Annotated in this window: 53 protein-coding genes and 1 pseudogene (2 of these 54 running past the window's edge); 18 read left to right on the top strand and 36 right to left on the bottom strand. The window is 66.0% G+C overall.

Going from position 1 to position 56,070, the window contains the following annotated elements:
* From trbJ to trbB, 5 genes are all read right to left on the bottom strand, one after another.
* Window positions 1-237 carry the start of a P-type conjugative transfer protein TrbJ gene (trbJ, locus tag AC1DMQ_RS14765; protein WP_477034311.1) on the bottom strand. The gene continues 462 nt to the left of window position 1, outside the view, so 237 of the gene's 699 nt are visible here — the first part of the coding sequence; its start codon is at window positions 235-237; its stop codon lies off the left edge, out of view.
* Window positions 238-240: 3 nt separating this feature from the next.
* Complete coding sequence (gene trbE / locus AC1DMQ_RS14760) at window positions 241-2,673, bottom strand: conjugal transfer protein TrbE (protein WP_477034310.1); 2,433 nt, start codon at window positions 2,671-2,673, stop codon at window positions 241-243.
* A gap of 2 nt (window positions 2,674-2,675) precedes the next feature.
* Window positions 2,676-2,942: a VirB3 family type IV secretion system protein gene (locus tag AC1DMQ_RS14755; protein ID WP_047409356.1), complete on the bottom strand. Its 267-nt coding sequence runs from the start codon at window positions 2,940-2,942 to the stop codon at window positions 2,676-2,678.
* Window positions 2,942-3,286 carry a TrbC/VirB2 family type IV secretion system protein gene (locus AC1DMQ_RS14750; protein ID WP_477034309.1) on the bottom strand — a complete coding sequence of 115 codons (345 nt, stop codon included), beginning with the start codon at window positions 3,284-3,286 and terminating at the stop codon, window positions 2,942-2,944. The genes AC1DMQ_RS14755 and AC1DMQ_RS14750 overlap by 1 nt, the downstream gene beginning before the upstream one ends.
* A gap of 77 nt (window positions 3,287-3,363) precedes the next feature.
* Window positions 3,364-4,317 carry a P-type conjugative transfer ATPase TrbB gene (trbB, locus tag AC1DMQ_RS14745; protein ID WP_477034308.1) on the bottom strand — a complete coding sequence of 318 codons (954 nt, stop codon included), beginning with the start codon at window positions 4,315-4,317 and terminating at the stop codon, window positions 3,364-3,366.
* Between the two features lie 211 nt (window positions 4,318-4,528).
* Here trbB and AC1DMQ_RS14740 point away from each other — a divergent pair, with 211 nt between their 5' ends.
* Complete coding sequence (locus AC1DMQ_RS14740; RefSeq protein WP_477034307.1) at window positions 4,529-4,771, top strand: glutaredoxin domain-containing protein; 243 nt, start codon at window positions 4,529-4,531, stop codon at window positions 4,769-4,771.
* A 320-nt stretch (window positions 4,772-5,091) separates the two neighbouring features.
* Entirely contained in the window at window positions 5,092-7,056 is a 1,965-nt protein-coding gene (locus tag AC1DMQ_RS14735) for a hybrid sensor histidine kinase/response regulator (protein ID WP_477034306.1), read from the top strand.
* A 266-nt stretch (window positions 7,057-7,322) separates the two neighbouring features.
* On the opposite strand, the gene AC1DMQ_RS14730 is transcribed toward AC1DMQ_RS14735, so the two are convergent.
* The 5 genes from AC1DMQ_RS14730 to AC1DMQ_RS14710 all read right to left on the bottom strand — a co-directional run bounded on the left by AC1DMQ_RS14730 (window position 7,323) and on the right by AC1DMQ_RS14710 (window position 14,420).
* Window positions 7,323-9,407: a TonB-dependent receptor gene (locus AC1DMQ_RS14730; protein WP_477034359.1), complete on the bottom strand. Its 2,085-nt coding sequence runs from the start codon at window positions 9,405-9,407 to the stop codon at window positions 7,323-7,325.
* A gap of 404 nt (window positions 9,408-9,811) precedes the next feature.
* A complete protein-coding gene (locus AC1DMQ_RS14725; protein ID WP_477034305.1) occupies window positions 9,812-10,789 on the bottom strand; it encodes a LacI family DNA-binding transcriptional regulator in 978 nt (325 codons plus the stop codon).
* A gap of 152 nt (window positions 10,790-10,941) precedes the next feature.
* Window positions 10,942-12,291, bottom strand: a complete 1,350-nt coding sequence (locus AC1DMQ_RS14720; RefSeq protein WP_477034304.1) for a neutral/alkaline non-lysosomal ceramidase N-terminal domain-containing protein — start codon at window positions 12,289-12,291, stop codon at window positions 10,942-10,944.
* A 68-nt stretch (window positions 12,292-12,359) separates the two neighbouring features.
* Window positions 12,360-13,262 carry an ROK family protein gene (locus AC1DMQ_RS14715; RefSeq protein WP_477034303.1) on the bottom strand — a complete coding sequence of 301 codons (903 nt, stop codon included), beginning with the start codon at window positions 13,260-13,262 and terminating at the stop codon, window positions 12,360-12,362.
* On the bottom strand, window positions 13,263-14,420 hold the full coding sequence (locus AC1DMQ_RS14710; protein ID WP_477034302.1) for a glycoside hydrolase family 68 protein: 1,158 nt from the start codon (window positions 14,418-14,420) through the stop codon (window positions 13,263-13,265).
* Window positions 14,421-15,018: 598 nt separating this feature from the next.
* Between AC1DMQ_RS14710 and AC1DMQ_RS14705 the strand changes: the two genes are divergently transcribed.
* Entirely contained in the window at window positions 15,019-16,059 is a 1,041-nt protein-coding gene (locus tag AC1DMQ_RS14705; RefSeq protein WP_477034301.1) for an alpha/beta hydrolase, read from the top strand.
* 26 nt (window positions 16,060-16,085) lie between these two features.
* Here the strand turns inward: AC1DMQ_RS14705 and AC1DMQ_RS14700 are convergent, their stop codons facing one another.
* The 6 genes from AC1DMQ_RS14700 to AC1DMQ_RS14675 all read right to left on the bottom strand — a co-directional run bounded on the left by AC1DMQ_RS14700 (window position 16,086) and on the right by AC1DMQ_RS14675 (window position 22,187).
* On the bottom strand, window positions 16,086-17,333 hold the full coding sequence (locus AC1DMQ_RS14700) for an MFS transporter (protein ID WP_477034300.1): 1,248 nt from the start codon (window positions 17,331-17,333) through the stop codon (window positions 16,086-16,088).
* A gap of 143 nt (window positions 17,334-17,476) precedes the next feature.
* Window positions 17,477-18,796 carry an SGNH/GDSL hydrolase family protein gene (locus tag AC1DMQ_RS14695; RefSeq protein WP_477034299.1) on the bottom strand — a complete coding sequence of 440 codons (1,320 nt, stop codon included), beginning with the start codon at window positions 18,794-18,796 and terminating at the stop codon, window positions 17,477-17,479.
* Window positions 18,797-18,816: 20 nt separating this feature from the next.
* On the bottom strand, window positions 18,817-19,869 hold the full coding sequence (locus AC1DMQ_RS14690; protein WP_477034298.1) for an alpha/beta hydrolase: 1,053 nt from the start codon (window positions 19,867-19,869) through the stop codon (window positions 18,817-18,819).
* Between the two features lie 493 nt (window positions 19,870-20,362).
* Window positions 20,363-21,292, bottom strand: a complete 930-nt coding sequence (locus AC1DMQ_RS14685) for an alpha/beta hydrolase (protein ID WP_477034297.1) — start codon at window positions 21,290-21,292, stop codon at window positions 20,363-20,365.
* A complete protein-coding gene (locus tag AC1DMQ_RS14680; RefSeq protein ID WP_477034296.1) occupies window positions 21,289-21,708 on the bottom strand; it encodes an EF-hand domain-containing protein in 420 nt (139 codons plus the stop codon). The genes AC1DMQ_RS14685 and AC1DMQ_RS14680 overlap by 4 nt, the downstream gene beginning before the upstream one ends.
* A gap of 71 nt (window positions 21,709-21,779) precedes the next feature.
* On the bottom strand, window positions 21,780-22,187 hold the full coding sequence (locus AC1DMQ_RS14675; protein WP_477034295.1) for a hypothetical protein: 408 nt from the start codon (window positions 22,185-22,187) through the stop codon (window positions 21,780-21,782).
* A gap of 157 nt (window positions 22,188-22,344) precedes the next feature.
* Between AC1DMQ_RS14675 and AC1DMQ_RS14670 the strand changes: the two genes are divergently transcribed.
* The gene (locus AC1DMQ_RS14670) at window positions 22,345-23,052 is read left to right on the top strand and encodes a response regulator (RefSeq protein WP_477034294.1); all 708 of its coding nucleotides are present in this window, start codon (window positions 22,345-22,347) and stop codon (window positions 23,050-23,052) included.
* A gap of 2 nt (window positions 23,053-23,054) precedes the next feature.
* Complete coding sequence (locus tag AC1DMQ_RS14665; RefSeq protein WP_477034293.1) at window positions 23,055-24,401, top strand: ATP-binding protein; 1,347 nt, start codon at window positions 23,055-23,057, stop codon at window positions 24,399-24,401.
* Window positions 24,402-24,631: 230 nt separating this feature from the next.
* On the opposite strand, the gene AC1DMQ_RS14660 is transcribed toward AC1DMQ_RS14665, so the two are convergent.
* The 3 genes from AC1DMQ_RS14660 to AC1DMQ_RS14650 form a co-directional block, all read right to left on the bottom strand.
* Window positions 24,632-25,951, bottom strand: coding sequence for a reverse transcriptase domain-containing protein (locus AC1DMQ_RS14660; protein WP_477034292.1), 1,320 nt, complete (start codon window positions 25,949-25,951; stop codon window positions 24,632-24,634).
* Between the two features lie 858 nt (window positions 25,952-26,809).
* A complete protein-coding gene (locus AC1DMQ_RS14655; RefSeq protein ID WP_477034291.1) occupies window positions 26,810-27,940 on the bottom strand; it encodes an HPP family protein in 1,131 nt (376 codons plus the stop codon).
* Between the two features lie 23 nt (window positions 27,941-27,963).
* Window positions 27,964-28,401 carry a MarR family winged helix-turn-helix transcriptional regulator gene (locus tag AC1DMQ_RS14650; RefSeq protein WP_477034290.1) on the bottom strand — a complete coding sequence of 146 codons (438 nt, stop codon included), beginning with the start codon at window positions 28,399-28,401 and terminating at the stop codon, window positions 27,964-27,966.
* A gap of 104 nt (window positions 28,402-28,505) precedes the next feature.
* Between AC1DMQ_RS14650 and AC1DMQ_RS14645 the strand changes: the two genes are divergently transcribed.
* Both AC1DMQ_RS14645 and AC1DMQ_RS14640 read left to right on the top strand, forming a co-directional pair.
* The gene (locus AC1DMQ_RS14645) at window positions 28,506-30,263 is read left to right on the top strand and encodes a chloride channel protein (RefSeq protein ID WP_477034289.1); all 1,758 of its coding nucleotides are present in this window, start codon (window positions 28,506-28,508) and stop codon (window positions 30,261-30,263) included.
* A gap of 5 nt (window positions 30,264-30,268) precedes the next feature.
* Window positions 30,269-30,583: a hypothetical protein gene (locus tag AC1DMQ_RS14640; RefSeq protein WP_477034288.1), complete on the top strand. Its 315-nt coding sequence runs from the start codon at window positions 30,269-30,271 to the stop codon at window positions 30,581-30,583.
* A gap of 219 nt (window positions 30,584-30,802) precedes the next feature.
* On the opposite strand, the pseudogene AC1DMQ_RS14635 reads toward AC1DMQ_RS14640, so the two are convergent.
* Window positions 30,803-31,060: pseudogene (locus tag AC1DMQ_RS14635) on the bottom strand (tyrosine-type recombinase/integrase); the annotation flags it as partial.
* Window positions 31,061-31,340: 280 nt separating this feature from the next.
* Here AC1DMQ_RS14635 and AC1DMQ_RS14630 point away from each other — a divergent pair.
* The gene (locus AC1DMQ_RS14630) at window positions 31,341-31,814 is read left to right on the top strand and encodes a hypothetical protein (protein ID WP_477034287.1); all 474 of its coding nucleotides are present in this window, start codon (window positions 31,341-31,343) and stop codon (window positions 31,812-31,814) included.
* Window positions 31,815-31,952: 138 nt separating this feature from the next.
* Here AC1DMQ_RS14630 and AC1DMQ_RS14625 read toward each other — a convergent pair whose 3' ends face one another.
* On the bottom strand, window positions 31,953-32,492 hold the full coding sequence (locus AC1DMQ_RS14625) for a hypothetical protein (RefSeq protein ID WP_477034286.1): 540 nt from the start codon (window positions 32,490-32,492) through the stop codon (window positions 31,953-31,955).
* 218 nt (window positions 32,493-32,710) lie between these two features.
* Between AC1DMQ_RS14625 and AC1DMQ_RS14620 the strand changes: the two genes are divergently transcribed.
* Window positions 32,711-33,214 (top strand): hypothetical protein, encoded by a 504-nt coding sequence (locus AC1DMQ_RS14620; RefSeq protein WP_477034285.1) that lies wholly within the window; start codon window positions 32,711-32,713, stop codon window positions 33,212-33,214.
* Between the two features lie 26 nt (window positions 33,215-33,240).
* Here the strand turns inward: AC1DMQ_RS14620 and AC1DMQ_RS14615 are convergent, their stop codons facing one another.
* The 11 genes from AC1DMQ_RS14615 to AC1DMQ_RS14565 all read right to left on the bottom strand — a co-directional run bounded on the left by AC1DMQ_RS14615 (window position 33,241) and on the right by AC1DMQ_RS14565 (window position 39,909).
* Window positions 33,241-33,378: a hypothetical protein gene (locus AC1DMQ_RS14615; protein WP_477034284.1), complete on the bottom strand. Its 138-nt coding sequence runs from the start codon at window positions 33,376-33,378 to the stop codon at window positions 33,241-33,243.
* Between the two features lie 42 nt (window positions 33,379-33,420).
* Window positions 33,421-33,624 carry a hypothetical protein gene (locus AC1DMQ_RS14610; protein ID WP_477034283.1) on the bottom strand — a complete coding sequence of 68 codons (204 nt, stop codon included), beginning with the start codon at window positions 33,622-33,624 and terminating at the stop codon, window positions 33,421-33,423.
* A 167-nt stretch (window positions 33,625-33,791) separates the two neighbouring features.
* Window positions 33,792-34,097, bottom strand: a complete 306-nt coding sequence (locus tag AC1DMQ_RS14605) for a hypothetical protein (protein WP_477034282.1) — start codon at window positions 34,095-34,097, stop codon at window positions 33,792-33,794.
* Window positions 34,094-35,476: a chloride channel protein gene (locus AC1DMQ_RS14600; protein ID WP_477034281.1), complete on the bottom strand. Its 1,383-nt coding sequence runs from the start codon at window positions 35,474-35,476 to the stop codon at window positions 34,094-34,096. The genes AC1DMQ_RS14605 and AC1DMQ_RS14600 overlap by 4 nt, the downstream gene beginning before the upstream one ends.
* Before the next feature lie 120 nt (window positions 35,477-35,596).
* Window positions 35,597-35,875: a DUF5985 family protein gene (locus AC1DMQ_RS14595; RefSeq protein WP_477034280.1), complete on the bottom strand. Its 279-nt coding sequence runs from the start codon at window positions 35,873-35,875 to the stop codon at window positions 35,597-35,599.
* Window positions 35,875-36,147 carry a DUF5985 family protein gene (locus tag AC1DMQ_RS14590; RefSeq protein WP_477034279.1) on the bottom strand — a complete coding sequence of 91 codons (273 nt, stop codon included), beginning with the start codon at window positions 36,145-36,147 and terminating at the stop codon, window positions 35,875-35,877. Before AC1DMQ_RS14590 ends, AC1DMQ_RS14595 begins: the two co-directional genes overlap by 1 nt.
* Entirely contained in the window at window positions 36,144-36,530 is a 387-nt protein-coding gene (locus AC1DMQ_RS14585) for a hypothetical protein (RefSeq protein ID WP_477034278.1), read from the bottom strand. The genes AC1DMQ_RS14590 and AC1DMQ_RS14585 overlap by 4 nt, the downstream gene beginning before the upstream one ends.
* 51 nt (window positions 36,531-36,581) lie before the next feature.
* Window positions 36,582-36,878 carry a hypothetical protein gene (locus tag AC1DMQ_RS14580; RefSeq protein WP_477034277.1) on the bottom strand — a complete coding sequence of 99 codons (297 nt, stop codon included), beginning with the start codon at window positions 36,876-36,878 and terminating at the stop codon, window positions 36,582-36,584.
* Window positions 36,879-37,113: 235 nt separating this feature from the next.
* Window positions 37,114-38,493, bottom strand: a complete 1,380-nt coding sequence (gene otsA, locus AC1DMQ_RS14575) for an alpha,alpha-trehalose-phosphate synthase (UDP-forming) (protein ID WP_477034276.1) — start codon at window positions 38,491-38,493, stop codon at window positions 37,114-37,116.
* Window positions 38,490-39,263, bottom strand: coding sequence for a trehalose-phosphatase (gene otsB / locus AC1DMQ_RS14570; protein ID WP_477034275.1), 774 nt, complete (start codon window positions 39,261-39,263; stop codon window positions 38,490-38,492). Before otsB ends, otsA begins: the two co-directional genes overlap by 4 nt.
* 391 nt (window positions 39,264-39,654) lie before the next feature.
* Window positions 39,655-39,909, bottom strand: coding sequence for a hypothetical protein (locus AC1DMQ_RS14565; RefSeq protein WP_477034274.1), 255 nt, complete (start codon window positions 39,907-39,909; stop codon window positions 39,655-39,657).
* Window positions 39,910-40,034: 125 nt separating this feature from the next.
* Here AC1DMQ_RS14565 and AC1DMQ_RS14560 point away from each other — a divergent pair, with 125 nt between their 5' ends.
* Window positions 40,035-40,502, top strand: coding sequence for a MarR family transcriptional regulator (locus tag AC1DMQ_RS14560; protein WP_477034273.1), 468 nt, complete (start codon window positions 40,035-40,037; stop codon window positions 40,500-40,502).
* Window positions 40,503-40,509: 7 nt separating this feature from the next.
* Here the strand turns inward: AC1DMQ_RS14560 and AC1DMQ_RS14555 are convergent, their stop codons facing one another.
* Window positions 40,510-41,253 carry a universal stress protein gene (locus AC1DMQ_RS14555; RefSeq protein ID WP_477034272.1) on the bottom strand — a complete coding sequence of 248 codons (744 nt, stop codon included), beginning with the start codon at window positions 41,251-41,253 and terminating at the stop codon, window positions 40,510-40,512.
* Window positions 41,254-41,263: 10 nt separating this feature from the next.
* Window positions 41,264-42,106: a hypothetical protein gene (locus tag AC1DMQ_RS14550; protein WP_477034271.1), complete on the bottom strand. Its 843-nt coding sequence runs from the start codon at window positions 42,104-42,106 to the stop codon at window positions 41,264-41,266.
* A 93-nt stretch (window positions 42,107-42,199) separates the two neighbouring features.
* On the opposite strand from AC1DMQ_RS14550, the gene AC1DMQ_RS14545 reads away from it, so the two are divergent.
* The 5 genes from AC1DMQ_RS14545 to AC1DMQ_RS14525 all read left to right on the top strand — a co-directional run bounded on the left by AC1DMQ_RS14545 (window position 42,200) and on the right by AC1DMQ_RS14525 (window position 47,224).
* The gene (locus AC1DMQ_RS14545) at window positions 42,200-43,498 is read left to right on the top strand and encodes an SLC13 family permease (RefSeq protein ID WP_477034270.1); all 1,299 of its coding nucleotides are present in this window, start codon (window positions 42,200-42,202) and stop codon (window positions 43,496-43,498) included.
* A gap of 109 nt (window positions 43,499-43,607) precedes the next feature.
* On the top strand, window positions 43,608-43,967 hold the full coding sequence (locus AC1DMQ_RS14540) for a hypothetical protein (protein ID WP_477034269.1): 360 nt from the start codon (window positions 43,608-43,610) through the stop codon (window positions 43,965-43,967).
* A gap of 69 nt (window positions 43,968-44,036) precedes the next feature.
* Window positions 44,037-45,203: a mechanosensitive ion channel family protein gene (locus tag AC1DMQ_RS14535; RefSeq protein WP_477034268.1), complete on the top strand. Its 1,167-nt coding sequence runs from the start codon at window positions 44,037-44,039 to the stop codon at window positions 45,201-45,203.
* Between the two features lie 57 nt (window positions 45,204-45,260).
* Window positions 45,261-45,836: a hypothetical protein gene (locus AC1DMQ_RS14530; protein ID WP_477034267.1), complete on the top strand. Its 576-nt coding sequence runs from the start codon at window positions 45,261-45,263 to the stop codon at window positions 45,834-45,836.
* A gap of 101 nt (window positions 45,837-45,937) precedes the next feature.
* Window positions 45,938-47,224: a D-alanyl-D-alanine carboxypeptidase family protein gene (locus AC1DMQ_RS14525; protein WP_477034266.1), complete on the top strand. Its 1,287-nt coding sequence runs from the start codon at window positions 45,938-45,940 to the stop codon at window positions 47,222-47,224.
* Window positions 47,225-47,363: 139 nt separating this feature from the next.
* Here the strand turns inward: AC1DMQ_RS14525 and nhaA are convergent, their stop codons facing one another.
* Entirely contained in the window at window positions 47,364-48,551 is a 1,188-nt protein-coding gene (gene nhaA, locus AC1DMQ_RS14520) for a Na+/H+ antiporter NhaA (protein WP_477034265.1), read from the bottom strand.
* Window positions 48,552-48,932: 381 nt separating this feature from the next.
* On the opposite strand from nhaA, the gene AC1DMQ_RS14515 reads away from it, so the two are divergent.
* Window positions 48,933-50,579 (top strand): recombinase family protein, encoded by a 1,647-nt coding sequence (locus AC1DMQ_RS14515; protein WP_477034264.1) that lies wholly within the window; start codon window positions 48,933-48,935, stop codon window positions 50,577-50,579.
* Window positions 50,580-50,737: 158 nt separating this feature from the next.
* Here the strand turns inward: AC1DMQ_RS14515 and AC1DMQ_RS14510 are convergent, their stop codons facing one another.
* Window positions 50,738-51,805 carry a DUF4917 family protein gene (locus AC1DMQ_RS14510; protein WP_477034263.1) on the bottom strand — a complete coding sequence of 356 codons (1,068 nt, stop codon included), beginning with the start codon at window positions 51,803-51,805 and terminating at the stop codon, window positions 50,738-50,740.
* Window positions 51,806-52,188: 383 nt separating this feature from the next.
* On the opposite strand from AC1DMQ_RS14510, the gene AC1DMQ_RS14505 reads away from it, so the two are divergent.
* Together AC1DMQ_RS14505 and AC1DMQ_RS14500 are read left to right on the top strand one after the other, a co-directional pair.
* The gene (locus AC1DMQ_RS14505) at window positions 52,189-55,398 is read left to right on the top strand and encodes a DEAD/DEAH box helicase (protein ID WP_477034262.1); all 3,210 of its coding nucleotides are present in this window, start codon (window positions 52,189-52,191) and stop codon (window positions 55,396-55,398) included.
* A gap of 206 nt (window positions 55,399-55,604) precedes the next feature.
* Window positions 55,605-56,070, top strand: partial view of a hypothetical protein gene (locus AC1DMQ_RS14500; protein WP_477034261.1) — the 5' portion only. It continues 3,908 nt past the right edge of the window; only the first 466 of its 4,374 coding nucleotides appear in the window; it begins with the start codon at window positions 55,605-55,607; the stop codon falls past the right edge of the window.

Genomic DNA, 56,070 nt, shown 5'->3' with positions numbered 1-56,070 from the left:
GGCCAGGGAGGAATACGGCAGGCTGGCCAGGTTCTTGGCCTGGCCGATCAGCATTTGGGCCTCGTTCTGCAACGAGCTGATCTGATTGTTGATCTGCTGCAGGGCCCTGGCGGCCTGCAGGACGTTTTGGACGTAGTTGGTAGGGTCGTAGACGGTGAACTGGGCCAGGACCGGCCTGGCCGGAACGGCCAGGGCGAGCGCCAGCGCGAGCACGACGCGACGTCGGCGAGCGATCATCGATCAATCTCCGGAAAGGGTGAGGTCAGGAAGGAGGTCGGCGGCCCAGGCCAGACCGCGGGCGCGAAGCCACTCGGCGGCGAACTGGTCGCGGTCCGTGGTCGCCATGATCATGGCCATGGCCACTTGGTCGGCCTTCGAGGCGCTGCCGGCGAAGGCCATGCCCACCGGGCCAAGGCCCAGCTCGAACAGGCGCTCTCCCGCGCGCGACTTGACGTAGTAGTCGCGCTTGGGCGTGGCCCGCGCGATCAGCTCGGTCTGGCGCTCGTTGAGGCCAAAGCGCCGATAAGCCGCTGAGCCGACAGGATCGCGGGTCCAGGGGTTGGGGAGAAAAATCCTGGTCAGGCAAAGCTCGATGATCGCGTGAGCGACCGGGCTCTGTTCGATCTGGACCAGCGACAGGGTCGTCAGGACCACCGAGCCGTTTTTCTTGCGAACCGTGCCCAGCCAGGTCTGCAGCTGCGCGCCGAAGTCCGGGTCGTCGAGCGCCAGCCAGCCCTCGTCGATCAGGATCAGGGTCGGGGCGCCGTCGAGGCGTCGCTCGATCCGGTGGAAGAGGTAGGCCAGCACGGCGGGCGCGGCGGCCGTCCCGAGCAGTCCTTCGGTTTCGAAAGCCTCGACCGCGTGATCGCTGAGCGTTTCACGGTCGGCGTCGAGCAGCCGTCCCCAAGGTCCGCCCAGGCAATAGGGCGCCAGCGCTCGCTTGAGGTCGAGATTGGCCAGCAAGGCCGCAAGCCCAGTGAGGGTGCGCTCCTCGGCCGGGGCGCTGGCGAGGCTGCCCAGCGCCGACCAGATGTATTCGCGCACGGCCGGCGTCACCGCCACGCCTTCCCGTCCCAGGATCGCTGCAATCCAGCCGGCCGCCCAAATGCGCTCGGCCTCGTTGTCGATCCGGGCCAGGGGTTGCAGCTCGACGGCCGGCCGGTCGGCGTCGCGAAGCACGCCGCCCAGGTCGTGGAAATCACCGCCCATGCCCAGGGCGGCCGCTCTGATGGAGGCGCCGAAGTCGAACGCGAAGATCCGGGCGCCGCGATAGCGTCGAAACTGCAAGGCCATCAGCGCCAGCAAGGTCGACTTGCCCGCCCCGGTCGGCCCGACGATCAGGGTGTGGCCAACGTCGCCGACATGGAGCGATAGCCGGAACGGCGTCGAGCCTTCGGTCCGGGCCATGAGGAGCGGAGGGCCGCCTAGATGCGCGTTGCGCTCCGGACCGGCCCACACCGCCGACAGGGGCGCCATGTGCGCCAGGTTCAGCGTCGACAGCGGCGGTTGGCGGACATTGGCGTAGGCGTGGCCGGGCAAGGTTCCGAGCCAGGCCTCGACGGCCCCCACCCGCTCGCGAATGACCGTAAAATCTCGCCCGGTGATGACCTTCTCGGCCAAGGCGAGCTTGGCCTCGGCGCGGACGGGATCCTCATCCCAGACCACGACATTGGCCGTGACGTAGGCGTAGGCGACGGCGTCTTCGCCCAGGTCCTGAAGAGCCAAATCGGCATCGGCCGCTTTGTTAGAGGCGTCGTTGTCGACGAGTGCGGCCGGCTGCTGGGTCAGCGCCTCTTGAAGGAGCGCGGCGATCGACTTGCGCTTGGCGAACCACTGGCGTCGGATCTTGGTCAGCAGCCCCTGGGCCTGGATCTTGTCGAGAAAGATCGCGCGGCTGGTCCAGCGGTAGGGGAAGGCCAGGCGATTGAGATCATCGAGCAGGCCCGGGACCGTGGAGGCCGGAAATCCCACGATCGTCAGGACCCGAAGGTGAACCCTGCCCAGGCGCGGTTCCAGCCCACCGTCGAGCGGCTCGGTCGCCAGCAGGGCGTCCAGGAACATGGGGGTTTCGGGGACGCCCACGTCCTGGCGACGCGTGGAAATCGCGCCGTGCAGGAAGCTCAAGGTCGCCGCGTCGTCCAGCCACTGCGCCTGAGGCATCAGCCCCTCGACGAGCGCCAGCACCCGCCCCGAGCGCTCGACGAAGCCAGCCAGCTCGGCGCGCCAGTCCAGACCGCCGTTGGCCTGTCCCTCGATGAAGAGGCCGCTGAACTTTCCGGTCCGTTCCGGCGGCGGCAGGTAGAGGAGCGTCAGGTAGTAGCGGCTCTCGAAATGTGCGCCCTCCTCCAGGAAGCCGGCGCGGCGCTCATGATCGACCAGCGCCGAGACCGGGTCGGGAAAGAGGCTGTCGGGGTAGGCCTGGGCGGGATCTCGCCGAGCTTCGACAAAGGCCGCCCAACCCGAGCCGAGACGGCGCAGGATGTTGTTGACCCTGGCGGCCACGGCCGCGACCTCGCCGTCCGACACGGAGTCGAGATCGGGTCCGCGAAAGATGGCAGTCCGTTGGAACGAGCCATCCTTGTTGAGAACCACACCGGGCGCGACGAGCGCAGCCCAGGGCAGGTAGTCGGCCAGACCGGCGGGCCGACGAGCATATTCACGAAGGTCGAGCATGCTCAGACCTCCAGCCGGGCGGGGATGCGAACGTGCCGCCGACCAACCTCGAAAATCAGGGGGTCGTGGCGCGCGGCCCAGACGGCCAGGCCATGACCGATCGCCCAGAGGGCAAGGCCAACGAGCCAGAGCCGCAACCCGACACCGAGGGCGGCGGCCAAGGTGCCGTTGACCAGGGCGATCGCGCGCGGCGCGCCGGCCAGCAGCACCGGTTCAGTGAGCGCCCGATGCACGGGCGCGGCGAAGGTCCACGCGCGATCGCCGGCCATCAGATGACGGCTCCGCCGCCGAAGCTGAAGAACGACAGGAAGAAGCTCGACGCCGCGAAGGCGATCGACAGGCCGAAGACGATCTGGATCAGGCGCCGGGTGCCGCCAGTACTGTCGCCGAAGGCCAGGGCCAGGCCGGTCATGATGATGATGATGACCGCGATGATCTTGGCGACAGGGCCTTCGATCGACTCCAGGATCTTCTGGAGCGGCTCTTCCCAGGGCATGGACGAACCGGCGGCGAAGGCCTGGGCGGAAATCAGGGTCGTGGCGGCGGCGACGCCGGCGAAGACCCAGTTGCGGACACGCGGTAGCGGTCGCCGCGGCGCCCGACGAGCAGGCATGGGGGCGCGCGGAAGGGCAAGGCTCGTGGACACGAGGCCGTTCTCCTTTGGATGTCAGGGGTTTGAAGGGCTAGATCTCAGGCGGGGCTGAGCTGGTAGGCGCCGTCGGGCGCCTGGCCCTCCAGGCGGGCAAGGTCGATCAGGCGTCTCTGTCGGCCACGGCCGGAGAGGACGGCGATCACGTCGATGGTTTCGGCAATGAGGCCGCGGGGCACGGTGACGACCGCTTCCTGGATCAGCTGCTCCAGGCGCAGCAGCGCGCCCATGGCTGAGCCAGCGTGGAGGGTGCCGATGCCGCCCGGATGGCCCGTGCCCCAGGCCTTAATCAGGTCGAGCGCCTCCCCGCCCCGCACCTCGCCGATGATGATCCTGTCGGGGCGCAGGCGCAGGGTCGAGCGGACGAGGTCGGTCAGGCTGACGACGCCGTCGATGGTTCGCATGGCCACGAGGTTGGGCGCGGCGCACTGCAGCTCGCGCAGGTCCTCGCACAGGATCACCCGGTCGCCGCTCTCGGCGACCTTGGCCAGCAGAGCATTGACCAGCGTGGTCTTGCCGCTCGACGTCGGCCCCGCCACCAGGATGTTGCGCCGCTCACGCACCGCTTCGGCTAGGCCGCTCGCCTGCTCGGCGCTCATCACGCCGGTGCGGACATAGTCTTCGAGCGAGAAGATCTGGCGCGCGGGCTTGCGGATCGAGAAGGCGGGCGCGGCGACCAGGGGCGGCATCAGGCCCTCGAACCGCTCACCGGTTCCGGGCAACTCGGCCGACAGGCGCGGCCGGCCGGCATGGACTTCGGCGTCGACATGGTGGGCGACGAGCCGCAGGATCCGCTCGGCGTCAGCCGGCGCCACCGACAGCTCAGCGTCGATCAGGCCCGCGTCGAACCGGTCGAGCCACACCCGGCCATCCGGGTTGACCATCAGCTCGGCGACGCCGGGATCGTCGAGGCGAGCCAACAGCAGCGGCCCCAGCGCCGAGCGCAGCATGCGCTGGCCCCGGGTCAGTTCAACGGTGGTTTCGGGCTGGTCCATGTCGGTCCCCGTGGTTCACGAGGACGACTAAGAAGACCGCGTTTCAGCCGATCTCAACAGCGAATTGGAGATCGAAAACTATGGGAAAGACAAAGAACGATCAGCGAATTTCAACGCCGCTCCGCGCCCGCAGTAGCCGGTAAGCGGCCCAGACGGGAACGCCGCGCCTCGCTGGCGGTTAGTCGGTTGTGACCTGGCGAGGAGATCGTTTGTGTCGGCTAAGCGTAACGCGACCCTCTATCGGATGGTGACGCCCGAGCACACGTGCCCCTTTGGGGTAAAAGCCAAAGCGCTACTCGAAGACCATGGCTTTGCTGTCGACGACCAAGTGCTCAGAACCCGCGAGGCGGTCGATAAATTCGAGGCCGAGCACAAGGTCGATACGACGCCGCAGATCTTCATCGACGGGGAGCGCGTCGGCGGGTGCGATGACCTGGAAGCCTATTTGGCATAGCGAAAAGACCTTGAGGCAGTCCGACTGGCGCCAAAAGCTGCCGCTGGATCGCCTCCAGTAAATGGACGTATGGCGTCCAGCCAGCGAGACTTAACCGCCCCAGCCTTAATCGAGATCCTGCCCGGCCAGCCGAACGCCGATGGGAAGTCAATGCCTCCGACGCAGCTACCATCCGCTCCGTCGCCCTTGAACTAAGAACGCGGCCCGGAGTTTGGCTTGGGCGGCCCGCGCGACCGCAGGCCCCTCGCCTCCATACATCCGTCAGGATAAAAGGCGTTCTGCGTTCCTTCACAATCGCCGCGCAATCGGAGACGCTTTTTTTGTCGGAATCCAAGACCGCCCCTAGCGCGATGTCGGAGGAGGCGCGCTATCGTCTCCTGGTGGAAGGGATCACCGACTACGCGATCTACATGCTTGACCCACAAGGCGTGGTTTCGAGCTGGAACCCCGGTGCGGCTCGGTTCAAGGGCTACATGGCGGAGGAGATTGTCGGCAAGCACTTCTCCACCTTCTATACCGACGAGGATCGCGCCGCCGGGTTGCCGGCCACGGCGCTGCGGCAAGCCTCCGAGGAAGGCCACTTCGAGCGTGAAGGTTGGCGGGTGCGCAAGGACGGCACCCGGTTCTGGGCCCATGTGGTTATCGACCCCATACGCGATAGCGATGGCCAGCTTCTCGGCTTCGCCAAGATCACGCGCGACCTGACGGAGCGGCGTGAGACGCAGGAGGAGCTCAGGCGCAGCCAGGAGCAATTCAGGCTCCTCGTTCAGGGCGTCACCGACTACGCACTGTACATGCTCGATCCGGCCGGCCGGGTGTCCAGCTGGAACGCCGGCGCCGAGCGCATCAAGGGCTACCAGGCCGAGGAAATCATCGGCGAGCACTTCTCCCGGTTCTACACCGAGGATGAGCAGGTCGCTGGTGTGCCGACGAAGGGTCTGCGAACCGCCGAACGGGAGGGCCGTTGGGAGACGGAAGGGTGGCGAGTCCGCAAAGACGGATCCAAGTTCTGGGCGCATGTCATCATCGACGCGATCCGCGACGAAGACGGTGAGCTAGTGGGGTTCGCGAAAATCACCCGTGACGCCACCCAGCGCCGGGAGGCCGAGCAGTCGCTTGAGGAAACGCGCAGGGCACTGTTCCAGTCACAGAAGATGGAGGCGGTCGGGCAGCTGACCGGCGGCGTCGCTCACGACTTCAACAATCTGCTGACCGTTATCATCGGCGGCCTCGACACCATCGGTCGCAGCAAGCTCACGGACACGGCGCGGATCACCCGCGCCCTCAACATGGCCCGTCGCGCCGCCGAGCGCGCGGCGGGTCTGACATCGCGGCTGCTGGCGTTCTCTCGACAACAGCCGCTGGAGCCTACGCCCACGGACCTAAACGCCATCGTGCGCGACATGACTGAACTGCTGCACAGGTCCCTGGGCGAACAGGTGGAGCTGGAGAGCGTGCTGTCGCCGCGGCTCTGGGCCGTAGAAGTCGACCAAAACCACTTGGAAAGCGCGGTGCTCAACCTCGCGGTCAACGCGCGCGACGCCATGCCGGAGGGCGGAAAGCTCACCGTCGAGACCGCCAACACGTTCCTCGACGAGGCTTACGCCAGCAAGGATGCGGAGGTGGTGCCGGGCCAGTACGTCATGATCGCGGTCAGCGACACGGGATCGGGCATTCCCAAGGACAAGATCGGCCGCGTCTTCGAACCGTTTTTCACCACCAAGGATGTAGGGCGCGGGACCGGCCTGGGACTCTCGATGGTGTACGGCTTTGTCAAACAATCGGGGGGCCACGTGACCATCTACAGCGAGGAAGGCCAAGGAACTTCCGTGAAGCTCTACTTTCCGCGCTACACGGGCGATTTGCCGATCGATCCGGACGAGGACGAAGCCGATCAGCCATCTGCGAGCGAGGGTGAAGCAATCCTTGTGGTCGAGGACAATCCCGACGTCCGCACCAACAGCGTGATGATGCTGAAGGAGCTCGGGTATCAGGTCATCGAGGCCGCGACCGCGGAGGCCGCGTTGACGCTGATGGCGTCGGACACCCGCATCGATCTGCTCTTCACGGATGTCGTGCTGCCGGATCGTAGCGGGCGTGTTGTCGCCGACGAAGCCGAGAGGCTTCGGCCCGGTCTCAAGGTGCTGTTTACGACCGGCTATTCCCGCAACGCCATCGTGCATCACGGACGCCTGGATTCCGGCGTCCAGCTCCTGCCCAAACCTTTCACGTTCGATCAGCTCGCGGGCCGAGTTCGCGATCTGCTTGACACACCAAACAGATGATCTGCACGTCGGGAGGGTGCGCGAGGCGGCTCCCCACCCTGGCCGCCCTGCCCTGATCCGCAGCTCTGCATGGCCGGCAAGGTCGCGCCAGAAGCGGACATTGGGACCCGGCCAGAAACACGACCTCAGCCCCGGCGGTTATTCGGCGTAGGCGACCCCATGAATCTGCGGCCCAAAAAAAGCCCGCCGCATAGGCGGCGGGCTCATGGGTAAGCTCGATCGATTGGTGTCCGGCCAACTAGGCGCGAACACCCTGACGTCCAAGCTTACTGGGAGGTAACGCGGAGACGGAAGCCGAGGGTTCGCGGCGTCGGACCCGAACCCGACAGGGGCCCGTTGGTGCCGACGAAGGTCGGGCCGCGCTCATCGGCGAGGTTGTTGCCGACGAAAGCGAATTCCCACTGATCACGCCGCACGCCGATCGTGGTGCTCAGCTGATCGTAGGGGCGCGAGGAGAACCCGTTGGTCTGGATACGATCGCCGCTGTGGCTGACCGCAAAATTGCCGAACCCTTCCAGACCGTAGGGTAGATCGCGGCTGTAGTTGATATCGAAGCGATAGTTCTGGTCGAGCGTGTTGAGCAGACGCGAGCCCGGCCGCAGCAGAGGTTGCGCCTTGGCCACGACGGCGTTCACGGTGTCGTATTTGCTGTCGTTGAAGTTGGCCACGAACCCGGCGCCGAGGCCCTTGATCGGCGTGCGCCAATGAAGCTCGATGTCCACGCCCTTGGTGGTGGCGTCGCCGAAGTTCGCGAAGCCGTTCACCCCCTCGATGCCGCCGGTGACCGAGGTCTGGAGGTTGGTGTATTCGAGCTGGTAGAGGTTCAGGCCGACCGTCCACGACCTGTCGTCATTGCGCCACTTGAGACCGAACTCGTAGTTCTTCGATTCTTCTGGCTCAAGGGCCACCGACACCGGGACGCCAGCCAAGGTCAGGGATTGGACCTGCACGCGAGATTGAACGATGCCCGGGCGGAAACCGGTGGAGGCTGACAAGAACATCGTCAGATTGTCGGTGGGCAGATAGGCGAGGTTGAGCCGCCAGGTGTTGACGTCCGCGTCCGTGGGGACGGACGAGGTGCCGTCCGCGAACGAGCGGTCGTCGTGATAGGTCCGCAACCCGACCAGCGGCACGAGCTTGCCGCCGAACAGATCATAGCTGACCTCGCCGAAGAACGCGTAGTTCTCGGTGAGCGTGTTGTTGCTGGCGTTGATGTTCACGCCGGGACGAACGAGCGCGTTGACCTGCGGTCCCTCGCCGTCCTGGTAGGAAGCGCCCGCGACCCAGTGCAGAGGACCCTCGGTCGTGGAGTTCACGCGGACTTCCTGCGCGAACATCTTGGGCAGGAACCGGCTTGAGAAGAACCCCGATGGCGACTGCGGAATGTTGATCCCGAAATCACCCTCCAGATTGCTGGTCGCGCTGGTGATGGAGAACCCGTCGAAGTCGACCTTCGCCGCCAGGCTCCACAGCTTGAAGTCGCCGTTGGAGAAGCCTTGCTGGCCCGCGGTGTTCTGGAAATAGGGCGGCTTGACCGACGCCGTGAAGCCGGTGAAGTCCTGCCGCGGCTGGAAATGCCAGTACTGGGCGCGGATCTCGACATTGTCGGTCGGGCGGAACAGGGCGACGAGGCGCAGGTCGTCGTTCTTGGCCTTGTTGACGCCCTTCTGGTCCGGCGTGCCGTCGTAGGGCCCGTAGTAGGCGTCAGCCCACCCGGCGTCGCGCGCGGTGCCGCCGCTGATGCGGATCGCCAGCTTGTCCTTGATGATCGGCACCGAAACCGCGCCCGAGACGCCGTAGTTCAAGCCTTCAGCGCCCCTCGTGCTCGCGCTTTCGCCTTCGGCGGCGTATTCGATATCGCTGAGATTGGGATCGCGCGTGTGGAAGATGAACACGCCGCCCGACGAGCCTTGGCCGTACAGCGTCCCTTGGGGTCCGCGCAGGACTTCCACGCGGTCCATGTCGATGAACCGCACCGGCGGCGCGATGCCGAAGTTGGTGACGATGAACGGAACGTCGTCGAGATAGTAGCCGAGCGGCGAGTCGCCGTTCTGCGTGACGGCGCCCCGCAGATTGTAGAAGCGCGACCCCACCGATTGGCGGAAGCCTTCGAAGGCGCCGGGGATGGTCGACACGAGGTCGCCGACGCTGCCGATATTACGCGCCTTCAGCTCTTCGCCCGAAAAGGCCTGGATCGCCATGGGCACCGCCTGGAGCGTCTGCCCGCCGGTTTTCGAGGCGGTGACGACAACTTCCTGAATGGTGCTGTCTGCTTCATCCGCGCCCTGCCGGTGATCGCTCTGCGCGCCAGCGGTCTGCTGAGCATGCGCGGCGCCCCAAGACGCGCTCATAGCCAAGGCGGCCGCGCTGACCGCGAGCCACTTCCGATTTTGCATCCCTGTTCTCCCCTAACGTCTGAGCGCGTTACGTCGCTCTTCTCCCGCTCTTCCGACGGCGGGAGTTACGCCTCAGCCCTTGATGTTTGCTAGCTGGCGACGATCAGACAGTGCAGCGCAAACGATTGCAGGTCAACCCAACTCTCAAGAACGGTGGCATTTTTACCAAGCGATAACGCTTCTGGCGGGACGCAGCGGGACTATACCGCGAGTCTTGCGGCGCGCGCGCGGCTCAGGGAAGCGTTCTCAGCCGCCGATGGACAATCGATTGCAGTGTTTGCGCGGGGCACGAAGACCGCCTGCTTCAAGGATCCGGCCGCCGCCGGTTCAACTGCCCATCGTCGGGGCAGATCGGGACTCTAGGCCGTCGAAGCGCGAACAGTGAGAGTCGGTGCGAGAAGAACCGAAGCGGCCGCCTCGTCTCGCATCAAGGCAAGGAGCGCCTCGACCAGCGCCTGAGCGCCCCGCCCAAGATCCTGCCGGACCGATGTGAGGGGCGGCAAGGTGTGGCGCGCGATCTCCAGGTCGTCAAACCCAACGACCTTGACGTCGTCGGGCACCGAGCGGCCATGCTCGGCCAAGGCCTGGATCGTCATCATGGCGATGGTGTCGGAAGCGGCGAAAATACCGTCCACCCGATCGGCGACGCCCAGATAGTCGGAGATGGTCGCTAGAGCCATGTCCGGCACGAAGTGAACCGGCAGGAGCGCGCCGACCACCTTGTCACCGGAGGCCTTCAGCGCGTCGCGAAAGCCGCGCAGGCGCTCCTCGACCTCTGGGACCGTGGGGTCGCCGAAAAAGGCCAGCTTGCGACAGCCCTGGGCCAGCAGATGCTCCGTCGCCATCCGACCGCCCAGACGGTTGTCGCTGCCGACCGTGCAGTAGGCGTGCCCATCGATCTGGGCGCCCCAGACGACCATGGGCTTGTAGGCCCTGGCGATCTGATCGAGGACCAGCGCCTGGTCGGATTGGCCGATGACGATGATGCCGTCCACGCGCCCCGACCGGGCGATGCGATCCAGCCAATCGACATCACTGGGCACGACGCGGCTTAGCAGCACGTCGTAGCCATGGTCGGCCAGCTGATCGGCCACATGGCTGATCAAGGTCATGAAGAAGGGGTCGGACAGGTGCTGGGTTCGCTCGTGCCCGATGGGGACCACGACGCTGATGGCCCCCGTCCGTCCGATCCTGAGATTACGCGCCGTGGTGCTGGGCTTGAATTGCAGGTCCGCGGCAAGCTTTTGAATACGCTCCCGCGTCGCCGCCGACAGCTTCCCGGCGCCCGTCAGGGCCCGAGAAACCGTCGCCGTCGAAACGCCGGCGATCTTCGCCAACTCCTGGATGTTCTGGGGTCGCGCGCCCGCCTGGTTGGACTCGGATCGAATCTTAGGGGGCAAGGCAACCTCAAGGAGAAGCTTAGACCGTTCAGCGGACGCCAATGACGCTTCTTCGTCAAGGTCGCCACGCAAACGCAGCCGCGAAGAAGTTAGTTCGATTCCGAGGCTTGCTCCAAGTCCAGCAGGCCTTCGATGATCGCGGTCTCGGCGCAACCCGGCTTGAGCCTGGAGGACACGACCTCGAAGGTGTTCTGGCTGAAGGCCTCATCGTGCGGGATATAGCCGGAGGGCGCCATTCCGTTGGTCAGGGTCGCCATCATCGCGCGGCTGGATCCGCTCCTGGCCTTGAAGCGCTCGGCGATGGGATTGAACACCTCGGCGTTGACGCCGCCGATCTCAATGCCGCCGATCTTCAGCAGGCTGAGACGGATCGGCACGTCGGGGCCGTCGGTATAGGTTCCGGGGTAGCCGGCGCGCCCCTTGTCCGTGCGCACGCGGCCCGGGCAGGTCACCGTCTTGGAGGCGCCGAAGATGCGAGGATTGACCTCGGGCCGGTCCAGGACGTCCCGTCCCACCCGGAGGACTTCCTCGCCGAGCATCTGCCCCATCGAATCGACCATCTGGCGTTGCTGGGCCATCAGCCGGGCGACTTGGGGATTCTTCCTGTCGAGGCCTTGGCCGCCGGGCGGCATGGCGTTGCTGATGTCCTCCCCACGCTTGGAGTAGTCGGCGATCCGGATGTTTCGCAGATCATAGGCCTGCTGGAAGAAGATCGGGTTCTGGTCGCCGGCTGCGCCTTCGCTCCAGATCGCGACCGCGCCGCTTCCCAGGGAGTCCTCGATGTAGCGCGACGCGGCGCCGGGAATGTCGCCGCTGACCATGTCCAGCTGCCCGTTCACGACCGCATGGACGGCGTAGTTGTAATAGACCGCGATCGGCTGGCCCGACGCCGAGGTGATGCTCACCACCCCGACGGTCTTGTCGGAAGGCCCCTCATAGTTCGGCCCCTCCCACCAGCGACGGGTCTTGGGGTCGATGATGTTGCGGTTGATGTTGATGTAGGAAACGCCCTGGCCGTAGGCGATCGTGGCCGGCTGCATCTTGGCGGCGGCTTGGCGCAGGGCCTCCACGATCTTCTCGTCGAGCTGGGGAACGCCGCGCGGCACGCTGTGGGAGTGGGTGGCGGTCAGCATCAGGTTCGCCGACGGGATGCCGAGGCTTTGCGCGCCTTGGACGACGGCGGCCCAGACGGAGTCGGGCATTCCACCGATGTCCACGCTCACCAGGGCCGCCTTCTGGCCGTCGTGCTCGAGCACGGTGGCGCGGACATAGATCGGGTCGTTGACCCCGTCATAGCCCTTGGGAAGTTGCGCCTTGGTCGGGGTGATATCGATCTTGGCCGCCCCCGCGTTCAGCGGCGCGGCCGCCGGGGCGCAGAGCGCGGACGTCGCGTGCAGAGCCACGATCGACGTCGTCAAAGCCAGAACTGTGTACTTCACGTCTCTCTCCCGATGTTATTGTTTGTAATTGAAAAATCGAGCATCGACCGCAAGGCGGTCCTCTCCGGCTAGGGTGTTCGCTCGGCGGCTCTGATCGCCAGGGCGATCGCGCCGAGCGGCCCCGCATCCGCGCCGAGCTCCGGCGTGGTGATGATCCGATCCACGCTCGAGGGTGTCACGAAGGGCAAATAGGATTCCAGACGCTCGAGAACCTGGGCCCGGACCCGCGGCAGCAGCTGACGCCGGGCGATCGCGATGCCGCCGCCGATCAGGACCCGATCGGCCGCCGTCGTCAGGAGCAGCGCGCCGACGAGTTCGGCCAAGGTGTGGGCGACATGATCCCACCGAGGGTCTTCATCCCCAACCTCGGCGGGGTCGCCTCCGAACAGCCCCGCCAGCGCCGGGCCCGAAATGAGCCCTTCCACGCAATCGCCGTGGAAGGGGCAGGCGCCGGCGAAGGTGTCGCCAGGCGCGCGCCTCAGCTTGAGATGCCCGACCTCCGGGTGCATGGCGCCGTGGACCGGGCGGCCGTCGACGACGAGGCCCCCGCCCACGCCGGTGCCGAGCGTCAGGTACCAGAGCGATCGACATCCCCTGCCCGCCCCCCAGTCGTATTCGGCGAGGGCCGCGCCGTTGACGTCGGTGTCGATCGCCCAGGGACCGGGGAAGGCGCGCGTAAGGACAGAGGCGACCGGCGCATGGCTCCAGCCCGGCTTGGGGGTCGCCAGCATGCGGCCATGATCGTCCGCGGCGATGTCGAGCTGGATCGGACCAAACGACGCGATCCCAAGTCCAGCGATGGGATGCTCCCGCTCCCAGCGTTCCAGCGTCTCGGCCAGGGCGCCCAGGGTGGCGTCCGGCGTCGTGGTCGCGACCACGTGGCGGTCCAGGATCTCGCGGCCGGCCGAGAGCACCGCGATCGACTTCGTGCCACCGAGCTCGACGCCGGCGAACAGGGATTGCACCACCATCTAGGCCTCCAGATCGGCCAGATCATCCGCCAGGCGCAGGCGGAGCGTCGGGGCGAACGTGGCGCCGAACCGTCGGGCGCCGAGATCGTCCAGTCCACGACCCCAATCGTCTATGAAGCTGATCACCGAGAGGTCGGGGAGCACCAGCCAGCTATAGGCCTGGCGCGGCGCGGAGGGGGGATTGGCGAAGACCAGGCCCGAGCCGTTCAGCGGGCGCCAACCGCCGTCCAGGCTGCTGGAGACCATGCCGTACAGACCCGTGGGCGCATGCCTAAGGTCCGGCGCGAAGACGTGGGTCTGGGTCGACCAGAACATGTAGTACAGGCCGCCAGCCATGATGACATGCGGTCGCTCGAGTTCGTTGTTGACGTCGGTGGCGTCGATCAGCGGCGGCGTCAGCCGCCAGTCGCTACCGTCCCCCGTTCGAGACACGGCGGCGCCGATCACGCCGTTGAAAGCCGATCCCGTCCCCGCCGCGGAACCGGCGAAGAACAAGTAATGACCGCCGCCTCGGGGATCGTGAAAATAGGCCGGGTCGCGGAAGGCCTTGATCGTCCCGATGACGCCCACACCGCCGTCGCTGGCCATGTAGTGTTCCGGGTCGCGCGCGGCGATTTCGAGCAGGTCTCGCCAGTCGGAAAAGGTCAGATGCGCGCCTGCCCTTTCGACGGTCGCGCGAGCGCTGAACAGCCTCTGCTCAAAGGTCAGCACCTCCTCGCCCCGCCGGCCGGTGGCGGTGAAATAAAGGGTCAGCGTGCGCTGGTCGTCGTCGAGCACCGCCGATCCAGACCACTCCCGGCTGCCGGGCGAAAAGCCTTCGGGCATGAGGAGGCCCCGGTGGGACCAGCCTTGGCCGTCGTGATGGAGCAGGTGAATGCGCGCGTGTCCGTGCCGGATGTCGGGATCTTCGAACCGAGGCGCGCCCAGGGCCATCCACAGCGTCGCGCCTTCGCCGAACTCGACCGGCGCGCCTGTCCTGTCCTGAACGGGCCAGGCATCCCAGATATCCAGGTCCGGTGCGATGCGTTCAATGTCAGCCTCGACGATCAGCGGCGCCGCGCACATGCGGCCGCTGTCGATCCCCGCCACATGATCGGGCTTCCAACGGTCCGGGGAAGCGCGTTCACCGGCGACCGCCGAGGGAAAAGAACTGGACATGCACTCTCCTGGTGCGGCTGGAAGCAAGCCCGCCAACTGCGCGGGTGTAAAAGAAACAAACCGATGTAGCAAACGATTGCCGTGTGATTTTGAGATCTATTTTGGAAGCCGCGCCGCGATCTCTTGGCCGCGAGTTCCCGCCGGATTTGGCCTGAGCATCAAGGCGGACAAAAAGACCCCCGCGAAGATTGCAGGACGACCTTCGCGGGGGCAGTCGCCTCGCAGGTAAGGCGATCTTTCGAGAACGGCGCGCGGCATCGGCCGCGACACGCGCCCATTGCTCCAACCCGGCCTCATCATCGACGCCCGTCGCGGGATCGGAACGACGAGCCAGGATGGAAAACGCTTTTCAAAAACAACTCGTGACAGGTCGCCTTTGGCTGGCGTCGCTTGCATCAKACTTTTCATGCAATCGTTTGCTGGTCAATATGGATTGATGGCGACCTCAGCTTTGATTGCCCGATATCGATACGGACTTTGAGGCTCACGCATGAAGCAGCAACCGATTGCTGCAAACGCCAAGCCCAGCGTATGGTCGATCGCCGGCCCGCGCTTCAAGACGGGCGATCAAATGCGGAAGGAAACGATGAGGCACCCCATGACACGTCGAGGATTCGCGGGCGCGACCCTCGCCATGACAGCCCTGGCGGCGGGCGGCTCCGTGCGAGCCCAGTCGCCGGCCGAGGACCTGAGCGTCGTGGACCCCCAGCTGCGAGGACCGTTGGCGCATCCGGAGCGGATGAAGATCCCATCGATGACCGAGCAGGATCTCATCGCCTTTCGACAAAAGGCTCCGCCGCCAGGAGCGCCCTTCCTGGCCGCGCCCCCGGTCGTCACACGCCAGATCCGCGGACCATTGGGCCCCGACACCCTGAGGGTGTTCGTGATCAACGCCGGGGGCGAGGCCGTACGTCCGGCCATCCTGCACATCCATGGCGGCGGATACATTCTCGGCTCCCCCACCACCGACATCCCCAACCTGCAACGGATCGCCGCGGCGCAGGATTGCGTCATCGTCAGCGTCGACTACCGCCTCTCGCCGGAGGTGCGGTTTCCGGGGGCTCTGGAGGACAATTACGCCGCGCTTGCCTGGCTCCACGACAACGCCCAGGCCCTGGGCGTTGATGGCCGCCGGGTGATCGTCATGGGCGAGAGCGCCGGCGGCGGACACGCGGCCGCCCTGGCGATCGCCGCGCGCGACCGCGGCCGGTTCAAGCTGGCGGGACAAGTGCTGGTCTACCCCATGCTCGACGATCGGACCGGCAGCACCCGCCAACCACCGCCCGATCAAGGTCGATATGTCTGGACGCCCGAGCAGAACCGGCTGGGATGGAGCGCGTTGCTGGGCGTCGCGGCCGGCTCGGCCAATCCCCCGCAAGGTTCCGTTCCAGCGCGCGTCGAGGATCTGCGCGGCCTGCCGCCGACCTTCATCGGCGTGGGCGGGCTGGACCTGTTCCTGCGGGAGGACATCGACTATGCCCGCCGCCTGATGGACAGCGGCGTATCGACCGAATTGCTGGTCGTGCCCGGCGCCTATCACGCCTTCCCGTTCATCGTACCGGGCGCGGATGTCTCGCGCCGGTTCTTCGCCGCGATCGATACGGCGATCGCCCGTCTGCTCGCATCGCCGACGCCCTGAGGCGCCGACGATGCGGATCGAAGCGCTCACCGCTCGGTGAGCGCTTCGGCCGGCAGATAATCTTCGCTGTCGCGCTCGGCCAACCGCGCCCGCGTCGGGTCCAGGGCGACGTTCAGCACCGCCAGCACAGCCAGGGCGGCGGCGAAGGCGGTGGCCAGGTAGAGGCTGAACTTGGCGTCGCCCATGAGGTCGCTCAGCGCGCCCATCGCCAAGGGGGCGAGAACCGCGCTGGCGCAGGTGAAGAACAGCAGCAAACCGGCGATCGCGCCGTGCTGCGACTTGGGGAAGCAGCTGATGCCCTTGGAATTGATCGTCGGATAGAGGACGGACATGAACAGCCCCGACAGCGGCAGGGCGATCGCGCCGACACCACGGTCGCCGATCGCGCTGACCAGGAAGCAGATGAGCACCCCGCCCGCGCTCAGCGCCACCACGACCGACCAGTCAAAGCGCGACAGGAGCCACGCGCCCAGGAAACGGCCGGCCGCGCGCAGCACGAAGAAGATTGAGACCACATAGAGCGCGAACCAGGCCAGGTTGCCCTCATACCCGCTCAGATAGGTCGGGGCCCAGACATAGACCGCCGCCTCGGCCGCCACGTAGAGCATCAGCGCGAGGCCAAACGCCAAGGCGAAGGGATCGCGCAGCAAACCCAGCGTCTGCCGCAGGCGAGGCTCCTGGTCGACCTTGCGGGCGGGCGGCTGGGGATATTTCGCCGCCGAGGCGGCGATGACCAAGACCCCGCACAGCACCGCGGCGATGACGTAGAGCCATTTCCATTCGGCGCACGAAGCGAGAAGCCAGGCGACGATCGCCGGTCCGATGATCGCGCCGATGCCGAAGAAGCCCTCGACCGTGTTCATCGTCGCCGCGTGTTCGCGGGTCGAGCTTGAGATGTCGCCGATCAGCGCCAGAGCGCCGGCCTTGAACACCCCGATGCCGACGCCCGAGACGAACAGCAGCCCCACGAAGAACAGGAAATCGTGCCCCACCGCGAACAGCGCCGAGGACGCGCCGAACAGGATCAGCCCGACGATGATCGTCCACTTGCGGCCAAGCTGGTCGGCCAGAAAGCCCAGCATCAGCGCCGCGATCGAGATCCCCGACATCGTGGCGTACTGGAAAGCGCCCCCAACGGTCATGCCGAGCGAGAACTGCTCGATCACCCGGGGAATGATCACGCCGACCGAGTCCGTCGTCATCGCGAACATCGCGAACATCAGGTAGGTCAGGAGCTTCAGAAGCCGGGTGTTCTGACGGGTCGAGCCGGTCATGACCACGCCCCCGCCGACAGCGTTTCCAGGCGACCGGTGACCGCCTCCCGTGCTGATCTAGGCTCACGCGCAACTGTCTTCACGTTACTCTCCCTGGCGGCGCTACGCGCGGCCCAGCCAATTTCGATCCGCTTGCTCGCTCGTCAGTGGGCGAAATGGCCAAGGTCGATCGACGACCCCATGGCCAGGTTTCCCGCGTCGTTGGGATGGATGTGGTCGCCTGGATCGAAGTCCGCGCGCAGGCGTGGAGGCTGAGACTGATCGCGAACCGCCGCCTCGAAGTCGGTGACCGCGTCGAAGCGCCCGCTGGTTCTGATCCAGTGATTGACGGCCTGGCGCATCGCTTCGCTTTGCGGCGTCTGCAGCCACAGCCCCTCGGTGGGGGTGATGGTCAGGCCCATGACCTTGATGCCGTGCAGGTGGGCCTTCTCGATGAACTGATTGTAGCCGTCGATGATCTGCTCGGCCGTCGTGTGCTCGGCGGGCGGCGATCCCGGGATCACCGTCATGTTGATGTCGTTGACGCCCTCGAGGAGCGCGATCCATCGCACGCCGGGCCGGCTGAGGACGTCACGGTCAAATCGCGCCAGGGCGCTGGAGCCGGCGCCGTCACGCCGGACGCGATTGCCGGAAATGCCGACATTGATCACGCCCCAGCCTTGGGTGCGGGGGTCGGCGCGAAGCCGTCGGGCCAGGATCTCGGGCCAGGTCGCGTGCGCGCCGGGCGTGGTGGCGAAGCCGTCGGTGATCGAGTCGCCGAACGCGACGATGACACCCTTGGGAGCCTCGGCGAGGACTTCAACGCCGGCCAGCCAGAAATAAGAGCGCACCGTGTTGGGGGCGGACAAGGTGGTCGCGGCGGTGGCGTCGCCGTCGACGATGTAGGTGGGGTTCAGGCCGACCGGGTGAATCGTATGGCCCTCGGTCCCGGCGGGCACGTACAGCGACACCGCCAGTTCCTGCTCGGCGGCCACGGCCAGGGCGACCGGGTCGCTGACGATCATCGCGCCGGGGGGAATGGTCACCGTGGTCTTGCCGCCGAAGGTCACCGCCCGATCCGAACTCGGGACGACGCCGGCCCCCTGGTCCCGGATGGCGACGTGGGCCGCGCCGATGATCAAAGGCGGGCGCCCTTGCGCGTTCGAAAGCTGTATGCGGACCGCTTTGCCCCCGAGGCTGGTCTGCATGATCATGCGGACAGTCTTGTCGGCCAGGCTGTCAGGATAGGGCACGATCGGGCGCGGCATCGACGACATCGACCTGATGACGGCGGCCGGCGGCGGCGGCATCTTCAGGGCGGGCGGCGGGGAAAGCTCCAGGGCCGTTCCCCACGAGCTGACCCAGCGCTCGTCGGCCCGCGGCGCGGCGGCTTTCTGGCCGCCGTTGACGGGTTCAGCGGCGAGGCTGGCGGTCGTGCTCAGAAGGCCGCCGACGACGGCGAGGGCGATGAGTGGCTTCCACATGTGTTGCACCTGGCTGTCGACTAGCGGGAGAGGGTCTTGTCGAAGAAATCAGTGATGACGTCGTAGGCCTCTCGAGATTCCGGCAGGTCGGAATTGTAGAGGAAGGCGTGGAACAGGCCGTCCCACACGTGCAGCCGCGCCTCCACCTTGGCCTTCACCAACTGATTGTGGGAATAGGTCGCCGCGCTCATCTCCATCGACCGGGTGCCGGTAATGAACAGGGTCGGCGGAAAGCTCGCCAGCAACTTGGGCGAGACCTCGGGATAGGCGCGCGGATCGTCGTCGGCGACCTCGCCCAGATAGGCGAAGCTCATGCCGCGCGGCCGACCGTTGGCGGCTGGCGGCGGAGCGGGATAGCCGTTGAGCGGGCCGGACACATAGGCTGAATCGCCGCTCACCAGCTTGCCCAGCGACGCGCAGAGCACCCCGATCGCTCCGGGGCGCGGCAGGCCGTGGGTCTGGAACCATCCGATCGATTGCCCGGTCAGCATGCCGCCCGCCGAGCAGCCGTAGAGGCCGATCTGCGACGGCTTGTAGGTTTTCAACATCTCCGCATAGACGGCCGCGATGTCTTCGGAGGCGGCCGGAAACTTGGCCTCCGGGCTCATGCGGTAGTCGATGCTGACGACCTTGACGCCCATGGTCGCGGCGATGGGGATGGATTCCACCAGCGCGGCGGTATGGGCCCCGGACAGGAAGCCGCCGCCATGGATGTTGAGCAGCACCCGATGGGCGTTGCGCGGCGCCACGCCCTGGGCGGGCGTGACGACGTCGGTGAGCACGCCGCCGATGCGCCGCGCCGCGACCTTGACCGGGTAGCGCGCCCGGATCGGCTTGAGGAACGTCTCCATGATCTCGTCTTGGCGGCGACGATATCCTTCAATGTCGGCTGTCGCGCTGGGTCCGCCGGCGAAGGGCCGATCAACCAGGATGTGGCGGACATAGGCCTGGGCCTCGGGACTGGTCCGGTCGGAAACCGGCACCGTCAGCCCGTTGATGGTCACCGCCCCCTGAGGCGTGACCTCCGTCGCGTTCGCGCCGGCGCCGGCCGCGGACAAGCTCAGCGCGAGCATGGCGGCGACCGCAAGGGCCCGGCGCCCATCGACCGTTTGGGAGGCTTTCGTCGTGCGTGGATGCGAGGCCGTGGCGGCCAAGCTCGCGTCTCGCGGCGCCAGGATGCGGATTCCGCCGGAAACGGTTGCCTTCAGCAATCGATTTTCGATCCTTGCCTCCCCTGGTCCCGTTCCTCGCGCTCCCTCTCTGTGGGAGGGCTTCCGAGCTCACTCAATAAACGCATTCGGAAGCATTACGCAATCGTTTGCTTTGGGTCGCGTATGAGACCCCTCCTGGGAGGATGCGTAAGGCGCCACCCGACATCGAGGCCCGCACGGCGCTTGGCGCCTGACTGCATGGATTGGTGACGCCACGGCTGTATCGACGTTTGTCGATGACGATGGCTAGGCTGTCGTAGGTCGCCGGTGCGTGTCGGCATCGATTCACGGATAACCGCCACGAAGACGGAGACGGGCGAGCGCCAGATCAACGGCTGCGGGCTTTCCGAAACGACTAAAATGATCGTTTCAGTTGTTCCGCGATAAAGGCGTCCACGGCGTCGGTATAGGCGCCCGGCAGGCCCAGGGCGCGGTTGATATCAGCGTGGGTCAGGGCTTGGGGCAGAACGGGCATGTCGCGTCCGCCCGCCCGGGCCTTGGCCTGGAATCGCCGCGCGTCGTCGCACGGATCGTCGGGCCGCTGGGTTGAGCAGACCAGCATCATCGGCGCCGCCTTTGGCGTCCACTGGTCCATCGGCGAGGCCTTGGCCCAGTAGGCGGGATCGGACCCGAACGCCCGGTCGTAGAAGCCGGGATGACGGCCGGCCATGGTCGCCGAGATCTGCATCGCGGCCGAATCCAGCACCACCGTCCCGGCCCACGGCCTGCCGACCATGTCGGGCCGCGACGAGACCAGCGCCACCAGGTGCGCGCCGGCCGAATGACCCATCAGAATGATCTTCCTCGGATCGCCGCCCCAGTCCTCGGCATGGCCCTGCGCCCAGCGCACCGCCTGGGCGACGTCCTGCGCCTGGGCGTAGGCCATGGCGTCGGGCAGCATGCGGTAGTTCACGCTGACCACGATCCAGCCCCTGGTCAGCCAGTGCTTGAGCTTGTTTTCGACCGAGCCCGTATTGGCCTTGTCGCCGATCGTCCAGGCCCCGCCGTGCACCATGATCAGGATCGGTGCGTTCCGGGCGCCCGGCGGGATATAGACGTCCAGCCGCTGGGCCATGTCGGTTCCGTAGGCGTGGGTCTGCTTACGAGCGCCGGATAGGATGCCTTGCAGATCGATCGCGCGCTCTTCCTCGGCCTTTTTCTCCTGCAGGCGCTGGCGCAACTGCCCCCCAAGGCCCGGCCCCAGCTGGGCGGCCTCGACGGCGCTGGTCCCGGTCAGAGCCGCGACCGCCAGGGCGATCAGCAGGGTCTTTCGGCGTGAGGTCACTTCAGGCTCTCAAGCTGGTCGCGGACGGCGGCGACCTCGTCGCGCGACAGGCGGCCATCCTGATCGCGGTCGGCGCGATCGAACAGGGGGGCCGGCCCATCGACGAACTCGGCCCGGGTCACCCGCCCGTCGCCGTCGCGGTCGGCGTGGGTGATCACGGTCTTCAGGGCCTGGGCCTTGGGACGGTTCGACTTGGCCAGGCGGGGAAACTCCGACAGCGTCACCAGGCCGTCGCCGTTGCGGTCAAGGCGCTGGAACTGCGATGCGCGCGAGGCTCTGAATTCGTCGCGGGTGACATAGCCGTCGTGGTTGGCGTCGGCCTTGTCGAGCGCGGCGCCAGGCTTGCGCGAGGCGGCGTCGGCGCTGGAGGCGCCCATGGCGGCCAGGCAGACGATGGACAGGGTCAGGATCTTCATTTCGGTCTCCGGAGAAAACACCCGCCGCGCCGTTCGGGGGAGTTTGGCGCGGCGGGCCTGGACGGGTTCGATCAGGGGCGGGTCACCGTCCCGCTGACGGAACGCGTCGAGCCGTCGTAGCCGGTCCGCGAATGGTCGTAGCTGACCGTGCCGTCGCCGTTGTTGACGACGTTGGTCGAACGGTTGGCGGAAGCGCCATTATTGAACGTGCGGGAGGCCCCACCGTGGTAGGCGCCGTCGCCCCAGCTGGCGTTGCGGTTGCTGGCCACGCCGCGGCCGGAATTGGTCTGGGTCCCGCGCGAGACCGAAACCGCGCCGGGCTGGCGGCTGACATTTCGATTGTGGACATAGCCGTGGCCGCGCGCGCCTTGGACGCTGACGAAACGGCCGTGCTGACCGGCCTGGGCCGGGACGGCGATCATGGCGGCCAGAACCGCCAGGGACGAGAGGCCGGTGGCCAGAATGGAAGTCTTACGCATAGTCGCTCCATGGGGATGGGGTCGGTGTCCCTCGACGCCGCCATCTGACCATCGCCGGGCAATCCCCTGTTTGCGCGCGTCCGACAAACTGTGTCGAAGTGTAAACGGGCCTGGCGACGGCTTCCGCTGGGCCGAGGCTTGAGGCATCTCCTTGGTCATGGCCGACAACACGCTGATAGCGGTCGTGGAAGACGACGCCGAAATCCGGGACCTGACCCTGGGGCTGCTGCGCCGCGAGGGCTACGAGGCCGTGGGCTGCGCCGACGCCGAGGCCTTCGACCGCCTGGCCGCCCGCCGCCGGGTGGACCTGGTGCTGCTGGACATCATGATGCCGGGCGAGGACGGCCTGTCGGTCTGCCGTCGCCTGCGGGCGGCCGGCGACACGGCGATCCTGATGGTCACCGCCAAGGGCGACGACATCGACCGCGTGATCGGCCTGGAGATCGGCGCCGACGACTATCTGGCCAAGCCCTACAACCCGCGCGAACTGCTCGCCCGGGTGAAGGCGATCCTGCGCCGCACCCGCGAGGTCCATCGCGTGGCCAGCGCCCCGCCGGGCGAAGTGCTGGGCTTCGCCGGTTGGCGGCTCGACACGGCCAGCCGCGACCTGACCGATCCCGACGGCCGGCCCGTGGCCCTGACCGGCGGCGAGCACGACCTGCTGATGGCTTTCCTGCGCCATCCCCAGCGGGTGCTCAGCCGCGACCAGCTCCTGGACTGGACCCGGGGTCGCAGCGCCGAGCCGTTCGACCGCGCCGTGGACGTGCTGCTGAGCCGCCTGCGCCGCAAGCTGGGCGGCGCGGCCCTGATCAAGACTGTACGCGGCGGCGGCTACCTGTTCAGCGCGCCGGCGGAACGGCTCTAGCCATGATGCTGTCCGACAACCTCTCGACCCGCATGACGGCCATCCTCCTGGCCGGCCTGGCGGTCATGCTGGTGATCGGCGCGGCGCTCCTCGTGTGGCCGCAGGGCCGGGGCGAAGGCGGCGTGCGCTTCTACCAGCTGCCGCGGCCGTCCGAGGCCGTGGCGCTCGTCGAGGCGGTCGAGGCCGTCTCGCCGGCCGCTCGCGCCAAGGTCGTCAAGGCCCTGGACACCGGCGTCATCCGCACGACCCTGGAAGCCGACTTTCCGCCCTTGCCGCTGCGCGCCCGGATCGCCGACGCCGGCGACGCCGGCTACCAGGCCTATCGCCAGGCGCTGGGCGGGCGCGATCTGCGGATCGACATCCGGCGGGGCGGCCAGTTGCGCGGGGGCGCCCTGCCCGGCCGCCACGCCCTGCGGCTGTCGGTGCGCCTGGCCGACGGCCAGGTCCTGGTGCTGCGCCGCCGCGCGCCGGAGACGGCGCGCCAGTTCTTCAGCCGCGTGTCCCTGGCGGCCGCCGCCCTGTTGGTCGTGACCCTGCTGATGCTGGTCCTGGCCGTCCGGCAGACCACCCGGCCCGTCAGCCAGCTGGCCCACGAGGTCGCGCGGTTTGGCGCCGACCTGGACGCCAAGGCCCTGCCGCTGCGGGGCCCGCGCGAGCTGCGCGAGCTGTCGGCGGCGTTCAACACGATGCAGGGGCGTATCCGGGGCCTGATGGACGAGCGCACGCGAATGCTGGCGGCCATCGCCCACGACCTACGCACCTACCTGACCCGCCTGACCCTGCGCGCCGAGTTCATCGCCGACGACGTCCAGCGCGCCAAGGCCGGAAGCGACCTGGCCGAGATGTCCCAGCTGCTGGACGACACCCTGCTGTTCGCCCGCCAGGACGCCGGCCGCGGCGACGGCGCGCGGTCGGTCGACCTTCGTCGCGAGCTGGAGACCCTGGTCGCCCTGCGCCTCGAGATGGGGCAGACCGTGCTGCTGGCGCCCGAGGCGGCCGGCACGGCCTGGACCTCGCCCCTGGCCCTGCGCCGCATGGTCGACAACCTGATCGACAACGCCGCCCGCTACGGCGGCGCGGTGACGGTCGACGTCCGCCTCCTGGATCGCCGCGTCGAGATCATGGTGCTGGACGATGGGCCGGGCCTGCCCACCGAGGTGCTGGAGACCATCACCGCCCCGTTCGAGCGCGGCGAGGCCTCCCGCAACCGCCGCACCGGCGGTGCCGGCCTGGGCCTCTCGATCGTCCAGGCCCTGGCCAAGGGCCAGGGCGGTCGCCTGACCCTGACCAACCGCCCCGAAGGCGGGCTGGCGGCGACGGTCGAGCTGCCAGCGCCTCCGTCTGATTGAAAGCGACCATGACGCGCCAATACCGGACGTTGGCTTGCCTCCAGAAATACGACGTTCCGTGGCGACGCGTCGCGCACCCGGACGGCGCTATAGCTGTTGGGCCGACCCGTTAGAGGTCGGTCTGCTCGGACATTTCCAGCGCGTCATCGACCTCGATGCCAAGGCACCGTCCCCACTTTGTGACATTGAAGCTCTAGCCGACATACTTGCCTCAGCCAGCGGGTCCACCGTCACCGCGAGGAGAAGGCACTAGGGATACTTCCCAAGCCATCGTCTCCAGGGGGTGGCGTGTCTCTCAGGAGCGCGACACCCCACATCCGGCGTTGCTCAGACGACGAACGGCCTTTCTGGACACTCAGAAACCAGCCAATGAAAGCGTCGATCTGCTTCCCTAGGCGGTCGTCGAGTTGAGTGAATTCGACTCGCTGTGTGGTCTCCTGGAACGCGTCTCCCCAGCCCCTTATCTTCCGATCGACAAGCTCCATGGTCTGAATGAAGCGGTGCTGCGCTCGCCTGGGCTCCGCAGAAGCCAGAATAGACTTCTTGGCGTCCCGGATCGTTAGCGCGACGTCATTGGAGAGTTCGTCCTTGGCCTTGCGGGACGGCGCGATCGTTCGACCTTGAACCCTAAAAGACAGAAATTCGAAGCCTTGAGCGACAGTGCCTTTTGCGGCCTTGTCGCTCTGGCCTGGTTGATGAGCTTCCAGGCCTAGCCCTGCGAGTATCGTTTCAGCTCGCGTCCATGCACTCGCAACGGTCGCTTCAGACGGGCCCAGAATGACGAAGTCGTCGAGGTACCGAATGGTGGTGACTGTCCCCGAGTTAAGCTGCTCGTCGAAGTCGCTGAGGACGATGTTCGCGCTTATCGCAGAAAGAGCGGAGCCTTGCGGGACACCGACTTCTGTAGTGGGAAACAGGCTCCACCACTGCCGGACATCCTCATCCTCACGATTCGAGAGCTCTACCTCAAGAGCATTTTTGAATAACGCGACGAAGGACCTGTCACTGACCTCAGCGTCGAGAAACGCGTGGAGGGGCTGCTTGGGCAAGTTGGCGAAGAAGTTCTTTAGGTCAGAACGGACGTAGTGGGTCGCTCCCTCGTCGATCGCTTCCTTGATAAGCCGAACAGCGTACGACACGCCGCGCTCTGGTAGCCCCCCGACAGACGTTCGCGTTGCCAGTCGTTTCGGCAATTCCCCAAGGAGGCGGCATATCCGCCGCGAACTGCTTTGGCACACGTCCAGAATTGCTCGCTGAACTATGCGGTTGCGCAAAGGCGAGACAACGATCGGACGCGGTGTCTTCCCGGCTCGCCGCTTCAGGACGCCTTTCTGAGCGTCGAACCGAAACCCTTCCGGGCCAATCTCTTTCTGAAGGCGACCAATATAGAGCAGCGTATCCGCCTCGATGGCGGCCCGCTCTCGCTTGGTGTCAGGATCGCGGGATTGCAGCGCGCGAGGACGCACGTGGTCCCACGCGCGCTTCAGCGAGCTACGCTTGCGGACCTCGCAGAATAGCTCGATCGGGTCGTTTGGTCGGGTGAGACTCATCGGTGCCGCGCAGCCTCAACCTTGCAAGATCAGCGTTCGTCGGAGCGCGTACCAGAACCAGGGCCTGGCATCGCGACGATCCCCGCCACGTGGGCGCAACCCGCGTGACAGCCGCCCTGCGCTTCCTCCGCTCCTTTCGGTCCGGGGTCACGCAAGGCAGTCAGAAGCGTGACCGACGCCGCGAAAGCGGCAACGATCATCAACCCCGGTGCGGGGCGTTTTTGCAGCGCATGGTCGGCACTCCCTCAGCATCCACCGTAAAGGTTTTTCGCCCAGGTCAAGCGCAACTCTCGCCGCCCCCTCGCCCCTCACCGACAGAAAAGACCGATTAGCCGTTCGATGTGCGTCAAACTGCAACGCGGCAACGGCATCGAGCCTCATGGCGTAAGGCAAGCGTTCGTCGGAGCGCGTACCAGAACCAGGGCCTGGCATCGCGACGATCCCCGCCACGTGGGCGCAACCCGCGTGACAGCCGCCCTGCGCTTCCTCCGCTCCTTTCGGTCCGGGGTCACGCGGCGCGGTAGAACTCGCATACCGTGCGGCTTCCATCGGAGTCGCGCAAGCAAAAAGAACACCGAGTGAACGTAAGGGGTCTAAATGGGGTGCGCCCTTACTGGAGCTTCACCACCCAGTTCCTGGTTCAGTCAGGCTTGAATGGCAAACGACTGCCCTTCCGTGAACCGTCGCCGCTGTTGCTTGATGCCACGCTGCTCCACGCGAAGGTCGCATTAGGACGGCGGGCGCCACGAGCGGACTCTCAAGCCACGCCAGAAACACGACCTTCAGACGACCGTTCGCCGCGACTATAGCTCGCAGCGACCGCTCACGAGCGAACCGCTGTTTTGACCTCCCGAGTCGCTAGATCGCGGGATCGATCGCGCCAGCTTCCTCGGCCCGTTGCAGCGCCACCGCCTCGACAATGTGGGCGCGGTAGAGCACGCCCAGCAGGTCGGTCTGGGTGATGATGCCCAGCAGAACGCGGTGCTCGTCGACCACCATGGCCTCGTGCGCGACCCCGCTGGACAGGATCGGCAGCAGGGCCTCGATCGCCGTGCCGGGGCGGACCTTGTGCACGAACGGATCCAGCACCGCCTCGACGGGACCGTCCCGTCCGGTCTGGAGCTCGGCGCGGCGCACCATGCCGACCACCTTGCGTTCGCTGTCGATCACCGGCGCCGAGCGCAGGTCGTGGGCCCGCATATAGGCCAGGGCGCTCTCGGCGGTCTGGTGCAGGTCGACGCTCAGCACGTCGCGGGACATGATGTCGCTGCACAGGATGTGGGCATGGATGCGACGGTGGGCCTGGAGCTCGACTTCGCGGAACAGCGCGTCCAGGTCCTCGCGGTCGACGTCTAGCAGGTCGCCGTAATGGGCCAGGGCGTTGTCGATGTCCTCGGCGGTGAACCCGACCCGCTGCAGGGGCGGGGCGTCCTGGGTGGCGTGCACATTGGCCGGCGGCGGCACGCGGTGCGGGTAGGACCGTCCCACCGCCCGCGCATAGGCCATGGCGGACAGCACGAGCAAGGCCGAGCACAGGCCGACCGGCACGAAGACATAGGCGTAGGAGGCCGCGCCGACCGGGCCGGCCACCAGGGCCGCGCCCAGCGCGACGGCGCCGCCGGGCGGGTGCAGGCAACCCAACAGGCCCATGGCGATGATCGCGCAGGCCACGGCCGTCGCCGCCGCCAGGGCGGGATGGGGATGGAAGGCCAGGGCGCAGGTCACCCCCGCCAGGGCAGAGACCATGTTGCCGCCGATGATGGCGCGCGGCTGGGCCAGCGGGCTGGCCGGCACGGCGAAGGCCAGCACCGCCGAGGCGCCGATCGGCGGCACCAGCAGGGGCAAGGCCGAGGCGTGGCCGCTGGCGACCATGTGGGCCAGCAGGCCGGTGGCGGGGATGCCGAGCAAGGCGCCGAGTCCCGATCGCAGGATATCGACCGGCCGGATCGGATTGCGGCCGCGCAAGGCCAGGGTGAGGGTCTGTCGCATGAACTTTCGGGGGGCTGGGCAGGTCAGGCCTGGTCGCGGCCGAGGCGTGCGAGGGCGGCGGTCAGGGCGGGCTCCAGGGACTTCAGCTCCTTGAGGTGAGCCGTGCTCAGTTCGGCCAGCAGCCCCTCGGCCTTGTCGGTCAACGCCAGGTGCACCTTGCGACGGTCCCGCAGTGAGGGAACCTTGCTGATCAGACCGGCCTCGACCATCCGCGCGGTCAGCTCGGTCGCGGTGTGGGGCGCGATCATCAGGCGTTCCGACAAGGTCCCCACCGTGGGCGCGTCTTCGCCGTCGAACCCGGCGATGGCCAGCAGGGCCTGGTGCTGCTGGGCGGGCAGACCCGCGCCATGCGCGGCGGTCTCGCTGAACGCCATGAACCGGCGCAGCTCGTAGCGGAAGGCCGCCAGCGCCACGTACTGGCCAAGCGTCAGGAAGTCTTCGTCACGATTCTTGTCGTTCAACCGTTCGCCCCTCTTGGAAAATATCGTAATACGACATATTGGCGCTTCCACAAGAGCCGCGCCGAGAGGGAAGCATGACCGTCGCCAACGCTGAGTCCAGGTCCATGACCGTCGCCCCCCGCCGAGCGCTCGGCGATTTCACCGCCGATCGCCGCCTGCTGATGCTGGCGGCGATGGCGCTGGTGGTCGGCAGCGGCGGGGCGGGCGCGGCCTGGCTGCTGATCCGCCTGATCACCCTGGCGACCAATCTCGTCTGGTTCGGACGGTTCGACGTCGTTTCCCGCACGCTCGAGCATCTGACGCCGTCGCCCTGGATGGTGGGCGCGCCGGTGCTGGGCGGCCTGGTCATCGGCTTGATGGCGCGGTTCGGATCCGAAAAGATCCGCGGCCACGGCATCCCGGAGGCCATCGAGGCGATCCTGATCGGCGGCAGCCGGATGTCGCCCAAGGTTGCGGTGCTCAAGCCGATCTCGTCGGCGATCTCGATCGGCACGGGCGGGCCGTTCGGGGCCGAGGGGCCGATCATCATGACCGGCGGGGCGATCGGTTCGCTGTTCGCCCAGTTCTTCCACCTCAGCGCCGCCGAGCGGAAGACCTTGCTGGTTGCTGGCGCGGCGGCGGGCATGACCGCGATCTTCGGCACGCCGGTGGCCGCCGTTCTGCTGGCGGTCGAGCTGCTGCTGTTCGAATGGCGGCCGCGCAGCTTCATCCCGGTGGCGGTCGCGGCGGTCACCGCCACCAGTTGGCGGCCGCTGCTGTTCGGAAGCGGCCCGCTGTTTCCGTTCTCCGCCGATCCGCTCCTGCCCTGGTGGGGCCTGGCCCTGTGCGCGGGGCTGGGCGTGCTGGCCGGCTTGCAGTCGGGCCTGCTGACCAAGCTGCTGTACGGACTGGAGGACGCCTTCGAGCGCCTGCCGATCCACTGGATGTGGTGGCCGGCGCTGGGCGGCCTGGGCGTGGGCCTGGGCGGGCTGATCGAGCCCCGGGCCCTGGGCGTCGGCTACGACGTCATCGGTGATCTGCTGACAGGCCATCTGGTGGTCCAGGCGGTCGTCGTCCTGCTGGTGGTCAAGGCGCTGATCTGGCTGGTGGCCTTGTCGTCGGGCACCTCGGGCGGGGTGCTGGCGCCGCTGCTGATCCTGGGCGGGGCGATGGGTTGGCTGGTCGGCCAGGTGCTGCCGGGCGACGCCGGCTTCTGGGCCTTGCTGGGCATGGCGGCGATGCTGGGCGGAACCATGCGCTCGCCGCTGACCGCCGTGATCTTCGCGGTCGAGCTGACCGGCGACTGGCGGATGCTGGCCCCGCTGCTGGCGGCCTCGGCGGCGGCCTACGCCACCACGGTGCTGCTGCTCAAGCGCTCGATCCTGACCGAGAAGATCGCCCGCCGGGGCCGGCACATCACCCGCGAATACGGCGTGGATCCCTACGAGCTGGTTCGGGTTTCCGAAGTGATGGTCCAGGCGGTCGACACCTTGCCGGCCGACCTGTCCATCCCCGCCGCCGTCGCTGTCCTGGAGCGTGGCCGCCACCGGATCTATCCGGTCGTCGAGGCGTCTGGGCGGCTGGTCGGACTGGTGTCGCGAGCCGACGCCCTGGCTTGGCGGGTCGAGGGCGGGCTGGAGGAACAGACCCTGGCCGAGCGGGTGTCGGACGCCGCCCTGCCCGTCGCCCATCCCGACGACGTGGTCGCGCGCGTGGTCGACCTGATGCTGGCGACCGGCCACGGCCGCATTCCAGTCACCGACCCGGCCACCGGTCGCTTGGTGGGCTTGCTCGCCCGCAAGGACCTGCTGCAGATTCATGCGACGACCTCGAAGGCCGAAGGCGAACGACAGGCCTATTTCACGCCCGGACGACGGGACTAGGCGAGATGGCCGGCGAATCCGAAGAGCAGTCGCGGCGCGAACGGATGCTCGTGCTGGCGGCGCGGCAGCAGGCCTTGGCGGAGGTGCTGCTGCAGATCCTCCGGCTGATCGGATCCGAAACGGCACCTGACGACGCCGGCCCCGACCAGGCCTACCATCGCCTCAAGACCGGCTGGCGGTCGCTGCACGCCTGGCTGGAAGAGGCCGGACGCGAGAGCCGTCTGGAATTGAGACTTCTACGCGCCGAACAGACGCAGAGGTGTGAATCCGAGCGGGCGGGGCCCTGGGCCCGGCTTCGCAAACTAATCCGCAAGCATTGATCTGGATCCATGCCGCCCCAAGGTGGGGCCTTGCGGCATGACGCCGTTTGGGCGCCGGTCTCGCGGCATCGCTTGACGGGCGCCCACCAGAGGCGAGGCCGGTCTGCGCCAACAGCAGACTCTCGCACTGCTCCAGAAACACGACGTTCGTGTCAGATGGCTCGACCTCCTTCCCCGATGATTAGTGCGGGCTGCCGCCGTAGGCAAAAGCGTGCGCAGTCAGAGGTCGATCTGCTCTGACATCTCCAGCGCATCGTCCACCTCGATCCCAAGATAGCGCACGGTGCTTTCTAGTTTCCGATGGCCAAGCAGAAGTTGGCAGGCTCGTAGGTTGCCGGTTTTCTTGTAGATCAACGCCACCTTGGTTCGGCGCAAACTGTGCGTGCCATAGGCGCAGGGCTCCAGGTCGATCATCGCCACCCAGTGATTTACGAGCCGAGCATATTGGCGGGTCGTGATGTGGTCGCCCGGTCGGGAGCTACCGCGCAGCGACAGACGGAGCAGCGACTGTCTATTTTGCATCGTCGCTGCCGATCCATCAGGTAAAGGATTGCATGGCGAAGGCTCTTCCACAGGTCTCCATCGAGCCAGCATCTTAGCGCTAGGTCTGGTTTCTGGTGCGGGGATCATTTCCGCACCCGCCCCAAGTCAGACTCTCGAAGGGCCTCCCGCAACCAAGATCCAACCGGTAATTTGCGCAAATAAGATTTCGTAGGCTAAAGCGAACCTGGATTTCATATCGGGAGGGGCGAAGTACATGAAGTTATGGCTGGGCGCTGTGGCAATAGCAGTTGGCTTCACTCTTTCCAGTTCAACGCATGCAGCCGACTATTACTTTGCCTCGACAAATGAGGCCGGGTGGTTTTTCGTTGATCTTGAAAACGTCGAGACGGTCGAGGGAAGCGTGAAGTCCGCGTGGACTCTTACGATTCATAATAAGACTGAGGAGCGGGGCAGCGCATACCGGCGCAACCGAGGTTGGTTCAATTGCGAAAAGAGATGGTACATCCCGCTGGAGTTCTATGATTATCGCCTCGATGGAAAGGTGAGAGATAACGGCCGCTACAGCGTCCATCGGATAGACGTCAGGCCTGGCTCGGTACTTGAGAGCCAGTTGGACCTTGTCTGTACAACGACCCCGAACCCAGCGGCCCGACTGGGCGATGTAGTGCCGCTTAAACTGACCGAACTTTTTCGAGAGAAAGCTAAGGCGGACAAGGAAAAACAGTAATCCTGCGTCCGCCAACCACTCCTAGCTGACCTTCGTTCCGTCCGCTCACCGGCATGGCGACCAAGGTCCGGCTTCAGGCGTGGCCTTCATTTCTGCACCCGACCCAATTCGGACCCGCCAATTATCGCCTAACCCCAACTAACTTTCTGCTGGAAATACAACGCCAGAAGGTTTTCGAGTGGTCCAACACTTCGATAGCAAAGGCAGCTGAGCCTTAATCCAAAGATCGACTTGGCTTCCCCAATTGCCCTCGAAAGAAAAACCTTCGCCAGCGAGTTGGGGAAAGCGGGACTTAGTGCGAACTGACAGCGATCCCCCGTCTAAGACAGAAGGGTCGGGTTCACGAGGAGATTGGGAAAGCTCGTTCGTCGCTAGCAAAACCTTGATGAGTGCGGGGCACCGTTCACTATTTATCCAACGTGGCGCGGTGCCGCGCTCGCCTGGTTTTATCCATTCAATCGCGGTCCGCCGAGCAAACCACCGGACGTTAGAGCCGTCGGAAACCTCGAAAAGTTCGATATTTTCGCCGCCAAATCCGGGCGGCGAGATCGATTGCCGAATGTTGCCCCAGCGTTTAGCGGTCAACGCCTCTTCAGCGCGCGTCCCAATGCTGGCACCAAGCATTATCAGCGAAGCGAACGCCCAAGCTCCAGTCTTCCAGAGGAGATTGTACTGCACAAATTTCTCCAGACGTTGCCCGATCAACATCGCGATATTGATTGTGAATGTCCACCGTCCAGCACTTAGTCGCTATGGCGTGCGGCTTGCGCCTCCAATTGCTACCGATCTGACCCTGGCGTCCAACTTCCACCCGTTGCGAACATTGAACTTGCGCGCGGATGGATGCACCTTGCGACGATGCGCTGACCTCGACCAGCGTTGCCGTAGGGGGGCCAATGCGTAACCAAGCGTTCGACTACACCCTGACGCTCACGCTGGGCATTGCGCTTGTCGCCGGACCAGCGCTTGGGCAATCCGCAATTGGTCTCGAAGGCGTTGAGGCCTCACCTGCCACCAGTTTTGGGGGGCGTTGCGGGCAGGCCGTCGTTCGCGTTGTCAACGTGCCAGGCATTGTCGCTGAAACGTTTCAGATCGATGCGGACACAGAGATCGTGGTGCAGAACTGGTCTGGCAAGCGACTTCGGGTGACGCCTAGCGGGGAGAATAACGGCGTCAGTTGCGTGAGTACTCCTGCTGGAAAAAGGCTTCTAGTCCATGGCGACTGCGGAATTAGCCATTGCGATGGCGACCTCAGCTTCATCGTCATCGACCCCGATACGCTTGCGATCCTGTCCCCAGATCGCGCCAAGTTAGAGTGTTTCGCGGACTGCGCGGCCAAGATCATTGGCACCAAGGAGCCTGTTGAAATCGAAGCGCGCCTTGCGGCGGGGCCGAGATAGCGAAGCGATAGGTCTGGAACCCACCCTTAGCCGCCCTTGGTTATGTCCGGACTGAAGGCTTTTGGCTCTGTGAAGGGGGCAGTCAGCACGTCTAGATCACCGTAGCCGTCGAGGAAGCTGTAGGCTTCGATCATCTCTGCGTAGCCATCTTTGACGTAGAGCATGAACTCCAGCGGGTAGGCATTCGGTCCCACTTCAGCACGAACTCATCCTCCAGGACTGACGTTGACCACGGCTGGCGGTAATGCCCTGTCTACGCTGAACTCCGTGAAGAAGCCGAGCCCTGTAAAATCGCGAGAAGTCACCTCAGCCGACTTCAACTGATCGACGAGAGCGCGGCTTTCGGTAGGGCTGACCTGCTCTGCCAAAATGACAGCGGCGGCCATCTCGAGTGCAGAAAGCTGGTTCATACCTCAGCGTATCTCGGCGCGGGCGGTGAGCCAACGTCTCCCGCCCACCCAACTCGGCCCATCGCTGCGTCCGCTTTCTGAAGAAGTTCATCTGGGCGAGGCGCGGTCTGGGTGGCGCCAGGAGCGGACGTTGCCGTCGATCCGGGAAAACGACCTTCAACCGGTGATCAATCGGCATCCAGCGCCGAAGGGCTCTCTGAGTCTGCCGGTCGCCCAAGCCCCGTGAGGCCCTGCTCGAACGGCGCGATGGTGTCCTCGCCTGGCGGCCTTGGCGGCAAGCCAGCCGCGAACTGTCGCAACCCGACGATGACGAACACCAACACCGCGATCGCGGCCATGACCGCGCTGGCGGCTCCGAGGACATGACCCACGAGAAGCCAGGCGTCGTGGGTCATGACGCTGATGACGATTGCGCTGATCATCATCAACGCGCTGACGCACAGCAGTCGGCGGGCCAGATTTAGAAAAGTCACGGAGCCACTCCATCCGAAGTGATCGCCAAGCCCTCAGGCTTGGCCGGAAACGGACGCCCGGCTCGACGACGCGGGCGTGTCCACGCGCGAGCCAGCGCATGGTAGAGCGGGACCGGCGCGACCGCTTCGGAGCAGCGCCGGGCGATCAGCGTGCAGAGCAACAGCGGCCCGACTAGGCCTGGATCGCGGGTCATCTCCATCAGGATCACCGCGCTGGTCAGCGGTGCCTGGACGACGCCCGCCAAGTAGCCGGCCATGCCGAGCGTCACCGCCTCGCGGGCGCCTGCCCAAGGGGCCAGATGCGCGAACAGCGCTCCAAGACCGGCGCCCGTCGCCAGCGACGGGGCGAAGATTCCGCCCGGCGCGCCGCTGGCCGCCGCCGACAGGGTCGCTAGCCACTTGCCGAGCGCCAGCCCGCCGCCGGAGGCGTAGTGGCCAAAGAGCAGCGACTTGGCCTCGGCGTAGCCCGCGCCATAGGTCACCCCGCCGCTGAGGACCGCAGCCCCCGCAGCGATCACACCGCAGATCAGCGCGAAGCGGACAGGCCGCGCGTCCTTCCAGCGCCGGACGCGATTGTCGCCGACCAGCACCGCGGCCATCAGGCCCGAGAAGAGACCTCCGGCCAGCCCGGAGACGACGCCGATCAGAGCCGCGCTCAGCCAGGCGTGCCAGCCGGCTGAACCGGACATGTCGCCGAAATAGGCGTAGTTGCCACCCAGCGCGTAAGCGGCGACGCCCGCGGAGACCACGGCCAGGATCACCACCGTGTTGGCGCGTTTGTCAAAGCCCCGCGCCAGTTCCTCCACGGCGAAGACGATGCCGGCGATCGGGGTGTTGAACGCCGCCGACACCCCGGCCGCGCCGCCGGCGATCAAGAGTGTGCGTCGGCCCGGTCCTCCGCGCAGCCAACCGGTCAGGAACACCATGACAGCCGCGACCACCTGGACGGTGGGCCCTTCGCGACCGATAGATCCGCCGCAGACCAGCAGCAGCGCGGCCAGGAAGATCTTCACCAGGGCCGTGCGGATCGAGACCCGTTCGTCATGGATCTTCTCGCCGTCCAGGCCCCGTCCCCGCCCGATCTCGCCTGCGGCGATCACCTGCGGGATGCCGCTGCCTGCGGCGGCCGGGGCCAGGCGGCGCATCAGCCACACGCAGAGCGGCATGCCGACGACCAACAGCAGCGGCCCAAGCCAGGCTCGGCCCATGATCACCCGCGCGTGCAGCGCCATGGCCGCATCGCACAGCTTGGCGAAGCCGACCGCCGCGGCGCCGGCGGCCACGGCCGCGGCCACGACCGCGCCGGTGCGCATCGAACGTCGGGCCCGCAGGCGCACCAGCTTGTGCTGACGGCCAAGGGTCTCCAGAGGCGAGGACATGGGCAAAGCACTTTTCGACGCCGAGGCGCGACAGAAAGAGGACGGTTGGATCAGGCGTTTACATCGCCTCACGATGTTTAGGCCGTAATCGCGCGCGGCGGTCGGGTCAAGGCGAGCGTTTCAGGTCCGGCGGGAGGGCAGGTTCTTGATGAGGATCGCCACGATGATCAGCACGAAGGCGGCTAGGCGCGGCAGGTAGACATGACCATCCTCCTCCTGTCCCGACCTGGCCAAGAGGGTGAAGATCTGGGCCGTAGCCATCAGGGCGAAGGCACCCGCGAAGGCCAGGAACAGGCGGTCGCGGCTGCTGGCCCAGAACCGCAGGAAGAAGACGGCCGCAACCGCGTAGCCCATGGCCAAGGCGCCGCCAACGAAGCCGATCAGGATAGGTGGATGCATCAGTCGCGCTCCCAGATGAAGCCGCCCAACAGGACACCCAGAGCAGCGGCCGCCGCCACCTGGCGCCACACCCAAAGGTCTGTCGTTGGAAAGAGTACGAGGTCGGCGACAAGGAGGAGATTGTTCAGCGCCAGAAGAGCAAAGCTTACGGCGCACCAGAGCAACAGGCGATGGCGCGAACGCCCATAGGCCCGCGCCAGCAACACCGCGCAGACCAGGCTGGTGGCCAAGCACAGCAGATAGACCAGTTGCGGCGCGAGCAGGCTCATCATTCCTTGCCCTTCAGCCGAAAGGCGTCGGCTAGGTCGTGCAGAGCGCTGCTGCCTCGCCCGATCAAGCTGATCATCGCGAACGGCTTCTGACGATAGGCGCCTTCGGTGCGAGCGCAGAGAGCGTCGAGTTCGGCGTTGGCGGCCCGATAGGCCCAGCCCTCCCCATCCTGCACAGCCAGACCCAACGCCTGCAGGCGCGTGAGGATCTCGCCGACCATGCCAAGATTGGCGCGCAGCTCGGCGGTCAGCGCCCCATCCGTCCAGACGCGATCCGGCGTGCTCCTGATCAAGAGCAACAATTCCAGCGCCCACACCGTGCGCAGGTCCGACACCACGAACCGCACGATGTCGTCGTCAAATCCAGGATCGCCCCGACGCGGCATCTAGTCGTCCGCCATCGTCGCGTGTGAACGTTTCAAACAACCCGCCATCCTTCAGTCGCCGCCCAGGTCCATGCCCAGGGTCGGGCCAATGCCATCGGGATGATCGCCAAACGGATTTGCCGGCGCCCGTCGGCGCGCCAGATCGTCCAGGCGAGCCCGCAGGCCCTGGTCGAGACCGGCGGCGGCCTCGTCACCGGACGGATCTTCCAGCCCCGCGGACGGGGTTGCGGCCAAAACACGCCGCAACGCCTCGTCGAAGACCCGTCCATGTTCCGAATTGGGCGGCGGCGGCGCCTCCAGGAAAGCCACGACGGTTTCCAGGGCGTCCTCCCAAGCGCTTTGGCTCATGGGGTCTCCAGCACGATCAACGCTTTGCCGCTCAGCCGCCCAGGCGTTGCGACACGAACCACGCGCAGACTAGAACAGTGGCCGCGACGAGGATGATTTCAAGCGGCAAGCCGCTCAGGTGGCCAGGCTTCATGGTGCGTCTCCTCCCGCGGCGGCTCTGGCGGCCGCTCGCGTCGGCTTGCCCCGACTCAAACATCGTATCACGATGCTTTGCGCCTGTCGCCGTCCGGCGCGGTCACGACCTCGACATCGCCGCCAGAGCCGCGACGAATCGATCGCGCCAGGCCGAGACGTCGTCGCGCGTCACGCCGTCCATCAGCCGCCTCCAGCGCGCGACCCGCTCGGCCTTGGGCATGGCCAAGGCCTGGCCAAGCGCCTCGGAGGTTTCCTCGCGGCTGAACGGGTTGATGATCAAGGCGTCCTGCATCTGCTCGGCGGCGCCGGCATATTTGGACAAAACCAAGACGCCCGGATCCTCCGGATCCTGGGCGGCGACGTATTCCTTGGCCACCAGGTTCATCCCGTCGCGCAAGGGTGTGACCAGCCCCACCTGGGCCGCCCGATAGATGCCCGCCAGCTCGTCCCTCCGGTGGGCCCGGTTGACGTAGCGGATTGGCACCCAATCGACCGTGGCGAAGGCGCCGTTGATGCGGCCCGACACACCGTCGAGGCGCGCGCGGATCTCCTGATAGGCTTGCACGGCGTCGCGGCTGGGGGTGGCGATCTGCAGCAGGAAGACGCGCTCGGCCCAGTCAGGATGATCGACCAGAAGTTGCTCGTAGGCCAGGAACCGCTCCTCAAGCCCCTTGGAATAGTCGAGGCGATCGACCCCCAGAATCATGCGCCGGCCCGCCTGGCTGGCGCGCACGCGTTCGAAGGTCTCCCGGGCCGGGTCTTCCTGGGCCAGTTGTGCGAAAGCCTCGGCCTCGATCCCGATCGGAAACGCCCCGATGCGCGTGCACCGGCCACCGGCCTTGACGACGCCGCCGCTGATTGAAAGCTCCAGCTCGCGTTCGACATAGTCGGAGAATGCCTCCAGAGCGTCGTGCGTCTGGAAACCGACGAGGTCGTAGGCCAGCAGCGATTCCACCAGCTCCTTGTGCTGAGGCAAGGTGGTCAGCAGCCGCCGGCTCGGCCAGGGAATATGCAGGAAGAAGCCGATGCGATTGGTCACCCCCAGCCGCCGCAGTTCATCGGCCAGGGGGATCAGGTGGTAATCGTGGATCCAGACCAGGTCGTCTGGCCCGATCAGCGGGGCCAATGTTTCGGCGAAGCGGCGATTGACCCTTTGATAGCCCTCGCCGAACGAGCGCTCGTAGGCGGCCAGATCCGTGCGCGAATGAAACAGCGGCCAAAGGGTGCGGTTGGCGTAACCGTCGTAATATTCCTCGCGATCCTGCTCTTCCAGATCGACCAGGGCCACGGTCACGCCGCCGACCTTCTGCATCGAAATCTGGCCGGTGAAGCTGTCGATCGTCTCGCCGCTCCAGCCGAACCAGACCCCTGAATATTCGCGAAGGGCCGCCGCCAGCGCCATGGCCAGACCCCCGGCGGTGCCCATGCCCGCGTCGCTGGGCGGATTGACGCGATTGGAGACGACGATCAGACGGCTCACGAGGCGCGCTCGACGATCGCCGCCTCCAGCCAGTCCAGGACCGCCGCGACGTCGGCTAGGCGATAGCGGGCCACGGTCTGGCGCCGGCTTTCGCCCACCAGCACGCCATAGCCGCCAGCCGCCTCGGCGGCCAGAAAACCGTCCTCGTCGGTGAGGTCGTCGCCCACGAAGATCGGTCGCGCGCCCTGGAAGGGCCACTCGGCCATGAAGGCCTCCAGCGCCTGGCCCTTGTCGGCGCCGGCGGTGCGCAGCTCGGCGACCATGTCGCCTTCCTGCAGGACCAGGTCCGTCGCCGCCTCCAGGCGGCGCGCCACTTCGCGGACCGCCTCGCAGGCCGACGGGATGGCGCGATAGTGCAGCGCGACCGACAGCCCCTTGTCCTCGACGATCAACTGCGGCTGGGCGCGGGCCAGCGCCTGGAAGATCGCGGTCGCTTCGGCCAGTTCCGGGGCGGCGAGCACGGCGATCTCCTCGCCCACGGCTGTGCGGCGTTGCAGACCATGGACGCCGGCCACGGCGGCGACCGCGTCCTCGGTGATCGCCGACACCTCGGCTATCGTGCGGCCGCTGACGATGGCGATCCGGCGGCCCAGGCGCTCGGCCAGCCGGCGCAGGACCAGGGTGCGCCGAGGATCGGGTTTGACGCCGTCTGGCCGGTCGACGATCGGCGCCAGGACGCCGTCGAGGTCGAGGAACAGGGCGCTGCCGGCCGTATCGAGCGCCGGCGGCGGTAAAAGCGTATCGGGAAAGCTGATGATCTGGGCCGTCATGGGGTCTCCATGGCCGGCGCCCGGGAAATTCAGTTCGGACGCGACCTGCCGTCGCGCCGGAGGACCGGCGGCGGCTCAAGGGGGCGATGGCCAAGCCATCGCGGCGGTGGGATCGAGCTCTAGGGCCGCGGCGAGCTGGCGCGGCGGCTTGGCGTGGCGCGCCGAGCGCGCGGGCGGCGAGATGCGCCGGCTTGGATCTTTGGTCGCATAGGAATGCCCCTTGTGGTCTGAAGCGCCGTGCGCGGCGCGATGGTTCTCCAAAGTGTCGGACCGGCCACCGAAGGGATGGCTGGCCCCGTCGCACAATGCGACGTCGGCGAAAGCGCGAGCCGGGTCCAGGCGACCGCGGCTGGCATGAGACTAGCAGGCCAGTCAGCGTGCGGGCGGCGTCTCACGGGATAGTGACGCCGGCTTTACCGCCCTGCCCCGGCCCGACCCGCAGATGCGGCGCGTGGCCCGGCCGAAGCTCCAGGTCGCCCAGGCGAACCTCGGCGCCGGCCAAGGCCCCGGCCGCCGCCATGACGGCGGCCCCGATCAGCAGAGTCCAAAGCCGCCATCGACGCCGCAACGCCGGCGCGAGCCACCCTCTAAAAGCCCGCGCCGGCGGCCCCGTGACCTGGGCGCGCACGGCTTTTCTGAAAGCCATGGGCCATAAATATCGCGGCACGATCTAATGAGTCAAATCGGTCAATCACGAAACCGCCACGACTCGGCGCGCGTGCTAGAAGATCGATTGGCCGCGAGCTTGGTCGCGCCGCCAGGATCAATCCCGTGACGTCGCCGCCCTCGCCGCCTTCGCCAACCCTCGCCGACAGCCCCGCCCTGACCGAAGACGACTACCGCGCGCTGGGGGATTTCCGCCTGGCGATCCGCCAGTTCCTGGCGTTCAGCGAACAGGGCGCGCGCGAACATGGCCTGAGCGCTCAACAGCACCAGGCCCTGCTGGCCATCAAGGCCCATCCGGGACCGGATCCGATCTCGATCGGCGAGCTGTCGCGCAGCCTCCTGATCAAGAACCACAGCGCCGTCGAACTGGTCGCGCGTCTGGTCGAACGCGATCTTGTGGCGCGCCGCGATTCCGACGCCGACCGCCGCCGGGTGATCCTGGCCTTGCGTCCGCGCGGCGAGGCGATCCTGGAAGCCATCTCCCAGCGCAATCTGGGCCGCCTCAACGAGGGGGCCGACATCCTGGCCGGCATCATCGAGGCCGCCCGGCGCGCGGCGCGGCCCAGTCGCTAGCGAGAGTTCAACAGACCAGCACCGAGGCGCGCGCCGCCCACAGGCTTTGCGGCGACACCGCGTGTAAGGGGACCGAGGTCAACAGCACCTCGCGCGAGATGACGATCAGGTCGGTCGGACGCGCGCCAAGATAGTCCCAGACCGCCGCGCCAAGCCGCTCGGCGTGGACGGCGAACGCCCCAGCCCGGCCGTCCAGCGTCTGGCGGACCAGGGCGAGCTTTTCGCTGGGATCCTCTCCAGGATAGGCGGCCACCACCACGTCGAGATCGAAATCGGCCAGACCCGACTGGGCGATGATCAGATCGAGCGCCGCCCGCCGCCCCGGCTCGGCGTCCATCACCGCCACAACCCGTGTGATGGGCAGGAAGACCTTGGACACCAAGCAGACAGGGACCTTGGCCGCGCGAAGAATAGGATCGACATGACGGCCCAACATCGTCGGATCGTTCTGGGCCCCCGCTCCCCTCTTGCCCATCACCAGCAGGTCGGCCTCGGCGCTAATCGCCGCGGCCAGGACCCCGCCCTCGACGAGGGTCTGCTGCGGCGCCTCAGCGCCCTGGTCGGTGACCTGGACGGTCAGGTCCGACAAGAGCCGTTGGGCGTCCTGGACAGCCTCATCCGGCTCGCGGGCGTGGCGCAACTGCAGCCGCCCGCCCAGGCGACCGCAAAGCCAGGCGGCGTGCTCGGCTACGCTGGAAGCGTAGGCCGATTGGTCGACCAGGGCCGTAACCCGCGCCGAACGCTCACTCATCGCCGCTCGCTCATCGCGGCCAGTCCGCCAGCACGGCGCCCTTGGCGTCCTCGAAGGCGACGCGGTCCAGCTCCACGGCGAACAGGCAGGTGGGACGGTGTTCGGCCGACTCGCTCCAGCACCGGATCGCCGCCCCGTCGGCGAAGCTGGCGATGCGGCCCTCCAATCGCAGATCAAAGGACTGTGGTTGATCAGCGCCGCCCCCGTCGAGCTTGACGACATGTTCATACGGACGCTCGCTGCGACGCTCCACGCGCGAGGCTCCTGCGTCATGGAACATGGCCAGACCAAGGCTTGGCGCCTCCACCGGCGTCGGCGTCGCCGGCGGCGCGACATCGCGGCGCTTGGGACAGGTCTCGCGCGTCAGCCATGGGCGCGGGATCCAGAAGCCCTCGACCGTCTCGGCCGGAGCCTGGCCCGAGGCGGCGCGGACCAGCGGCAGGTCGGTCCAGGTCGCGGGCCGCGCGACCAAGCGCAGCGTAGGACCGGCCGGGTCGTACTGGTAGTAGGCCTGGGCCGGCCCCGGATCAGCGGCCGGCCCGCCGCAACCGAAGGCCAGCTTGACCATGAAGCGGCGCCCAACCAGATCCTTGGCGCCGCCGGTCGAGCCCGCCGCATAGGCGTCAGCCGCCGCCGCGGACGCGGCGATCAGATCGGCGCGGGTCGCGATGGCTGGCGGCGCGGGAGCGGCTGGCGCGGGCACGAAGGGCGGCGGCGGCTCGGGCGGGGTCGCCGGGACAGGCCCAGGCCGCGTCAGCACCAGGACGAGCACGATAATGGCCGCGACCCCAGTGGCGATGGGGGCGATCAAGGCGAACTTGCGGTCCGGAGACCTCGGTCTATGGTCGCTCATGGCGCCAGCCTAGCAGAAGACAGGGTCCCGATTGCAATCGTCTCCGCCCCGGTCCGCGCCGGACGTCCCGCCCAGACCCCCGGCGCGCCGGCGATGAGCCTTGCCCAGATCATCGCCCTGTCGGTGCTGGCCGCCGTGGTCGCCGCCCTGATCCACGGCAAACTGCGCGCCGACGTCGTGGCCCTGGCCGGCGCGGCCGTGCTGCTGGGCACGCGCACCGTGCGCCCGGTCGAGGTTCAGGGCGCCTTCGCCAGCCCCGCCATCCTGGCGCTGGCCTCCTTGTTCGTCATTGCCTACGCCATGGAGCTGTCCGGCTTGCTGGGCCTGCTGATCCGCGGCGCCACGCGGCTTTGCGCGCGCATGGGCGCGGCGGGCCTTTGGCTGGTTATCGTGTTTTGCGGCATGGCCTCGGCCTTTCTCAACAACACCCCGATCGTGGTGCTGGGCGCCCCGGTCGTGCGCGACGTTTCCCAATCGCTGGGCCTGTCGCCCAAGCGCTTCCTGATCCCCCTGTCCTACGCCACCATCCTGGGCGGGGCCTGCACGCTGATCGGCACCTCGACAAACCTGTTGGTCAACGACATGGCCCGCAACGCCGGGCAACCGGCCTTCAGCCTGTTCGAAGCCACGCCAGTGGCGTTGATCATCGCCGCGGCGGGCGGGCTCTATCTTGTCCTGGTGGGGCCACGCCTGCTCAGCGTCGAGACGACCACGCCGACCGAGCCGCCTTCCCAGCCTCAGGCGGCGATGACCCCTGCGGGCGAGGATCCGGCCCTCTACCCGATCGACGCGCCGTTCGACCCCTGGCGCGCGGGCGCGGCGCTGGGCGTGTTCGTGCTGGTGGTGACCGTCGCGGCCCTGGGCCTATTGCCGATCGCCGCGTCGGCCTTCGCCGGCGCGGTGCTGCTGGTGGTCACCGGCGTGATCGGCGTGGAAGACGCCTATAAGGGCCTGCGTCCCGAGATCCTGCTGCTCATCGCCGGCATGGTGGTGGTTGGCCTGTCCCTGGAAGTCACCGGCCTTGCGGCCCTGACCACCGACGCTCTGGTCGGATGGCTTCGTCAACTGGGCCCGCTCTACGCCCTGGCCCTGATCTATGGCGCGACTCTTTTACTCACCGAGCTTCTGTCCAACGCCGCCGTGGCCGTTCTGCTGACGCCGATGGCCGTGGCCCTGGCCGAGAGCCTGGGGGTCAGCCCCCGACCCTTCCTGGTGGCGGTGATGATGGCGGCCAGCGCCGCTTTCGCCACGCCGTTCGGCTACCAGACCAATGTGCTGGTCTACCAGATGGGCGGCTACCGCTATCTCGACTTCGTGCGCATCGGCGCGCCGCTCAACCTGATTACCTGGGCTGTCGGCTTGGCGGTCATCCCGGTGTTCTTCCCGTTCTAGGCCCCAACAGGGGTCACGAATTCGTCAGGTCGATGTGTCCGGGCGACTCATTGGATCGTGCTACGATGTTTTTGGGCCAGCGCGTTAGGCCCTGAACAGTGGGGACGCAATGACCGATCATGACAAGGAAACCATTCTGCTGATCTGCGGCGAAGACATCGACGCCGCCGCGATCATGACCACGCTCTATGACGCCGACATCCGTGTCGTGGGTCCCATCCAGACGGCCAAGATGGCCCTGGCCATGACCGCCCAGACGGGTCCGACCCTGGCGCTGATGGCCGGCCAACCGACCGGCGAGCGCAAGGTCCCGGAACTGGCCGCGACGCTGTTGTCGACCTGGGGCGTGCGCTCCATGCTGCTCGATCCTCTCGAGCACGAAGCCCACGGCCAGCATGACTGGCGCGCGCCCGATCATCAGGTCGCGCGCATCCGCCACGCCCTGACGCGCGAGCCCTTGCAGGCCTAGGGCCGCCTGGCGCCGCCACGAGCGCCGCGTCGCGCGGCGCAACCCGCACAGCATGAGGAGGCGCGCCTGATGACGGCGAGCGAACGAATCCTGGCGGGCCTGCGGGCCCTTCTGACGCATTTCTCCGGCCTGAGCCCCTTGGTCTGGATGATCGACATCGCCCTGACCGTGGGGGTGACCGCCGCGGCGCTTGCCGCGGGGCGCCTGGCCAGGCGCCTGGCGCGGCTGGGCGCTCATCACCTGCCCGGCCCATCCGACGCGGAAAAAACCGTGCGGTCCAATCGGCTGGCGCGGCTGGCCGGCCGCGTCGCCCAGGTCGCCGCCGGCGTGGCCGCGGGGCTGATCATCGCCGACATCTGGGGCTTCAACCTTCTGGCCTGGACGGCGGGCCCGTTCGGCGCGCGGATCCTGGCCAGCGCGATCCGCCTTGGCCTGCTGCTGATCGTCGGGGTGGCGGCGTTCGAATTGGCGGGCCTGGCGATCGGCCGCGCCATGGGAGGCTTTGCCGACCACGCCGCCGAACCGCGCCGTCGCGCCCAGCTGGCCACCCTGGCGCCGCTGCTGCGCGGCATCGCCCAAGGCGCCATCGTCATCGTCGCGGTGCTGATGGGCCTGGGCGAGCTGGGGGTGAAGATCGGACCGCTACTGGCCGGAGCGGGCGTCGTCGGTGTCGCCCTGGGCTTTGGGGCCCAGACCCTGGTCAAGGATTTCCTGACCGGCATCTTCCTGATCGTCGAGGACATCGTCTCGGTGGGCGACATCGTCCGCATCGGCGACAGCGGCGGCCTAGTCGAGCAGATGACCCTGCGCACCATCCGGCTGCGCGACTTCAACGGCACGGTGCACGTCTTTCCCTATAGCGAAGCCCAGGTGCTGCATAACCTGACCAAGAGCTTCTCGTACTACGTCTTCGACCTGCAGGTGTCCTACGCCTCGGATCTGGATGCAGCCCTGGCGATCATGCGCAGGGTCGGGGCGCGTCTGAAGGCCGACCCGGACTTCGCCGACAAGATCCTCGAACCGATCGAGGTGGTCGGGGTCGACAGCCTGGCCGACAGCGGCGTGGTGCTCAAGGCGCGGATCAAGACCCCGCCGCTACAGCAATGGACCGTGGGGCGTGAATACAACCGGCGCATCAAGCTGGCCTTCGACGAGGCCGGCGTGGAGATCCCCTTCCCTCACCTCAAGATCGTCATGCCCGAACGCCAGATCGCCGAACTGGTGGGCGCGATCTAAGGGCATGACCAAGCCCGTTCCAGGCCCGCCGATCCCACCCTGCAAAGGCGCCATGCCATGACCTCCAAACCCCTTTCCGCCCTCCTCGCCCTGGTCGCCCTGGCGAGCACGGTCCCCGCGCAAGCGATGGACGAAGGCCAAGACCCCGGAGCGGCGCTGGACGCAAAGGGTCCCCTGGGTCTGGCCGGCGTCGAGGCGCTGGTCGGCCTTCCCGTGTCGACCCTGGCCGCGGCGCCCTTGGTCTGCGGCGAACCCGGGCCCGATGGCGCCAAAGCCTGTCGCGTCGCGCGGCGCTACGGCGACTATCTGATCGACAGCCCGCCGCGGCTCACCGACAAGGTTCGGCTGAAGCGGCTGACGCTGTTTGTCCGTGGTCAGAGCGTCGAGGCGGTGTCGCTGGAAACATCGCCCGACAATTTCCATGCGCTCATCGGCCTGCTCAAGGCGCGCTTTGGACCGCCCGCCTCGTCGCATAGCGCGCGCGTCCAGTTCGCCCATGGCGCGGCGCCGCGACTGACGATGACTTGGCGGGCGGGCGGGCTGCAGGCGAGCCTCACCGATCCGACCCCATTCGGGACGCTGTCCGTGCGGATCACGGCCGGCCACGCCCTTCCCAAGCGGCCGGCGACGTAAGTCCGGCCACGTTCTGACCGAGCCTCCAAATAATATCGTGCGGCGATGTTTTTTGCCGAACCTTAAGGTCCGATTCACCATTCCGACGGCGCATTGGCCCCATGTTCGACTTGAGATTTCTTCACGCGCCCTCGCGCGTTCACCAGGCGCTTTGGACGCCATCGGCCTGGATTCTCCCCGTCTTCGTCGGCCTTGCGGCCTGCCTAGCGCTGTTTGCAGGTCCGGCCGCTAACGCCGCAGGCCAGGGTTCCGATGAGCGGTTCGCGGCCATCGTCATCGACGCTCAGACCGGCGAGACGCTGTACGCCCGTCATGCAGATGCGCGTCGGTATCCAGCGTCGATCACCAAGGTGATGACCCTGTACCTGGCGTTCGACGCGCTCGACGCGGGCCGCGCCAAGCCGACCGACCGGGTCATCATCTCGCCGCGCGCCGCCTCGCGGCCGCCGTCGCGCCTGGGCCTGGCGGCGGGCTCGAGCCTCAGCCTCCAGGAGGCGATGGATGTCTTGGTCGTCAAATCGGCCAATGACCTCGCCACGGCCCTGGCCGAGCGTCTCGGCGGCAATGAGGCCGCCTTCGCCCGCGCTATGACCGCCAAAGCCAGGAGTCTTGGCCTGTCTCACACCCAGTTTCGCAACGCCTCGGGCCTGCCCGATCCGGGCCACTACAGCACCGCGCGTGACCTGGCCTTGCTGGGCCGTGCCTTCCTTCGCGATCATCCCGACGACTACGCCATCTTCAACCAGGAGCAGACGGTGTTTCGCGGCCGGGTGATCCGAGGCCATAACCGCTTGCTGGCCAAGCCGGGGATCGATGGTTTCAAGACCGGCTTCGTCAATGCCTCGGGTTACAACCTGCTGACCTCGGGTCGACAGGACGGGCGGCGGGTCATCGCCGTGGTGCTGGGCGGGCGCTCGGCGCGCTCGCGCGACGCCTTCATGGAACGATTGGTCCAGGCCAGCTTCTCGAGCCTGGCCATCCGCTCAGCCGGCTTCGAGGTCGCGGTCAACGATCTGCTGAACCCGACGCAGCCGGCGCGGCAGGTTGACGACAAGGCCATTCCACCAGCCGCCGCCCCAACCTTGATGGCGTCCACGACAACGGAACCTGAAATCGCCCTCGCCCAAGGCGATGTCGCCTCACCTTCCGCAGAACGCGCGCGATGGTGGGTGCAGGTCGGGGCCTTTCGCTCCAAGGCCAGCAGCGCGGCCAGGCTGGCCGACGTCACCAAACGTCATCCCCGCCGGTTTGGCGCGCGCGCCCGCGACGTCTCCAGGATCGGCGCGCTGTTCGCAGCGCGGTTTTCGGCCCGCTCGGCCGAAGGCGCCAGCGCCGCCTGCGAGGTCCTGACCGCTGAGGGGGAAGATTGCCTAGTCCTCATGGAGTGAGCCTGTCGTTTCGCCGCATGCTGTGGTTCTCCCCAGGCAACGAAATCCAAGCCGGGCGGCGCGACCAGCAAACATGGTCCGGCGGCACATCGGACTTCGCCGTAGGACGCCGGCCAACATCCATTCTCGGGCCAGACCCTTAGGCGTCTTCCGGGATGGCTGGGAGACGCCTCTTGGCCAGGCTCAGCAGCGTCGCGCCGAGGGTCGCCGAAACCAACGACCCGACAAGAACCCCCACCTTCACCTCGTTTTGAAGCGCCGCGTCCTGGAACGCGAGAAGACCGATGAACAGGCTCATCGTAAACCCGATCCCGCACAGCAGGCTGACACCGTAGAGCTGCAACCAGGAGGCCGCGACCGGCAAGCACGCGATGCGCAAGCGGATCGCCAGCCACGCCGCCAGGAAGACGCCGGCCTGCTTGCCCAGGAACAGGCCCAAGGCCACGCCCAGCGTAACGGGCTGGACGAGGACCGAGGGCGTCATGCCGGCGAACGAGACGCCGGCATTGGCGAAGCCGAAGATCGGGACGACGAGGAACGCCACCCAAGGCGACAGCGCGTGCTCCAGACGGTGAAGCGGCGATGTCGCATCGTCCGGCGCGGCCTTGGACGCCCGCAAGGGAATGGTCATCGCCAAGACCACGCCAGCGATCGTGGCGTGGATGCCCGATAGGAGGACCAGCCACCAGAGCGCCACGCCGAGCACCAGATAGGGCGCGAGCCTGGTCACCTTCAGTCGGTTGAGGCCCACCAGCAAGACACTGGCGATCACCGCGCCCACGAGAGCCGCGACATTCAGCTCGGCGGTGTAGAACACGGCGATGACCAGCACGGCCACGAGGTCATCGACGATGGCGAGTGTCGCCAGGAAAACTTTGAGGCTTGTAGGGACGCGCGGACCCAGGAGCGAGAGGACGCCGAGCGCGAAGGCGATGTCCGTTGCCGTCGGGATAGCCCAGCCGCGAAGTGTGTCGCCGCTTCCCGCGTTTAGACCGGCATAGACGAGTCCGGGAACGACGACGCCGCCGGCCGCGGCGATGCACGGCAGCGCCCGGTTCGACCAAGTGGCCAACTGCCCGTCCAGGAACTCGCGCTTTATCTCCAACCCGACGAACAGGAAGAACACCGCCATCAGTCCATCGTTGATCCAATGGAGCAGGTCGAGGCCGGCGAACGAGGTGTGAAGCGCGCTGAAGTATCTGTCCGCCAACGGCGAGTTGGCGACGAAAAGCGCGAGCACGGCGGCGGCCATGAGGAGCAACCCGCCGGCAGCTCCGCTGTCCAGGAGTTCTCTCAAGACGGACGGCTTGCGGGTGCGTTCAAGCATGGCGCGGGTCTCCGCGCTGGCGGCCCGACCAACGTAAACCCTGATAGACCAACGCGGCCGACCACCCAGCCTCGCCTATCGCATCCGACGCTCGCGCGAACAAGTCTCTGCCATGCTCGGCAATGTGCCGTCTTGCTTCAGCGGGAGCATGGATGATGGGCCCGTGTGCGCCAATAGCTGCCTTTGGAGCGGTGCCAGAAACACGACCTTCGATGATATGTTCAGGCTCGGCCGGCCAGCCACCCTTCGCCGCCTTTTGGATTGTTTGCTTCCGGTCCAGCCAAGCGGAGGGTTCTCCAGCTGAAAAGCACCTTCTGAAGGCCTGTTGGCGGGTCTGACCCAATGATATTCTGGCGAGGGGGGAACCGGTGGAGGTTCACCATGCCAGATAGCTCATCGCCTTCTTTAATTCCGGCAGCGCAGTACCTGCGCATGTCGAAGGATCATCAGAATTACTCGATCCGCAATCAGGCCCGCGCGATCGCGGCCTACGCCGCCAAGAACGGCCTAGTGGTTGTGAAAACTTACAAGGATCCAGGCGAGAGCGGCTTGACGCTCAGAGAACGCCCCGGCCTCCAGGCGTTGCTAGCCGATGTGCTAAAGCCCGGTAGACAGTTTACAAGGTTACTGGTCTACGACGTTAGCCGCTGGGGTCGCTTCCAGAACCTCGATGAGAGCGGCCACTATGAATTTCTGTGCTACGCGGCCGCAGTGCCGGTCTCGTACTGCACAGAGACGTTCGACAACGATGGCTCGCCCCTCAGCAGCCTTCTCAAGCAGTTCAAACGCTTTCAGGCTGCGGAGTACAGCCGGGAGCTTTCAGAGAAGGTCTTGTTTGCTCAGCTCTTGCAGGCGCGGATCGGCCACAAGCTGGGCGGCAATCGGCGCTATGGGTTCGAACGGCTGCTGGTCGATGAGCACGACCGTCCAATTCAAAGGCTAGAGCCTGGCCAGACCAAGGCGCTCAACAATCAGCGTGTAGTGTGGGCCGTTGGAGACAGCCAAGAGATCGCCGTCATCCGGGAGATCTTTCGATGGTACGCCTTCGATGGGATGACCATTCCTGAAATTGCCCGCGTTTTGAATGAAAAGGGCGTTCCATCGACTGGCAGTAGCTGGACCCCACTGCGGGTGCGTAACGTCCTGAAGAACGAACTATTGGTCGGCGTGCATGTATTCAACCGCACGAGCCAGCGCCTCAAGGGCGCCCGCAAAGCAAACCCGCCCGAGGCCTGGATCCGGACGAAGGTCCTAGAGCCGGTTATCAGCTGTGCCCTATTTGATCGTGCGTCGCGCCGGCTGCGTAATTCCCAACGCCTTCTGCCCCACGGCCAAGTCGCTGCTGCTTTGGCCCGGCTCCTCAAAGCCAGAGGGTACTTGACCAGCAACCTGATCGATAGCTGCCCTTATACGCCTAGCACGAAGACCCTCTACCGGCTTTATGGATCAATGCAGGCGGCCTACGGCGCCGTGGGCTACCGAAGTGAGCGTTGGGACCGCCGGCCCAAGACCGAAAGGGTGTCCAGCAAGGAAGATGTGCTGGCTGCCCTCCGTGCCGTTTATGAGCGAGAGGGCCATGTCAGCGAAGCGATGCTCAACGCTGACCCGTCGCTTCCGGCGGCTGCCCTCTGCCGATATCATTTTGGAAAGCTGACGAACGCGTATCGGCTGGCTGGCATCCCTTACGACTACGCTGAGTTCAAACGACGCGGCATGGCCAGGACGAAGTTACAGCGCGCCGAGCAGCCGCCTCGCAGGGTGACGACCCCTAGGTGGCCAACCGTTGACGGCCGATACTCTGACTTTGAGCTGCTTGACCACCTTAGGCGGCTGCACACCCGTCACGGGTATGTCACAGCGCGATTGATCCGCGCCGACCCGGAGACGCCGCCGACCGCCCTGTTTGTTCACCGGTTCGGATCTTTAACAAAGTCCTACAAGTTTGCGGGCATTCGGCCTAGCAACTCCAGTTCGTGGAGCCGGGAAGCTCGGGTAAAGCAGGCGCCAGCTTTCAGCCAGACGCCATAGGTGCCCACGGCGGCCAAAGTGACGCTGGTGAGTAGGCAAAGTCAGCTCTCGTCAGCGGCCGCCCGCGGCGTGACGCATTGGGTCCGACAGGCGCCATCAGCGGAACTTCGCCAGGATCCGGAGAGCCGACATTGGAGGCGGTGGCGGAGGTAGCCTTGCTAGGCGCTCTGACCCGCACTCTCCCAGATCCCACAGGCGCGAGAGTCGAAGACAAAAACCTCTAAGGCGGCGAACTTTGGCGCCGCCCCTCGCATTTGGTGCCACTGGCGAGCGACTTCGACCGCGCGACGACCATCAGCAGAATCGCGTCCGCCGTAGGCACCGACAAAGACACGACCGATGGTTCCACGACCAATTAAGTCGGTCAGGTGGCTATCTTGAAGACTAAGCGAGTGGCCAACCGTGAAGAGGCTGTCACGGGCGTCTTTACAGGCAAAGCGGAACTTTCGGAACGCTTCACGTAGGTATGGATTCGCCTGGATGTGCTGAAGTTTGCGCTCCGCGCTCCCTTCTGCCACGAAGACCGGCAAGTCTTCTGCCGAAAGTCGCTCACGTATCTGGGTGATTAGGTTCCGAGGGGCAGGTCCGTGCTGGTACCGCACGCGTACAATGCGCCCCCCATCGTCAAAGATGTGAATCCCGCCGTGTAAGAAGACTATCGATAGATCGGCGTTCCTCATTCTTTCGGCTAACCACACGTCTCCCTGAAACGCATCGTGGAACTCTAGTTGCCGGCCGGGTTGCCTGGCGCCGAACGTCACCACTGTCCAATAGAGCAGCAAGTCATAGTTGACTGTGAAGACGATTCCGTGAGGAACGGTAGCGCGACCAATATACGGAGCCAGAAAGTTGGCGCAGTTTTGTAATTCCTCTCGGCGCATGGAGAATGAACTAGCTGGATGCACGAGAGTCACGGTATCAGCCAACAGTCGCCGCAGACCATCCAACCGCTCTTCGATTAGCTGGGTGGTCTCGTCTTCGTCCTCCCTGTAGGCGGCTTCCAGACCGCGAAGTAGGGAGGCCATCAGCTCTTCGAAGTTAGCGCCTTCGTGGCCGTCGAAGATTCCCTTCGCATACTCGAACTGATCGGCAGCGCTTCTCAACGCGTCATAGCGAAACTGCGTACGTGCCGAGATGCTGAAGCCGTTGCCAAGCAACAGGTGTCGCCGTCGCCCGACCGTCCGCGCCAAAGCATCGTGATATTCTATCTCGGTAATATCTTCCAAAGGCACCTCCGCTTCGCAGCGTACAGCCGTTGCATACCAGCATCGGAGGCTGAGCGAAGTATCGGAGCGCCGCCGGTTTCGGACTGCGCCAGTTGCTGACGTTGACGTCGCTCCAGATTCCGGACGTTCGACCGACGCGACGAATATCGAGGGCCAAGCCCTTCGCGCAATGATGAGCGCGCCGATCGACCTCCGGGGGAGATCTTCGCCACACTCAATCGCCGCTTGACCCCGACGGATAACCAATCAAGCTTTGCTTTGGTGCCGAATGGTCATGGTCACTTTGCAACGGGGGCTGCGTGAGCCTTTTTCCTAAACCACTTGGTACGATTGAACTTCCGCCGCTCCCAGAGCGGAGGATCAAAGTCGGTGGCAATTGGATCGTGCAGACGCCCTTCTTGGGAGCCAGCACGAAGGCTCAGATTTCATCCTCACAGTTCAAGGGTCACGATCTCATCACGACTGGACTGAGCGCGCCTTACGACGAGCTACTGCTTCGACATAAGGGAGCCCGGAAGGTCAAGAGTGACACGCCTGTGATGACCTCCTCGGGAACCCTCACCTACGACGAGCAGCCTGCCGACTTCACGTTGCAATGGGACAACCTCGGTAAGCTCGCGAACTACGTCAATACTCCCGAAAAGGTGCTCGACGCGTGGGTCAATGCCTTCGACTTTCATACTGAAGATGAGGCCGCCGGGCGCGCCGGGCTCCGAACGCCGCAGATCGGGGCCCTTCACGCCATCTCGGCGCATTTCGCCGTCGGAACGGACTTCGAGCCCGCGACGGTCGTTTTGCCGACTGGCACCGGCAAGACCGAAACGATGTTGGCGACCCAGGTCTATCGCCGCCTGGAGAGGACGCTCGTTCTCGTGCCGAGCGATGCATTGCGCTCGCAGATTGCCGGCAAGTTCATCAGTCTGGGCGTCTTGCCCGACACGACCGTGGTGCAGCACGAAATCGCCTGCCCCCGCGTAGCGGTAATCGCGACCGGATTGAAAACCGTCGATGATGCCCGCGAAATCATCCGGCAGGCGAACGTCATCGTGACCCTGCCAAACACGCTGGAGGCTTCCGACCAGGAAGCCGTGGCGGCACTAATCGAGAGCACCACCGATTTGTTCGTGGACGAAGCGCACCACGTCTCGGCCGCCACCTGGTTGTCCATTCGAGACAGGTTCGACACGAAACGCATCCTTCAGTTCACGGCCACGCCATTCCGCCGAGACACCAAACGCGGCGACGGCAAGATCATCTTTAACTACAAGCTCGGGGACGCTCAGGCGGCGGGCTACTACCGGCCAATCAACCTCCGCACCGTCGAAGAATACGGAGAGGACGAGATGCGCGATCGCGCGGTCGCCGTCGCCGCCGTCGCCGCGCTGCGCCATGACCGGGGCGAACTGAAACTCGACCACCTTCTCATGGCGCGAACCAAGTCCAAGGACAGGGCCGAGCAGATTTGCAGGCTTTACGCCGAACTCGCGCCCGACCTGAAGCCCGTATTTGTTCACTCCGGTCTGGGTGTGATCGCCACGAAGGAAGCGATGGCGAAACTGTTCGACCGGGGTCCGGATGGTTCGCGGATCGTCGTGTGTGTCGACATGCTAGGAGAAGGCTTCGACCTGCCTTACCTCAAGGTCGCGGCTCTGCACGACAATCACAAATCGCTGGCGATCACGCTCCAGTTTATCGGCCGGTTCACCCGTAAGGGCGACCCCGACAAGATTGGGGAAGCGACAGTTATTACCAACATTGCTGACCCAGAAGCGGAGAAGAAGCTGGCCGACCTCTACGCTGAAGGGGCGGATTGGGACCGGATCATCAAGCGCCTTAGTGAGGAGCGTATCGACGAAGAGCTCCGCCTGCAGGACGTCGTCTACGGTCTGAAGGCGGAAGGAACGCTTCACGATCAGCTTTCCCTTTGGAACTTGCGGCCGGGTCTGTCGGCTCAGTTCTTCCGAACCAAATGCGAAACTTGGAATCCAGTCGCGTATCAGGAAGTTCTGCCCAAAGGGGCTGAGAGCTGGTTTTCCTACAGCGAAGAGGATGGCGTCCTGGTCGCGGTCATCTGCCGCGCTGACGAGGTGGGCTGGGGCAACTACCAAAACGTCCTGAATACGATCTACGACCTTCTCGTTGTTCGTTGGGATAAGGATGCTGGTGCCCTGTGCCTCTATTCGAGCGACTACAAGGGCGTGCGTTCGGAGAAGCTCGCCCAGATTATCACCGATGACCAAACCGAGCTCGTCTCGGGCACTCCAATTTTCAATATCCTCAACAACGTCGAACTGCCGCTCGTGAAGAGCCTCGGCTCATCGCGAATTGGCGCAATTAGCTTCACCTCGTATTTCGGTCCCAACGTCACAGAAGGACTCGCGCTCATCGAGAAGGCGCAGTCCGAACTCAATAACCTCGCCTGCCTTGGCTACGAAAACGGCGAGCGCGTCATATGGGGCGGCACTCAACGCCGCGGTAAGGTCTGGCAGCAAAAAGCCGGGACGATCACCGAGTGGATCGAGTGGACCAAAGCCACCTGGGCCAAGGTCACGAAAAAGGGCGAGGAACAGGCGAACGTCATTCGCGATTTCCTAAAGCCCGAAAAGCTGGATAAGCCATATTCGTCTCAGCCCATCACGGTCCAATGGGGCGAGCAGGCGCAGCAGCGATTCAACGACCGCCAGTCGGTTCTGTTCGGCGATGTCGAAGTGCCGCTCTACGAGATCGATCTTGATCTCGGCGAAGCCGGTCCGAATGGCGAGATCCACATCCGGATCGTCAGCGACAATGCAGCTTCAGAATACAGCCTCACCATCCGGGACGGTCTGCCGGGAGGCTACCGACACGACCACGTGTCCGGCCCGCTGGTTCGCTTCAAGATCGGGAACGGCGATCCCGTCGATCTGCTGGAATACCTGCTCAAGGACCCGCTCGTTGTGCATTACGTCGACGGCACGTACTCCTACAATTGCTACCACATCCCCGCGAAGCTGGACGCCGGCCTGTTCCCGAAGGATCGCCTGGAATCTTGGGACTGGGCGGGCATTCCTCTCAACAAGGAGTCGATGCACAAGGCCGCCGATCAGGCGACGATTCAGTATCGAACAGCTGAGATTTTAAAGCCGGAATACGAAGTTGTGTTCAACGACGACGGATGCGGGGAAGCCGCTGACTTGGTATGCCTGAAGGACGTGGATGAGGACACGATCCGGCTGTGCCTCGTGCACTGCAAAGGCGCGCATGGCGGTCAGGTGTCGCGTGACATCACGAACTTCTACACCTTGTGTGGTCAGGCGCAAAAGAGCATCACCGCGAAGCATGCGGGCCTTCCAGCACTCTACCGCGATCTCAAACGTCGGCACGAAATTTGGGCTCGCGCAGGTGCGAACAGGTTTCTCAAGGGGAACATGAAGCAGTTGGCCTACTTTAAGGAGAAAGCCCGTCGCGCGAAGATCGAGTTCGAGATGATCCTCGTTCAGCCTGGCGGATCGGTCGCGACGATCACCGATGACGCGTTGCGTCTGTTAGCGACGACGGAACTTTATCTCTTCAAGACCACGCAGGCGAAGTTGCGTGTGGTAATTTCGGCCTAACCTTAAAGCAGCGGTTATTTGTCGGGCTCGCGCAAAGCAGGCCCTCCGGATCGCCGGCAAGATTCGCATCAGGGTTAGGCCTGCCGTACTTGAAAGGGCCAAAAGCGGAATTTGGCCCACCTGCAGGAACCGACATTCGGCACCCCTACTTCTTCCGGCTCGATCCGATGGTATAGCTGTCGCTTCTATCCGCCCGTCCGAGCCACGTGACCAAACGCGACGATTTCTCCAGCAAGGTCGTACAGCAGATCGCCAAGCGCGCCGGGTGGCTCTGCTCGGACCCTAACTGCCGGGCCGCCACCATCGGCGCGACTAAGGACGGCCAGGGCGAGATCAACATCGGCACCGCCGCCCACATCTGCGCGGCCGCGCCCGGAGGGCCGCGCTACGACGCCAGCCAAACTGCCGACGAGCGCAAGGCCGCCGACAACGGCATTTGGATGTGCCGCGACCACGGGAAGGCGATCGACTCCGACCCAGCGGCCTTTCCCGTCGAGATGCTGCGCGCCTGGAAGCGCCGCGCCGAGGAAGATTCCTGGCATCGCGTCGTTCGCCACAATCCCCAAGAACTCGTTGCCCCCAAGCCCGCCACGGATCCGGTGTCCGAACGCGTCCGGGCTGCGGCCCAGGCCGATCTCGAACGCTTGCGCGCCGGCGGCAAGTGGCCGGCGA

This window comes from Caulobacter sp. 05L422 (genome assembly GCF_056397765.1).
The sequence above is the reverse complement of the archived record's forward strand: the minus strand, read 5'-3'. Positions and strand labels throughout refer to the sequence as shown.

Coding starts and splice junctions, on each gene's coding strand:
- trbE (WP_477034310.1), bottom strand. CDS start 2,673: ATGCTCGACCTTCGTGAATATGCTCGTCGGCCCGCCGGTCTGGCCGAC.
- AC1DMQ_RS14755 (WP_047409356.1), bottom strand. CDS start 2,942: ATGGCCGGCGATCGCGCGTGGACCTTCGCCGCGCCCGTGCATCGGGCG.
- AC1DMQ_RS14750 (WP_477034309.1), bottom strand. CDS start 3,286: ATGCCTGCTCGTCGGGCGCCGCGGCGACCGCTACCGCGTGTCCGCAAC.
- trbB (WP_477034308.1), bottom strand. CDS start 4,317: ATGGACCAGCCCGAAACCACCGTTGAACTGACCCGGGGCCAGCGCATG.
- AC1DMQ_RS14730 (WP_477034359.1), bottom strand. CDS start 9,407: ATGAGCGCGTCTTGGGGCGCCGCGCATGCTCAGCAGACCGCTGGCGCG.
- AC1DMQ_RS14715 (WP_477034303.1), bottom strand. CDS start 13,262: ATGGTGGTGCAATCCCTGTTCGCCGGCGTCGAGCTCGGTGGCACGAAG.
- AC1DMQ_RS14710 (WP_477034302.1), bottom strand. CDS start 14,420: ATGTCCAGTTCTTTTCCCTCGGCGGTCGCCGGTGAACGCGCTTCCCCG.
- AC1DMQ_RS14705 (WP_477034301.1), top strand. CDS start 15,019: ATGACACGTCGAGGATTCGCGGGCGCGACCCTCGCCATGACAGCCCTG.
- AC1DMQ_RS14700 (WP_477034300.1), bottom strand. CDS start 17,333: ATGACCGGCTCGACCCGTCAGAACACCCGGCTTCTGAAGCTCCTGACC.
- AC1DMQ_RS14695 (WP_477034299.1), bottom strand. CDS start 18,796: ATGTGGAAGCCACTCATCGCCCTCGCCGTCGTCGGCGGCCTTCTGAGC.
- AC1DMQ_RS14690 (WP_477034298.1), bottom strand. CDS start 19,869: ATGCTCGCGCTGAGCTTGTCCGCGGCCGGCGCCGGCGCGAACGCGACG.
- AC1DMQ_RS14680 (WP_477034296.1), bottom strand. CDS start 21,708: ATGAAGATCCTGACCCTGTCCATCGTCTGCCTGGCCGCCATGGGCGCC.
- AC1DMQ_RS14675 (WP_477034295.1), bottom strand. CDS start 22,187: ATGCGTAAGACTTCCATTCTGGCCACCGGCCTCTCGTCCCTGGCGGTT.
- AC1DMQ_RS14670 (WP_477034294.1), top strand. CDS start 22,345: ATGGCCGACAACACGCTGATAGCGGTCGTGGAAGACGACGCCGAAATC.
- AC1DMQ_RS14665 (WP_477034293.1), top strand. CDS start 23,055: ATGATGCTGTCCGACAACCTCTCGACCCGCATGACGGCCATCCTCCTG.
- AC1DMQ_RS14660 (WP_477034292.1), bottom strand. CDS start 25,951: ATGAGTCTCACCCGACCAAACGACCCGATCGAGCTATTCTGCGAGGTC.
- AC1DMQ_RS14655 (WP_477034291.1), bottom strand. CDS start 27,940: ATGCGACAGACCCTCACCCTGGCCTTGCGCGGCCGCAATCCGATCCGG.
- AC1DMQ_RS14645 (WP_477034289.1), top strand. CDS start 28,506: ATGACCGTCGCCCCCCGCCGAGCGCTCGGCGATTTCACCGCCGATCGC.
- AC1DMQ_RS14640 (WP_477034288.1), top strand. CDS start 30,269: ATGGCCGGCGAATCCGAAGAGCAGTCGCGGCGCGAACGGATGCTCGTG.
- AC1DMQ_RS14630 (WP_477034287.1), top strand. CDS start 31,341: ATGAAGTTATGGCTGGGCGCTGTGGCAATAGCAGTTGGCTTCACTCTT.
- AC1DMQ_RS14620 (WP_477034285.1), top strand. CDS start 32,711: ATGCGTAACCAAGCGTTCGACTACACCCTGACGCTCACGCTGGGCATT.
- AC1DMQ_RS14615 (WP_477034284.1), bottom strand. CDS start 33,378: ATGCTCTACGTCAAAGATGGCTACGCAGAGATGATCGAAGCCTACAGC.
- AC1DMQ_RS14610 (WP_477034283.1), bottom strand. CDS start 33,624: ATGAACCAGCTTTCTGCACTCGAGATGGCCGCCGCTGTCATTTTGGCA.
- AC1DMQ_RS14600 (WP_477034281.1), bottom strand. CDS start 35,476: ATGTCCTCGCCTCTGGAGACCCTTGGCCGTCAGCACAAGCTGGTGCGC.
- AC1DMQ_RS14595 (WP_477034280.1), bottom strand. CDS start 35,875: ATGCATCCACCTATCCTGATCGGCTTCGTTGGCGGCGCCTTGGCCATG.
- AC1DMQ_RS14590 (WP_477034279.1), bottom strand. CDS start 36,147: ATGATGAGCCTGCTCGCGCCGCAACTGGTCTATCTGCTGTGCTTGGCC.
- AC1DMQ_RS14585 (WP_477034278.1), bottom strand. CDS start 36,530: ATGCCGCGTCGGGGCGATCCTGGATTTGACGACGACATCGTGCGGTTC.
- AC1DMQ_RS14580 (WP_477034277.1), bottom strand. CDS start 36,878: ATGAGCCAAAGCGCTTGGGAGGACGCCCTGGAAACCGTCGTGGCTTTC.
- otsB (WP_477034275.1), bottom strand. CDS start 39,263: ATGACGGCCCAGATCATCAGCTTTCCCGATACGCTTTTACCGCCGCCG.
- AC1DMQ_RS14565 (WP_477034274.1), bottom strand. CDS start 39,909: ATGGCTTTCAGAAAAGCCGTGCGCGCCCAGGTCACGGGGCCGCCGGCG.
- AC1DMQ_RS14555 (WP_477034272.1), bottom strand. CDS start 41,253: ATGAGTGAGCGTTCGGCGCGGGTTACGGCCCTGGTCGACCAATCGGCC.
- AC1DMQ_RS14550 (WP_477034271.1), bottom strand. CDS start 42,106: ATGAGCGACCATAGACCGAGGTCTCCGGACCGCAAGTTCGCCTTGATC.
- AC1DMQ_RS14545 (WP_477034270.1), top strand. CDS start 42,200: ATGAGCCTTGCCCAGATCATCGCCCTGTCGGTGCTGGCCGCCGTGGTC.
- AC1DMQ_RS14540 (WP_477034269.1), top strand. CDS start 43,608: ATGACCGATCATGACAAGGAAACCATTCTGCTGATCTGCGGCGAAGAC.
- AC1DMQ_RS14535 (WP_477034268.1), top strand. CDS start 44,037: ATGACGGCGAGCGAACGAATCCTGGCGGGCCTGCGGGCCCTTCTGACG.
- AC1DMQ_RS14530 (WP_477034267.1), top strand. CDS start 45,261: ATGACCTCCAAACCCCTTTCCGCCCTCCTCGCCCTGGTCGCCCTGGCG.
- AC1DMQ_RS14525 (WP_477034266.1), top strand. CDS start 45,938: ATGTTCGACTTGAGATTTCTTCACGCGCCCTCGCGCGTTCACCAGGCG.
- nhaA (WP_477034265.1), bottom strand. CDS start 48,551: ATGCTTGAACGCACCCGCAAGCCGTCCGTCTTGAGAGAACTCCTGGAC.
- AC1DMQ_RS14515 (WP_477034264.1), top strand. CDS start 48,933: ATGCCAGATAGCTCATCGCCTTCTTTAATTCCGGCAGCGCAGTACCTG.